Origin of the sequence: Citreimonas sp. (assembly GCF_042096055.1) — a bacterium.
GTDB lineage: Bacteria > Pseudomonadota > Alphaproteobacteria > Rhodobacterales > Rhodobacteraceae > Citreimonas.
The window spans coordinates 1-51,556 of the sequence record NZ_JBELMH010000001.1; the positions used below are offsets into that span (position 1 = coordinate 1).

The 51,556-nt window shown below is 69.3% G+C and carries 46 protein-coding genes; 21 read left to right on the forward strand and 25 right to left on the reverse strand.

Going from position 1 to position 51,556, the window contains the following annotated elements:
- Positions 1 to 206: 206 nt before the first annotated feature.
- A complete protein-coding gene (locus tag ACFDTC_RS00005) occupies positions 207 to 1,583 on the reverse strand; it encodes a sensor histidine kinase (protein WP_375256801.1) in 1,377 nt (458 codons plus the stop codon).
- Between the two features lie 221 nt (positions 1,584 to 1,804).
- On the opposite strand from ACFDTC_RS00005, the gene ACFDTC_RS00010 reads away from it, so the two are divergent.
- Both ACFDTC_RS00010 and ACFDTC_RS00015 read left to right on the forward strand, forming a co-directional pair.
- Complete coding sequence (locus ACFDTC_RS00010) at positions 1,805 to 3,235, forward strand: sensor histidine kinase (protein WP_375256802.1); 1,431 nt, start codon at positions 1,805 to 1,807, stop codon at positions 3,233 to 3,235.
- Entirely contained in the window at positions 3,201 to 3,617 is a 417-nt protein-coding gene (locus ACFDTC_RS00015) for a response regulator (protein WP_375256803.1), read from the forward strand. The genes ACFDTC_RS00010 and ACFDTC_RS00015 overlap by 35 nt, the downstream gene beginning before the upstream one ends.
- A gap of 25 nt (positions 3,618 to 3,642) precedes the next feature.
- Here the strand turns inward: ACFDTC_RS00015 and ACFDTC_RS00020 are convergent, their stop codons facing one another.
- From ACFDTC_RS00020 to alr, 9 genes are all read right to left on the reverse strand, one after another.
- Positions 3,643 to 4,287, reverse strand: a complete 645-nt coding sequence (locus tag ACFDTC_RS00020; protein ID WP_375256804.1) for an SDR family NAD(P)-dependent oxidoreductase — start codon at positions 4,285 to 4,287, stop codon at positions 3,643 to 3,645.
- A gap of 60 nt (positions 4,288 to 4,347) precedes the next feature.
- Positions 4,348 to 4,680: a hypothetical protein gene (locus ACFDTC_RS00025; protein WP_375256805.1), complete on the reverse strand. Its 333-nt coding sequence runs from the start codon at positions 4,678 to 4,680 to the stop codon at positions 4,348 to 4,350.
- 175 nt (positions 4,681 to 4,855) lie between these two features.
- Positions 4,856 to 6,391 carry an amidophosphoribosyltransferase gene (gene purF / locus ACFDTC_RS00030; protein ID WP_375256806.1) on the reverse strand — a complete coding sequence of 512 codons (1,536 nt, stop codon included), beginning with the start codon at positions 6,389 to 6,391 and terminating at the stop codon, positions 4,856 to 4,858.
- A 90-nt stretch (positions 6,392 to 6,481) separates the two neighbouring features.
- On the reverse strand, positions 6,482 to 7,039 hold the full coding sequence (locus ACFDTC_RS00035; protein WP_375256807.1) for a CvpA family protein: 558 nt from the start codon (positions 7,037 to 7,039) through the stop codon (positions 6,482 to 6,484).
- A gap of 27 nt (positions 7,040 to 7,066) precedes the next feature.
- A complete protein-coding gene (gene radA, locus ACFDTC_RS00040) occupies positions 7,067 to 8,431 on the reverse strand; it encodes a DNA repair protein RadA (RefSeq protein WP_375256808.1) in 1,365 nt (454 codons plus the stop codon).
- 39 nt (positions 8,432 to 8,470) lie between these two features.
- Positions 8,471 to 8,857 carry a hypothetical protein gene (locus ACFDTC_RS00045; RefSeq protein WP_375256809.1) on the reverse strand — a complete coding sequence of 129 codons (387 nt, stop codon included), beginning with the start codon at positions 8,855 to 8,857 and terminating at the stop codon, positions 8,471 to 8,473.
- Positions 8,854 to 9,615, reverse strand: coding sequence for an ABC transporter ATP-binding protein (locus ACFDTC_RS00050; protein WP_375256810.1), 762 nt, complete (start codon positions 9,613 to 9,615; stop codon positions 8,854 to 8,856). The genes ACFDTC_RS00045 and ACFDTC_RS00050 overlap by 4 nt, the downstream gene beginning before the upstream one ends.
- Positions 9,616 to 9,673: 58 nt before the next feature.
- Complete coding sequence (locus tag ACFDTC_RS00055) at positions 9,674 to 10,480, reverse strand: MlaE family ABC transporter permease (RefSeq protein WP_375256811.1); 807 nt, start codon at positions 10,478 to 10,480, stop codon at positions 9,674 to 9,676.
- Complete coding sequence (alr, locus tag ACFDTC_RS00060; RefSeq protein WP_375256812.1) at positions 10,477 to 11,517, reverse strand: alanine racemase; 1,041 nt, start codon at positions 11,515 to 11,517, stop codon at positions 10,477 to 10,479. The genes ACFDTC_RS00055 and alr overlap by 4 nt, the downstream gene beginning before the upstream one ends.
- Positions 11,518 to 11,630: 113 nt before the next feature.
- Between alr and cobS the strand changes: the two genes are divergently transcribed.
- Complete coding sequence (cobS, locus tag ACFDTC_RS00065) at positions 11,631 to 12,431, forward strand: adenosylcobinamide-GDP ribazoletransferase (RefSeq protein ID WP_375256813.1); 801 nt, start codon at positions 11,631 to 11,633, stop codon at positions 12,429 to 12,431.
- Positions 12,422 to 12,934, forward strand: coding sequence for an alpha-ribazole phosphatase family protein (gene cobC / locus ACFDTC_RS00070; RefSeq protein WP_375256814.1), 513 nt, complete (start codon positions 12,422 to 12,424; stop codon positions 12,932 to 12,934). Before cobS ends, cobC begins: the two co-directional genes overlap by 10 nt.
- Before the next feature lie 90 nt (positions 12,935 to 13,024).
- On the opposite strand, the gene ACFDTC_RS00075 is transcribed toward cobC, so the two are convergent.
- The 6 genes from ACFDTC_RS00075 to ACFDTC_RS00100 all read right to left on the reverse strand — a co-directional run bounded on the left by ACFDTC_RS00075 (position 13,025) and on the right by ACFDTC_RS00100 (position 20,861).
- Positions 13,025 to 14,515 (reverse strand): replicative DNA helicase, encoded by a 1,491-nt coding sequence (locus ACFDTC_RS00075; protein WP_375256815.1) that lies wholly within the window; start codon positions 14,513 to 14,515, stop codon positions 13,025 to 13,027.
- Positions 14,516 to 14,776: 261 nt separating this feature from the next.
- A complete protein-coding gene (gene pyrC / locus ACFDTC_RS00080) occupies positions 14,777 to 15,817 on the reverse strand; it encodes a dihydroorotase (RefSeq protein WP_375256816.1) in 1,041 nt (346 codons plus the stop codon).
- 40 nt (positions 15,818 to 15,857) lie between these two features.
- Positions 15,858 to 16,820 (reverse strand): phosphoadenosine phosphosulfate reductase, encoded by a 963-nt coding sequence (locus tag ACFDTC_RS00085; protein ID WP_375256817.1) that lies wholly within the window; start codon positions 16,818 to 16,820, stop codon positions 15,858 to 15,860.
- Positions 16,821 to 16,933: 113 nt separating this feature from the next.
- Positions 16,934 to 19,198 (reverse strand): glycosyltransferase family 2 protein, encoded by a 2,265-nt coding sequence (locus ACFDTC_RS00090; protein WP_375256818.1) that lies wholly within the window; start codon positions 19,196 to 19,198, stop codon positions 16,934 to 16,936.
- Positions 19,195 to 19,815: a hypothetical protein gene (locus tag ACFDTC_RS00095; RefSeq protein ID WP_375256819.1), complete on the reverse strand. Its 621-nt coding sequence runs from the start codon at positions 19,813 to 19,815 to the stop codon at positions 19,195 to 19,197. Before ACFDTC_RS00095 ends, ACFDTC_RS00090 begins: the two co-directional genes overlap by 4 nt.
- A complete protein-coding gene (locus ACFDTC_RS00100) occupies positions 19,812 to 20,861 on the reverse strand; it encodes a glycosyltransferase family 2 protein (RefSeq protein ID WP_375256820.1) in 1,050 nt (349 codons plus the stop codon). Before ACFDTC_RS00100 ends, ACFDTC_RS00095 begins: the two co-directional genes overlap by 4 nt.
- Before the next feature lie 149 nt (positions 20,862 to 21,010).
- Between ACFDTC_RS00100 and ACFDTC_RS00105 the strand changes: the two genes are divergently transcribed.
- The 4 genes from ACFDTC_RS00105 (at position 21,011) to ACFDTC_RS00120 (ending at position 25,804) form a co-directional block, all read left to right on the forward strand.
- Positions 21,011 to 21,919 (forward strand): AAA family ATPase, encoded by a 909-nt coding sequence (locus tag ACFDTC_RS00105; protein ID WP_375256821.1) that lies wholly within the window; start codon positions 21,011 to 21,013, stop codon positions 21,917 to 21,919.
- A 3-nt stretch (positions 21,920 to 21,922) separates the two neighbouring features.
- Positions 21,923 to 23,176 (forward strand): VWA domain-containing protein, encoded by a 1,254-nt coding sequence (locus tag ACFDTC_RS00110; protein ID WP_375256822.1) that lies wholly within the window; start codon positions 21,923 to 21,925, stop codon positions 23,174 to 23,176.
- Between the two features lie 108 nt (positions 23,177 to 23,284).
- Complete coding sequence (locus tag ACFDTC_RS00115; protein ID WP_375256823.1) at positions 23,285 to 25,288, forward strand: OmpA family protein; 2,004 nt, start codon at positions 23,285 to 23,287, stop codon at positions 25,286 to 25,288.
- 153 nt (positions 25,289 to 25,441) lie between these two features.
- Positions 25,442 to 25,804 carry a glyoxalase superfamily protein gene (locus tag ACFDTC_RS00120; protein ID WP_375256824.1) on the forward strand — a complete coding sequence of 121 codons (363 nt, stop codon included), beginning with the start codon at positions 25,442 to 25,444 and terminating at the stop codon, positions 25,802 to 25,804.
- 33 nt (positions 25,805 to 25,837) lie between these two features.
- Here the strand turns inward: ACFDTC_RS00120 and ACFDTC_RS00125 are convergent, their stop codons facing one another.
- Both ACFDTC_RS00125 and ACFDTC_RS00130 read right to left on the reverse strand, forming a co-directional pair.
- Entirely contained in the window at positions 25,838 to 27,445 is a 1,608-nt protein-coding gene (locus ACFDTC_RS00125; protein WP_375256825.1) for a peptide chain release factor 3, read from the reverse strand.
- Between the two features lie 74 nt (positions 27,446 to 27,519).
- Complete coding sequence (locus ACFDTC_RS00130) at positions 27,520 to 28,554, reverse strand: Hint domain-containing protein (protein ID WP_375256826.1); 1,035 nt, start codon at positions 28,552 to 28,554, stop codon at positions 27,520 to 27,522.
- A gap of 72 nt (positions 28,555 to 28,626) precedes the next feature.
- On the opposite strand from ACFDTC_RS00130, the gene ACFDTC_RS00135 reads away from it, so the two are divergent.
- Together ACFDTC_RS00135 and ACFDTC_RS00140 are read left to right on the forward strand one after the other, a co-directional pair.
- The gene (locus tag ACFDTC_RS00135) at positions 28,627 to 29,406 is read left to right on the forward strand and encodes an SDR family oxidoreductase (protein ID WP_375256827.1); all 780 of its coding nucleotides are present in this window, start codon (positions 28,627 to 28,629) and stop codon (positions 29,404 to 29,406) included.
- 5 nt (positions 29,407 to 29,411) lie between these two features.
- A complete protein-coding gene (locus ACFDTC_RS00140; RefSeq protein ID WP_375256828.1) occupies positions 29,412 to 30,548 on the forward strand; it encodes a hypothetical protein in 1,137 nt (378 codons plus the stop codon).
- Here the strand turns inward: ACFDTC_RS00140 and ACFDTC_RS00145 are convergent.
- The 3 genes from ACFDTC_RS00145 to ACFDTC_RS00155 all read right to left on the reverse strand — a co-directional run bounded on the left by ACFDTC_RS00145 (position 30,545) and on the right by ACFDTC_RS00155 (position 34,731).
- Positions 30,545 to 31,231: a M48 family metallopeptidase gene (locus ACFDTC_RS00145; RefSeq protein WP_375256829.1), complete on the reverse strand. Its 687-nt coding sequence runs from the start codon at positions 31,229 to 31,231 to the stop codon at positions 30,545 to 30,547. The genes ACFDTC_RS00140 and ACFDTC_RS00145 overlap by 4 nt on opposite strands.
- 93 nt (positions 31,232 to 31,324) lie before the next feature.
- On the reverse strand, positions 31,325 to 33,484 hold the full coding sequence (gene purL, locus ACFDTC_RS00150; protein WP_375256830.1) for a phosphoribosylformylglycinamidine synthase subunit PurL: 2,160 nt from the start codon (positions 33,482 to 33,484) through the stop codon (positions 31,325 to 31,327).
- 341 nt (positions 33,485 to 33,825) lie between these two features.
- Positions 33,826 to 34,731 (reverse strand): LysR family transcriptional regulator, encoded by a 906-nt coding sequence (locus tag ACFDTC_RS00155; RefSeq protein ID WP_375256978.1) that lies wholly within the window; start codon positions 34,729 to 34,731, stop codon positions 33,826 to 33,828.
- A 177-nt stretch (positions 34,732 to 34,908) separates the two neighbouring features.
- Here ACFDTC_RS00155 and ACFDTC_RS00160 point away from each other — a divergent pair, with 177 nt between their 5' ends.
- The 5 genes from ACFDTC_RS00160 (at position 34,909) to ccmE (ending at position 41,916) form a co-directional block, all read left to right on the forward strand.
- Positions 34,909 to 38,325 carry an indolepyruvate ferredoxin oxidoreductase family protein gene (locus ACFDTC_RS00160; RefSeq protein WP_375256831.1) on the forward strand — a complete coding sequence of 1,139 codons (3,417 nt, stop codon included), beginning with the start codon at positions 34,909 to 34,911 and terminating at the stop codon, positions 38,323 to 38,325.
- Between the two features lie 76 nt (positions 38,326 to 38,401).
- Positions 38,402 to 39,307 (forward strand): lysophospholipid acyltransferase family protein, encoded by a 906-nt coding sequence (locus ACFDTC_RS00165; RefSeq protein WP_375256979.1) that lies wholly within the window; start codon positions 38,402 to 38,404, stop codon positions 39,305 to 39,307.
- 16 nt (positions 39,308 to 39,323) lie between these two features.
- Complete coding sequence (gene murI / locus ACFDTC_RS00170) at positions 39,324 to 40,136, forward strand: glutamate racemase (RefSeq protein WP_375256832.1); 813 nt, start codon at positions 39,324 to 39,326, stop codon at positions 40,134 to 40,136.
- A 48-nt stretch (positions 40,137 to 40,184) separates the two neighbouring features.
- Positions 40,185 to 41,213, forward strand: a complete 1,029-nt coding sequence (argC, locus tag ACFDTC_RS00175) for an N-acetyl-gamma-glutamyl-phosphate reductase (RefSeq protein WP_375256833.1) — start codon at positions 40,185 to 40,187, stop codon at positions 41,211 to 41,213.
- A 247-nt stretch (positions 41,214 to 41,460) separates the two neighbouring features.
- Entirely contained in the window at positions 41,461 to 41,916 is a 456-nt protein-coding gene (gene ccmE / locus ACFDTC_RS00180; protein WP_375256834.1) for a cytochrome c maturation protein CcmE, read from the forward strand.
- Between the two features lie 9 nt (positions 41,917 to 41,925).
- Here ccmE and mnmA read toward each other — a convergent pair whose 3' ends face one another.
- Entirely contained in the window at positions 41,926 to 43,068 is a 1,143-nt protein-coding gene (gene mnmA, locus ACFDTC_RS00185) for a tRNA 2-thiouridine(34) synthase MnmA (RefSeq protein WP_375256835.1), read from the reverse strand.
- A gap of 123 nt (positions 43,069 to 43,191) precedes the next feature.
- On the opposite strand from mnmA, the gene ACFDTC_RS00190 reads away from it, so the two are divergent.
- The 5 genes from ACFDTC_RS00190 to ACFDTC_RS00210 all read left to right on the forward strand — a co-directional run bounded on the left by ACFDTC_RS00190 (position 43,192) and on the right by ACFDTC_RS00210 (position 48,814).
- Positions 43,192 to 43,470, forward strand: a complete 279-nt coding sequence (locus ACFDTC_RS00190; RefSeq protein WP_375256836.1) for a DUF1153 domain-containing protein — start codon at positions 43,192 to 43,194, stop codon at positions 43,468 to 43,470.
- Between the two features lie 95 nt (positions 43,471 to 43,565).
- The gene (gene ctrA / locus ACFDTC_RS00195; protein WP_375256837.1) at positions 43,566 to 44,282 is read left to right on the forward strand and encodes a response regulator transcription factor CtrA; all 717 of its coding nucleotides are present in this window, start codon (positions 43,566 to 43,568) and stop codon (positions 44,280 to 44,282) included.
- A 77-nt stretch (positions 44,283 to 44,359) separates the two neighbouring features.
- A complete protein-coding gene (ligA, locus tag ACFDTC_RS00200) occupies positions 44,360 to 46,474 on the forward strand; it encodes an NAD-dependent DNA ligase LigA (protein WP_375256838.1) in 2,115 nt (704 codons plus the stop codon).
- On the forward strand, positions 46,471 to 48,561 hold the full coding sequence (recG, locus tag ACFDTC_RS00205; protein ID WP_375256839.1) for an ATP-dependent DNA helicase RecG: 2,091 nt from the start codon (positions 46,471 to 46,473) through the stop codon (positions 48,559 to 48,561). The genes ligA and recG overlap by 4 nt, the downstream gene beginning before the upstream one ends.
- 130 nt (positions 48,562 to 48,691) lie before the next feature.
- Positions 48,692 to 48,814 (forward strand): hypothetical protein, encoded by a 123-nt coding sequence (locus ACFDTC_RS00210; protein ID WP_375256840.1) that lies wholly within the window; start codon positions 48,692 to 48,694, stop codon positions 48,812 to 48,814.
- Positions 48,815 to 48,962: 148 nt separating this feature from the next.
- Here the strand turns inward: ACFDTC_RS00210 and ACFDTC_RS00215 are convergent, their stop codons facing one another.
- Entirely contained in the window at positions 48,963 to 49,418 is a 456-nt protein-coding gene (locus ACFDTC_RS00215; RefSeq protein WP_375256980.1) for an iron-sulfur cluster assembly scaffold protein, read from the reverse strand.
- A 66-nt stretch (positions 49,419 to 49,484) separates the two neighbouring features.
- Here ACFDTC_RS00215 and hisI point away from each other — a divergent pair, with 66 nt between their 5' ends.
- Positions 49,485 to 49,859 carry a phosphoribosyl-AMP cyclohydrolase gene (gene hisI, locus ACFDTC_RS00220; protein ID WP_375256841.1) on the forward strand — a complete coding sequence of 125 codons (375 nt, stop codon included), beginning with the start codon at positions 49,485 to 49,487 and terminating at the stop codon, positions 49,857 to 49,859.
- Between the two features lie 37 nt (positions 49,860 to 49,896).
- Here the strand turns inward: hisI and gluQRS are convergent, their stop codons facing one another.
- Positions 49,897 to 50,793, reverse strand: coding sequence for a tRNA glutamyl-Q(34) synthetase GluQRS (gene gluQRS / locus ACFDTC_RS00225; RefSeq protein ID WP_375256981.1), 897 nt, complete (start codon positions 50,791 to 50,793; stop codon positions 49,897 to 49,899).
- 23 nt (positions 50,794 to 50,816) lie between these two features.
- On the reverse strand, positions 50,817 to 51,556 hold a 740-nt coding region (gene trmFO, locus ACFDTC_RS00230), incomplete at its 5' end, for a methylenetetrahydrofolate--tRNA-(uracil(54)-C(5))-methyltransferase (FADH(2)-oxidizing) TrmFO (RefSeq protein WP_375256842.1).

The window sequence follows — 51,556 nt, forward strand, 5'->3', positions numbered from 1 at the left end:
GTGACGAGAATGCGCATGGAACCCCCTGTCGGTTGCCGCCTCAATAGGCCAAGCCCGCGGTCCGGGCAAGGCGACCGGGCAGCGCTTTTCGCGGGTCCGGACTAACCCCAAGGGTGTCGTCGGGGCTGGGCGGTGCTGCCTGCAGCGTCGCCGTCAATTGCGACTTCGTTGATGGCAGGAGCACGACGGTTCCGGGACCGACCTCTCTACAGGGGCAGGACGAGCGTGTGTCGCGTGCCCGAGGCGCCGCTGCTGACGTCCATCCTGCCGTCGAGCTGCGTCGTGAACGCCTGTGTCAGCTTCTGGCCCAAGCCGGAATCCACGCGCGCGTTCGGGTCGATCCCCGGCCCGTCGTCCCAGACGGACACGATCATCTCCTGCCCCTCGACCGACAGGCGCAGGCCAAGCTGACCTTCCGACCGGCCCTGGTAGGCGTATTTGAGGCTGTTCGTGACCAGTTCGCTCACGATCAGGCCGAGCGGCACGGCAATCCGGTTCGACAGCCGAGCGTCCGGGATGTCGAAGTCGACCGAAAGCGTTTCGGCGTGGCTGGAGGACGCGACGACGTTCTCGACGAGGGCGGTCAGGTACGACTGTGCCGCCACCGTATCGACCGAGCGGGCCTTCGACAGGCTGCGGTAGAGGCTGGCGATGGCGTCGATCCGCGACCGCATCCGCGCGAACGCGGCCTGGCAGGCTTCATCCGTCAGGTGACGCGCCTCCAGCGCAATGACGCTGCCGATCATCGCCAGGCTGTTCATGACCCGGTGGTTGAGCTCTTCGAGAAGCCGGTCGGCCTGCTCGAGCGCGGCCTCGCGCTCCTCGTCCATGTGGCGCTGCCAGGTGACGTCCTGCATCGCGAGCAGCAGCATGTGCGTGTGGTTGCCCTCGCGGAAGACCTTGCGCGCGTTGAGCAGGATGATCCGCTCGCCGATGTCGGGAAAGGTGTGGCGCACCTCGAAATCGGCCACCACGGTGTTGCGCGGCACCACGTCGGTCAGAAGGTCGAGCAGGGCCGGAATCGCCCATTGCCCGTTGCCGAGGTCGTCCAGCCGGCGCCCGATCGTCGCGCCCGGATCGACCTGGAACGTGGAGTAGAAGGACCGACTGGCCGACACGACGGTCAGTTTGTCGTCCAGCACCAGAAGCGGTTCGCGCAGCGTGTCGACGATGCCGACCGACAGCAGGCGTTCGCGCTCGAGCGCGGTCGCGGCGTCGCTTTCGGCTGTCACGTCCTCGATGGCGAGCAGGATGCGCCGCGACCCGTTTCCCGGGCGCACGGTCTTGCGCGCGTTGAGGCGCATAACGCGGCGGCCGATCTGCTCGAACACGTGGTCGACCTCGAAGTCCTCGACCTCGGCGCCGCCGGACACGATCCTGCCGAGTTCGTCGAGCAGGGCGGGAATGTTCCACTGGCCGTTGCCCAGCGACGCGAGCTTGCATCCCACGGTGGTGCCCGGCTCGACCCCGAAGGTCCGCAGGAAGCGCTCGCTGGCATATTCCACCACCAGATCCTCGGTCAGGACCAGCAGGCTTTCGCGCAAGCTGGCCACGATTTCGGCCGGGTCGATCTGGCGTAGCAAGGCAACGTTGATGGCGGATCCTCCTGAACAGGCGAATCCAATGGTGGTGCCCGAACCTCATTTAGCATACATACTCCGGGCTTAGGTTCAAAACGGGTTTGCGGAACGGCGCCGACCGTCGGTCCCGCCTGGACCGCGTCTTTCATAGCGCGTCGACGATCTCGGTGTGCACAGCGCGTACCTGCCGCAGGGCGGGCAGCCGTCACAACCGGGGTTTAGCCATGCACGACGCCAGCAGGATCGATCCGGGCGCGATCTTTCACGACGCACCCACCGCTCAGCTCGTGTTCCTGCCGGATCTGCGGATCGTGGCGGCGAACCGGCGCTATTGCGCCCTGCTTGGCCGCCTGCCCGAGGATCTGATCGGCTTTCATGTCTTCGAAGCCTTTCCGGCCAATCCCGACGACCCGGACGCGGATGCCGAGGCGGAATTGCAGGCCTCCGCGGACGCGGTGGTGGCGACGGGCCGGTCGCAGGAGATGCCGCTGCGCCAGCACGACGTGCGCGAGGCCGACGGCCGCTACGAGACGCGGTACTGGCGCATCCTGAACTCGCCGGTCTTCGCCGACCCGGCCGCGCCGGACCGGGTGACGCACGTGATCCACACGGCCGAGGACGTGACGCGGGCCGTGCTGGGCGACCGCGCCGAGGCCGCCAAGCGGCGCGCCGCGATGCGCGGGGCGGATCTGAGCTATTTCGAGTTCGACCCCGAGGCCCGGACGCTGGTTCGTTCGCCGCAACTCGACGCCATGTTCGGGTTCGCGCCGAACGAGACCGGCGCGGCCGTGCAGCCCTTCAACGACCGCATCCACGCGGACGACATCGGGCAGGCGATGAGCGAGCTGGAGCGCGTGGCGCGCACGGTCGGGTCGGACCTGCATCTCGACTTTCGCGTCACGCTGCCCGGCGGGGCGGTGCGGTGGCTGATCGGACGCGGCGAGTCGGTGCGCGATCCGGAAACGCGCGACGTCCGGGTCGTCGGAATCGTGATCGACGTGACCACCATCCGCGAGAACGAGGTCGAGCTGCGCGACGCACTCGAGGCGCGCGACCTGCTGATCGCCGAGGTGAACCACCGGGTGAAGAACTCGCTGCAGATGGTGACCAGCATCCTGAACCTCGAGGCCGCTGGGTCCCGCAACGAGGACGCGCGCGCCTCGCTCAGGGCGGCGACGGCGCGGGTGAACGCCGTGGCGGCGATCCACGCCTCGCTCTACGAGGATTCCGAGGTCAGCTCGGTCCAGATCGATCGCTATCTCGAACGGCTGAGCGAGCATCTGCGCGGCTCGCTCTCGCGCGAGGGGCGGGTCGTGCGCATCGCCCTCGACGTGCAGCCGGTGCGGCTGAGGACCGACAAGGCCGTCACGCTGTCGCTCGCCGTCAACGAGTTGGTCACCAATTCGTTCAAACATGCCTGCTGGTACGCGGGCGAGGGCACCGTCCGCGTGAGCCTGAGTCGGCACGGCGGCGACATGATCGCGCTGGATGTCTCGGATGATGGAACGGGGCAGAGCGCGGAACGTTCAGAGGGCACCAGTTCATCGTCGGGTCTTGGACAGCGCCTGATCGCGGGCATGGCGTCGCAATTGGGCGGAACGCTCGAGGAAGACAGGACGAATGGCTGGCGGACGCGAATCCTATTTCCCGAATGATGAGCCGGGCACGCTGCGCGTGCTCATCATCGAGGACAACATCTTCATCGCGCTCGACCTGGAATTGCAGATCACCGGGATGGGGCACGCGGCCGTAGGCATCGCCGCAACCGAAAACGCCGCGATCGAGATGGCGCGCGACACCGCGCCCGACGTCGCCATCGTCGACCTGCAGCTGGCCGACGGCAGCCGCGGACAGGACGCGGCGCTGGTGCTTCGCGAGGAGATGCAGGTCCCGTCCATCATCGTGAGCGGCAGCCTGCACCAGGTGACCGACGCGGAACGGTCCGCGATCCGCCCGCTGGCGATGCTTCACAAACCCCTGCTGCCAAACGAGTTGCGGCGCGTTCTCGAGACGCGGTTCGCGACGTGCCGCGAGTGACGCGACCCACGTCACCGTCAGAAGCTCAGGCCAGGTCCAGCGCGTCCAGGATGGCCCGCGCCTCGTCGGGGGCGGGGATCAGCGTGGCGCGGTCCTCGCCGGGGTAGAAGCGCGCGCGGGTCGCGGTGGACATCGGGCGCGGCTGCACGATGTCGACGCGCGGGCCGGTCTTGCCGGTCTCGGCCTGCCAGGATCGTGCCAGCGCGGTCTGCGCGGCCTTGGTGGCGCCGTAATGGCCGAAGAACTTCTCGCCGCCGCGCGGATCGTCGAAGAACACCGCGCGCCCGGCGGTGCCCAGCAGCGGGGCCACGTAGGGGATCAGCACCGCGACCGCGTCGACGTTGGTCTTGCGCGACTTTTCCCAGTCCTTGGGGTCGAGATGCGCCGTCGGCGTCAGCGGCGCGGCATGCACGGCGGTGTGCAGCCAAAGGCCCAGGCCGCCCCAGCGGTCGTGAATCGACCGGCACATATGCGCCATCGCGCCCGCGTCGGTGATGTCGAGCGGCGCCAGCGTGGCGCTGCCGCCCTTCGCCTTGATGCGGTCGTCGAGTTCCTCGAGCGCGCCCACGGTGCGGCCGACGGCCATCACGTGCCAGGCGGGGGAAAGCGCCTCGGCCAGGGCGAAGCCCAGGCCGCGCGAGGCGCCGGTGATGAGGGCAAGCTGCGTCATGCCCGCCTCATGCGGCGCGCGCCGGCAAAGGTCAAGCCGGCGCGCGGCCGCGTCGGTGCGTCAGGCGCGGGCGGCGAGCATGCGCAGCCGGTTGACGAACGGGCCGCGCGTCAGGATGACGCCGTCGCTGTCGATGCCCTCGACCACGTCCCGCTCGCCCAGCCGGTCGCCGGGGGCGACGCGCTGCACGGTGCCGTCGGGCAGGCGGATCAGGGCGCTCATCGCGTCGTCGGTGCCGACGAGGCCCAGCAGGATCGGGCCGGCGGTGTCGAGTTCGACGTGACGCGTGGCGTTCTGGTCGACGGTCTCGTTCACCGTGGGGGCAGAGCGGTACTGGGCGCGGCGCGACAGGTCGGCGGGGCGCAGGAACGGGCGGAGCGAACGCTCGAGCATGGCAGTCTCACAGGTTTTGGGGGCGGTCGCGCGGCGAAGATCGCCGCGGCGCTCTGGCAGGGCGGGCCGTGGGCCGCCGGTCGCCGGATTTCGGCGATACCGGTCAGTTAATCGATGAAGGGTTACCAGAAAAGAAAAGGGCGCCGCTGACGCAAGGTCATCGGCGCCGGACCGCCTATTCGGCGGCCTTGAGGCGGAAGCCCTTCTCGATCATGTCCGCCGGCTCGACCGGGTATTCGCCCGAGAAGCAGGCGTCGCAGTATTGCGGGCACGACGTGTTGCGGCCCTTGGCCTCGCCCACGGCGCGGTAGAGCCCGTCGAGCGAGACGAAGCGCAGAGAGTCGACGCCGAGATGCTGGCGCATCTCTTCCTCGGACATGGTGGCGGCCAGCAGCTTCTCGCGCTTGGGCGTGTCGACGCCGTAGAAGCACGGCCAGGCGGTCGGCGGCGAGGCGATGCGGAAATGCACCTCGGCTGCGCCCGCGTCGAGGATCATCTCCTTGATCTTGCGGCTGGTGGTGCCGCGCACGACCGAATCGTCGACTAGGATCACCCGCTTGCCGCGGATCAGCGCGCGGTTGACGTTCAGCTTCAGCCGGACGCCCATGTTGCGGATCTGCTCGGTCGGCTCGATGAAGGTGCGGCCCACGTACTGGTTGCGGATGATCCCCATGCCGTAGGGAATGCCCGATTCGTGCGCGTAGCCGATCGCGGCCGGCGTGCCGCTGTCGGGCACCGGGCAGACGAGATCGGCCTCGACGGGTGCCTCGCGCGCCAGTTCCACGCCGATCTGGCGGCGGGTCTCGTAGACCGAGCGGCCGCCGATGATGCTGTCTGGGCGCGAGAAGTAGACGTGTTCGAAGATGCAGAAGCGCGACGGCTGCGGGCGGAAGGGCCGCACGCTCTCGACGCCGCCGTCGGCGGTGATGACGACCATCTCGCCGGGCTCGACCTCGCGGACGTAGTCGGCGCCGATGATGTCGAGCGCGCAGGTCTCGGAGGACAGCACCCATCCGTCGCCCAGCTTGCCCAGAACCAGCGGGCGCACGCCCAGCGGGTCGCGCACGCCGATCAGCTTGGTGCGCGTCATCGCGACGACGCTGAACGCGCCCTCGACACGGCGCAGCGCGTCCTCCATCCGGGCGGGGATGTCGCGTTGCAGCGAGCGGGCCATCAGGTGGATGATGCATTCGCTGTCCGACGAGGACTGGAAGATCGAGCCGCGTTCGATCAGCTCGCGCCGCAGCGCGTCGGCGTTGGTGATGTTGCCGTTATGCGCGATCGCGGCGCCGCCCATGCTGAACTCGCCGAAGAAGGGCTGCACGTCGCGGATCTGCGTCGGTCCCTTCGAGCCGGCGGTGGAATAGCGCACGTGCCCGATGCCGATCGGGCCGGGCAGAGTCTCCATCACCGAGGCCGAGGTGAAGTTGTCGCGCACGTAGCCGAAGCGCCGGGCCGAGTTGAAGCCCAGCACGTCGTCGTGCGTGACGATGCCGCCGGCTTCCTGGCCGCGGTGCTGCAGCGCATGCAGGCCGAGGGCGACGAAGTTCGCGGCATCCGCGACGCCCACGACACCGAAGACGCCGCATTCCTCGTGCAGCGTATCGCCGTCCTCGAGGACGGAATCGTAGTCGAACGGATGGGCGGGGGGCAGGGGACGGTCGGCCAAGGGCAGCGGCTCCGATTCCAGAATGGTCCGTGCGGCCCTCATAGTGGGTCGGGCCCGGCGTGTCACGAAACTATAACGTGTTCGCCCCGCGCGGGCCGCATTCCGGCCCGTCGCTGCGTGCATGGGCGCCGGTCAGCCCGCGTCGCAGACGCCGACCAGTTCCTCGTACTGGGCGGTGATCCAGCCCAGCGCGCGTTCGGGGTTCTGGTTCTCGACCTCTTCGTTGAGCTGCGAGAAAATCGCCGCCGAGCGCGAGTCGTTGACCATCGCGATGTCCTGCGCGCTGACCACGGTGGCGTAGACGAAGAAGCCCACCGCCACCAGCAGCACGCCGCGCGCCACGCCGAACAGCAGGCCGAGGCCCTGGTCGACGCCGCCCAGCGCCGAGCGCTGGACGATCGACGAGAAGAGCGGCGTGAACAGCGACACGATCACCAGCGCCACGGTGAAGACCGCCGCGAAGGCCGCAATCACCGACAATTCGCAGCTGTCGGCGAGAAAGCCGCCGATCACCGGGATCTCGGCCATCAGGGGCTGGACCTGCGCGGCGAAGAGGAACGCGACGATCGCCGCGACGATCCAGCCCGCGATGGCCATGATCTCGCGCACGACGCCGCGCGAATAGGCCAGCAGCGCCGAGACGACGATGATCAGCGCGACCACGCCGTCGATGATCGTGAAACCTTCCATACCGCCCGAACCCTTCCGCCTTGTCCGCTAACCGGCGCCGAAGACGTCGCCGACGAAGGTCGTCAGGTCGCCCATCGGCTGCAACGCCAGACCCCCGGCATCGCCCGCCTTGCCGCCGCGCGGCAGGATCGCCGAGGAGAAACCAAGTTTTCCCGCCTCTTTCAACCGGTTTTCCATCTGCCCCACCGGACGCAGCGCGCCGGACAGCGAGATTTCACCGAAAACCACCGTCTCGGCGGGCAGGGCGGCGTCCTCGCGGGCGGAAAGCAGCGCCGCGGCGACCGCCAGATCGGCCGCCGGCTCGCTGATCTTCATGCCGCCGGCGACGTTGAGATAGACGTCGAGGCCCGCGAAAGGGATGCCGCAGCGCGATTCGAGCACCGCGAGGATCATCGCCAGCCGCCCGCCGTCCCAGCCCACGACGGACCGGCGCGCCTGGCCTGCGGGCGCGGGGGCGACCAAGGCCTGGAACTCGATCAGCACCGGGCGCGTGCCCTCGATGCCGGCGAAGACGGCCGAGCCGGGCGCCGGGCTGCCGCGTTCGGACAGGAACAGCGCCGAGGGGTTGGCGACCTGCGCGAGGCCCGCGCCGGTCATCTCGAACACGCCGATCTCGTCGGCGGGACCGAAGCGGTTCTTGACGCTGCGCAGGATGCGGAACTGGTGGCCGCGCTCGCCCTCGAAGTAAAGCACGGTGTCGACCATGTGCTCGACCACCCGCGGGCCGGCGATCTGGCCGTCCTTGGTGACGTGGCCGACCATCACGACGGCCGAGCCGCGCGTCTTGGCGAAGCGCGTCAGCTCATGCGCCGCGGCGCGCACCTGGCCCACCGAGCCCGGCGCGCTGTCCACGGTGTCGGCCCACATGGTCTGGATCGAATCGACGATCACGAGGTCGGGGCGTTCCTCGTCGAGCGTGGTGAGGATGTCGCGCAGGGCGGTCTCGGCCGCGAGCTTCACAGCCGCCTGTTCCAGCCCCAGCCGCTGGGCGCGCAGGCGCACCTGTGCGCTGGCTTCCTCGCCCGAGACGTAGATGACCTTGAGGCCGGCGTTTGCGAAGCTGGCCGCCGCCTGCAGCAGCAGCGTGGACTTGCCGATGCCCGGATCGCCGCCCACCAGGATGGCCGAGGCCGGCACCAGCCCGCCGCCCAGCACGCGGTCGAGTTCGGGCATGCCAGACGCGGTGCGCGGCGGCGGCGCCTCCTTCGAGGACAGGTCCGACAGCGGCACCGCGCGGCCGCGCGTCTTCAGCGCCTTGGCGCCGGGGCCCTGGCTGAGCGGCTTTTCCTCGTGGATGGTGTTCCACTGGCCGCAGGCGTCGCAGCGGCCGGACCACTTGGAATAGGCCGCGCCGCAGGACTGACAGATGAAGTTGAGTACGGGTTTGGCCATGCGCGCCTTATGCCCCGTCGCGGGGCAGGGGCCAAGCGGTCACGCGGTCCACCACGCAAGACCCAGCAGCCCCGCCAGCATCGCCGCGTGCACGAGGTCGAGCCATTTCCACCGCGCGCCGGGCAGCACCGCCGAGATCGCCATCAGCACCGAGGGCAGCAGCAGCGCCGCCATGCCCCCGCCGCCCGCCATCGCGCGCGCCGACCAGGCGTAGAGCGGCGTGCCGGTCAGCCCCAGCGCGGGGGCGAAAGTGGTCAGGATGCCGCCCAGGCACAGCGCCAGCGCCACCAGCGCGGGCCAGCGCGACAACCCGCCGCCGACGATCACCCGGGTCAGCGCCAGCACGGCCAGCACCTCGAGATAGACGAACTTGCGGATGAAGAAGAACGCAAGGACGACGGGATCGGGATCGGGCAGGAAATTCATCGCACCGCCTCGATCGGGCCGGTGGCGCGGCCCTCGACGAACTGGTCGACGTAAGGATCGCCGCTGTGGTCGAGATCGCCCACCGGGCCGGTCCACTGGATGCGGCCGGCATGCAGCATGGCGACGCGGTCGGCGATCGCGCGGACGCTGCTCATGTCGTGGGTGATTGTCATGGCGGTGGCGCCCATTTCGGTCACGATCTCGCGGATCAGGTCGTTGATGACACCGGCCATGATCGGGTCGAGGCCGGTGGTCGGTTCGTCGAAGAAGATGATCTCGGGCTCGGCGGCGATGGCGCGGGCAAGGCCCACGCGCTTCTGCATGCCGCCCGACAGTTCGGCCGGCAGCTTGTCGGCCACGTCCGGAGAAAGCCCGACGCGGCGCAGCTTGTCGATGGCGATGGCGTGCGCCTCGTCGCGCGGGCGGGCCAGCGCGCCGCGCAGCAGGCGGAAGGCGACGTTCTGCCAGACGGGCAGGCTGTCGAACAGCGCGCCGCCCTGGAACAGCATGCCGAAGCGCGCGAGGAACGCGTCCCGCTCGGCCCGGCGCACTTTGATGCCGGCCACATCGCGGTCGTCCAGCAGGATCTTGCCCGCGTCGGGCGGCACGAGGCCCAGGATGCATTTCAGCAGCACCGACTTGCCCGAGCCCGAGCCGCCGATGATCACCATGGACGATCCGCCCGGCACGGCCAGGTCGACGCCACGCAGCACGCGGTTGGCGCCAAAGGCCTTGTGCACGTCCCGCAGCTCGATCATGCGCAAAAGCCCCGGTTCGCGCGGAAAGCGCCCGCATCGGTCTTGGGGAAAGGCTGTCTCATACCGAGAAGAACACCCCCGTGAGCAGGAAGTTCGCCGCCAGGATCAGCACCGCCGCCGCCTCGACCGAGCCCTTGGTCGCGCGGCCCACGCCCTGCGCGCCGCGGCCAGAGTTCATGCCGAAATAGCACCCCATCAGCGCCGCCAGCCCGCCGAAGGCGCAGCCCTTGGCCAGCGACGACACCACGTCGCGCCACTGCAGGAAATCGGCAGTGTTCTGCAGGTAGGTCGCCGGGTTGAACCCGAGGTTGCCGGTGGCCACCGCGTAGCCGCCGGCGATGCCGATCACGTCGCCCACGCCCACCAGCAGCGGCACCGCCACCAGCGCCGAGACCACGCGCGGCGCCACGAGATAGCGCATCGGGTCGGTCGACAGGGTCGTCAGGGCGTCGATCTGCTCGGTCACCTTCATGGTGGCGATCTCGGCCGCGATGCTGGAGGTGACGCGCGCGGCGATCATCAGGCCCACGAGGACGGGGCCAAGCTCGCGCACCATGCCGATGGCGACGATCTGCGGCACCACCGCCTCGGCGCTGAAGCGCGCGCCGCCGGCGTAGATCTGCAGCGCCAGCGCGCCGCCGGTGAAGAGCGCGGTCAGCCCCACCACCGGCAGCGACAGCCAGCCGATGTTGAGCAGGGCCAGCGCGTATTCGCGCGGGTAGAACGGCGGCTGCACCGCGCGCACCAGCGCCGTCAGCGCGAACAGCGTCACGCGGCCCACGGCGCCGAGGCCGTCCAGCACCGCGCGGCCGAGCGCGCCCAGCGGCGCCAGCGCGCGCGCCGTCATTGGGGGACGCGCGCTCATCCGCCGATATACTGCCGGTCGTAGCGCCGGCCCAGCGCGGTCAGGATCTCGTAGCCGATGGTGCCGGCCCAGTCGGCCAGGGTGTCGACCGACTGGTGCAGGCCCAGCAGCTCGACGGTGTCGGGCTCTTCGGGCGCGTCCGTGACGTCGACGCCGATCAGGTCCATCGAGATGCGGCCCACGACGGGGCAGGGCGTCTCTCCTGCACGCACGCTGGCATGCGGCGCCATGATGCGGTGGATGCCGTCGGCGTAGCCGCCCGAGATCGTGGCGATGCGCGAGGGGCGCGCGGCGGTCCAGGTGTTGCCGTAGCCCACCGTCTCGCCCGGGGCGACGTCGCGGATCTGGATCACGGGGATGTCCAGCGTGACCACCGGCCGCGCATCCACGAACGGCAGCCCGCCGTAAAGGCCGATGCCGGGGCGCGTCATCTCGAAGTGATAGTCCGGCCCCATGAGGATGCCGCCCGTCGCGGCGAGCGAGCGCGGCACGTCGATGCCGGCGGTCATCTCGGCGAAGGCAAGCAGCTGCTGCGCGTTCATCGGGTTGTCCGCCTCGTCGGCGCAGGCGAGGTGGCTCATGATCAGCTTGGGGCCCAGCGGCAGCGCGACCTCGCGCAGCGCGGCCCATTCGGCGGCCTCCATCCCCAGCCGGTTCATCCCGCTGTCGAGCTGTATGCCGAAGGCGTGGCCCGGCAGCGCCTCGGCGTGGCGCAGCATCTGGTCGAGCGAGTTCAGCATCGGCACCAGCTGCGCATCGCGGATCAGGTCGGCGTCGCCGGCCATGTGACCGCCGAAGACGTAGATCCCGGGGCCTTCGCCGAGGATGCGGCGCAGCTCGGCGCCTTCCTCGGCCAATGCCACGAAGAAATGCCGCGCGCCGTGCTTCGCCAGCGCGGGCGCCACGCGGTCGACGCCCAGGCCGTAGGCGTCGGCCTTGACCACGGCGGCGGTCTCGGCCGCGCCGCTTTGGGCCGCGAGCGCCTGCCAGTTGGCGCAGAGCGCGTCGAGATCGATGGAAAGCCGTGCCTGTGCCATGCCGCCTCTTTGCCATGCTGCACATTCGGGTCAAGGTGAAATCGGCCCCGCGCTTGCGAGGGGGCCTGCGCGCGGCTAGACCGCATCCGATCGCGGCACCGGAGGGATGGCAGGTGAATTCGACCGAGGCGGGCGAAGCTTGGGCCGGGCGGACCCGCGCGCAATGGCACCTGTTCCTGCTGGCGCTGCAATTCCTGACGCGCCTGCCCGTGCCGCGCGACCTGCCCTGGTCGTCCGAGGCGCAGGCCCGCGCCGGGCGCTATTACCCGGCGGTGGGCCTCGTCGTGGGCGGCATCGGCGCGGGCGTGCTGGCGCTGGGCGCGCAGGTCTGGCCCATGCCGCTGGCGGTCCTGCTGTCGCTGGCCGCGACCCTGGTCGCCACCGGTGCGCTGCACGAGGACGGCCTCGCCGACGCGGCCGACGGGCTGGTGGGCGGCGCCACGCGCACCCGCGCGCTCGAGATCATGCGGGATTCGCGGATCGGCACCTACGGCGCGGTCGCGCTGGGCATGGCGCTGGCGATCAAGGTCGCGGCGCTGGCGGCGCTGCCGCTGGAAGCGGCGTGCCTGGGGCTGATCGTCGCGCACGCGCTGGGGCGCGGCGCCGCCGTCGCGGTCATCGCCACCACCGGCTATGCGCGCGCCGGCGACGCGGCCGCGTCGAAGTTCCCGGCGCCGGTTGTGTCTCGCCGCGACGGGATGGTCGCGCTGGTGACGCTGCTGGCCGTGCTGCTGGCGGCGGGCGCCGCGCTCGGCATGGCGGCGCTGGTCGGACTGGGCGTCGCGGCGCTGCTCGGCCTAACCTTCCACCGCATCTATGTCGCGAAGCTCGGCGGCTATACCGGCGACTGCCTCGGCGGGATCCAGCAATTGGTCGAGATCGGCTTCTACCTGGGCCTCGCAGCATGGCTCTGACGCTGCTGCGCCACACGACGCCCGACGTCGCGAAGGGCATATGCTACGGCATGACCGAACTGGCGCTGGCGGCGAGCTTCGCGCAGGAAGCGGCCTCGATCGTGCGCAATCTGCCCCGGCCCGTGCGCATCGTGACCTCACCCCTGTCGCGCTGCCGTCTGCTGGCCGAGCATCTCGCGGCGCTTTTCGATCTGACAGCGCAGCTCGATCCACGCTGGCGCGAGATGGATTTCGGCGGCTGGGAGGGTCAGACCTGGGACGCGATCCCCCGCACGGCGCTCGACGCCTGGGCGGACGACTTCCACCATTACGACGGACACGGCGGCGAAAGCGTGGCGCAGCTCGAATCCCGCGTGCGCGGGGCACTGACCGACGCGACCGAAGGCACGCTGGTCGTGACGCATGCCGGCTGCATCAAGGCCGCCTGCGCGATCCGGAACGCGCGCGACGGCTGGGACACCAAACCGGCCTTCGGCGAAGCGGTCCGGCTGCCGCCGGGCTGACCGCCGCGTCTTCTTCTCTCTGAAAATATCCCGGGGGAGTCCCGCAGGGACGGGGGCAGAGCCCCCACGCCCTCGACGCCGGACCGCCGCTCAGAACTCCTCGCCGCCCTGCTGCCAGGGCTTCACGAGGTTGCCGAAGCGAGTGAAGCGGCCCTCGAAGCTCAGCTCGACCGTGCCGATGGGGCCGTGGCGCTGCTTGCCGATGACGACCTCGGCCTTGCCGTGCAGGCGCTCCATCTCCTCCTGCCAGACGGCCATCTTCTCGAGGTCGTGCTCGCCCGGCTTCTCGCGTTCCTTGTAGTATTCCTCGCGGTACACGAACATCACCACGTCGGCGTCCTGCTCGATCGAGCCGGATTCGCGCAGGTCCGACAGCTGCGGGCGCTTGTCCTCGCGGCTTTCGACCTGGCGCGACAGCTGCGACAGCGCGATCACGGGGATATCGAGCTCCTTCGCGATGGCCTTCAAACCCTGCGTGATCTCGGACACCTCGTTGACGCGGCTGTCCTTGGCGGTGGCGGGGCGGACCAGCTGCAGGTAGTCGACCATCAGCACGTCCAGGCCGTGCGTCCGCTTCAGGCGCCGCGCGCGGGCGGCCAGCTGGCTGATCGGCAGCGCCGGCGTGTCGTCGATGTAGAGCGGGCAGGCCTCGAGGCTCTTGGCCGCCTCGACGAAGCGGCGGAACTCCTGCTCGGTCATGTCGCCCTTGCGGATCTGCTCCGAGGGCACCTCGGCCGCCTCGGACAGGATCCGCGCGGCCAGCTGCTCGGCGCTCATCTCGAGGCTGTAGAAGCCCACGACGCCGCCCTCGATCGTGCCCTCGGTGCCGTCGTGGCGCGTGCCGCGCTTGTAGGCCTTGGCGATGTTGAACGCGATGTTGGTCGCCAGCGACGTCTTGCCCATGGACGGGCGCCCGGCGAGGATCAGCAGGTCGGACTTGTGCAACCCGCCCAGCTTGCGGTCCATGTCGATCAGGCCGGTCGAGATGCCGGCAAGGCCGCCCTCGCGCTGGTAGGCGGCGTTGGCGACGTTCACCGCGTCGGTGACCGCCTTCAGGAACGACTGGAAGCCCGACTCGGCCTGGCCCTGCTCGGCGATCTTGTAGAGCGCCTGCTCCGCCTCGACGATCTGCTCGCGCGGCTCGGATTCGACGTCGACCTTCGCCGCCTTGGCCGAGATGTCGCGCCCCAGCCGGATCAGGTCGCGCCGCACGGCGAGGTCGTAGATCATCTGCGCGTAATCGCGCACCGCGAAGCTCGAGACCGCCGCCCCGGCGAGGCGCGCGAGGTAGGCCGCGCCGCCCAGCTCCTTCAGGCCCTCGTCGTCCTCCATGAACGCCTTCAGAGTCACCGGCGAGGCGAGGTTGTTCTTGGCGATGCGCGCGGCCGCGATTTCGAAGATGCGGGCGTGCACGGGGTCGTAGAAATGCGCGGGGCTGATGATCGCCGACACCCGGTCGTAGATGTCGTTGTTGGTCAGGATCGCCCCCAGAAGCTGCTGCTCGGCCTCTATGGAGTGCGGCATCGTCTCGGGCGCGTCGATCTGCGCGCCGGTCGGATTGATCGTAGCGATCTCGTTCATGTCATGGCCCCCGGATCAGGCGTCAGGGTCTAGGACGGGCCGCCGGGCAGCGGCAAGGTCTGATAAGTCTGTGGATAGCTTTGTGGATGACCGGCCCGCCATGCATCTTGCGGCGCGCGCGCCGGCTGCGTCAATATCTGGTGTGCCGCAGCCGCCCGCGCGCCGAGTCGCGTGGCGTCACGGGCACAGCGCAACGGATGCGCTGCCCCGCCGCGGAGGCACGGGACGCGCATCGGCCACAACCCGCCGATCGGCCGGGGCCTAGTGCCCGGATACGCGCCAGTGCAGGGGCATCATCGGGTTGAAGACGGTCACCGGCCCGTCGCCGGTGTCGATCCGCGCCGGGTAGGCGACGGGCTCTCCACGCTCCAGCGTCACGGTCGATTCGTTCGGCGGCAGGCGGTAGAACCCTGGTCCGTTGAGCGAGGCGAACGCCTCGAGCCGGTCGAGCGCGCCTTCCTGCTCGAACACCTCGGCAAGGATCGAAACGGTGTTGGGCGCGGTGAAGATGCCCGCGCAGCCGCATCCGGTCTCCTTCGCGGCGTCCACGTGCGGCGCGCTGTCGGTGCCCAGGAAGAACCGCGCCTCGCCCGATGTCGCCGCCTCGCGCAGCGCCACCCGGTGGCTTTCGCGCTTGGCGACCGGCAGGCAGTAGTAATGCGGGCGGATACCGCCCGCGAGGATGGCGTTGCGGTTGATGACCAGGTGGTGCGTGGTGATCGTGGCACCCAGGCTGTCGTCCTGGTCGCGGGCATAGGCCACGGCGTCCGACGTGGTGATGTGCTCCATCACCACGCGCAGGCCAGGCGTGGCGCGGCGCACCGGGTCGAGCACGCGGTCTATGAACGCGGCCTCGCGGTCGAAGATGTCGATATCCGCATCCGTGACTTCGCCGTGCACGCAGAGCGGAATGCCGGCCTCGGCCATCGCCTCGAGCGTGCCGCGCACGCGGTCGAAGTCGCGCACGCCGGAGGCCGAGTTCGTCGTGGCGCCGGCCGGGTAGAGCTTCACCGCCGTGACGATGCCGTCGCGATGGGCCTGCACCACGTCGGCCGGGTCGGTCTCTTCTGTCAGGTAGAGCGTCATCAGCGGGGTGAAGTCGGCGCCTTCGGGCAGGGCCGCGCGGATGCGGTCGCGGTAGGCGGATGCCTGTGCACCGGTCACCACCGGGGGCACGAGGTTGGGCATGACGATGGCGCGGCCGAAATGGCGGGCGCTTTCGGGGGCCACGGCACGCAGCATGGCGCCGTCGCGCAGATGCAGGTGCCAGTCGTCGGGGCGGCGGATCGTGAGGCGTGTCATGCGCGCGGCGGTAGCACGCGCGCGGCGTTCGCGCCAGACGTCACGCGGCGCCGGCGCCCCGGGCGCGGAGGGTCTCGGCCTCGCCGTCGCCGTCGATCTGCGCCAGCCGGCGCTGGAAGCGCGGCGCGTGCATCCGCGCGGTTACCTGGCCGCACAGCATCTGCGTGAGACCGGTCCGCCCGTCGGCGTCGAGCCGCGCGAGCAGGCGGCGCAGGTAGGGCAGGTGGTCGCGCCGCGCGCGCCACAGCCGGGCCATCGTCGCCGTGTCCAGCCGGTCGTCGGCCACCGCCTCGAGCAGCGGGCCCATCAGGTCGAGTGCTGCCAGTTCCGCCTGCAATGCTCCGCCCATGAAGGGCAGGCGGTGGCGCGTCACGCCGGGGCGGGCGAACAGCGCCGCGTGCATCGCGTCCAGCCGTTCGCGCGGGTCGAACAGCACGTGCGTCGCCATCGCGCCGTCGATCATGTCGGGCGCGAACCCGTAGCGGCCGGCGAAGTCGCGGCGGCGCTGCTCGACGAAGCGGTCGTCCCAGTCGGTTATGCGTGGGTCCAGCGTCGCCTGCGGTTGCAGCAGCAGCACCCGCGCGCCGGGGGCGGCGACCGAGAACGCGCCGGCGGCATAGCCGCAGGGGCCCGCGCCGTAGAAGATCACCCGCTCGAAATCGTCGAAGAAGCCGTCGTCGGTCAGCTGGTCGAAGAAGGCGTAGACGCGCGGGTCGCGGAACCACGTGTCGGCGGTGGCCAGCACCACCAGCGACGACCAGCCGGCGCGCGGCAGCATGTCGAAGCCCTGCGGCGTGTGCGTGGGCGACAGCGCACGGATGCCGGGCACGGTCTCGAAGCTGACCAGCAGCGTGTCGCCCTGCTCGACGAAGAGGCCCGCATGCCCGCGGCCCAGCGGCTCGTGAAAGCCGTAGCGCTCGGAAAGGTCGCGCATCGCGCCCCACCACTCGGCCTGCGCCAGTTGCGACAGGTCGGGGGGGAAGCCGTCAAGGGTGCCGTGCATGGCCGCGTTCCTCGTCTTGGCCGGCGCGCGACGGCCGGTGGTTCGTTCCGCATAGCCCGGCAATCGGGCCAAATTGTGTAAAAGCCGTGGATTTTCGCGGCGCATCCATCATGTCAGCTTTCGGTGTCGAGCGCGAGCGACCAGGCCACGCGCTCGTCCGGCGTCAGCCTCAGCGCCAGCGCCCGGTCGCGCAGCGCCGCCAGCTCGGGGCGCGCGCGCAGGGCGGCGGCCTTCTCGCGGTGCCAGGCCAGCCCGGCGCGGTGCAGCGCCGCCAGGTCATCGTCGGCCATCAGGGCCGCGTGTTCCGCCACAAGTCTCGGCCGGTGCCGCAGGATCGAGACGTCGCGCACGTCCGACCAGTCCATCCGCAGCCAGTAGTTAAGGCCGATCTGCCGGTCCACGTGCAGCGCCCGCCCGCGCGCCCGCTTGACCAGGAACGCGTCGGCCGAACGCAGCGCGTAGTGGTTGAGCTGCACGAGGTCATAGCCCACCTCGCCGCGCCCGTTCCGCCAGCCGCGCTTGCGGTAGCTGTCGGGCAGCGGTGCGCCAGATCCGTTGACCCAGGCCACGTCGCGCGCGCGGTCGGGACGCAGCTTGGTCGGGCGGTGGCAGGACAGCTTGTCGTAGGCGCCTATGGTGCGCCCCAGCGTCTTGAAGCCCCAGGCCGTGTGCGGCTTCGGCAGGTGGCGCGGCGCGGCGCGGGTGAAGCGGTCGGTGACGAAGCCGTCCCCGATCGCCTGCTGCCCGTCATGGCCGAACAACCGCCAGGTCATCGCGACATGTGTGGCGTCGCCCACGGCCGCGATCAGCGCGTCAAGCGTGCCGTCGCCCGCCTGGACGTTCACGAACTCGTCGACGTCGATATGCGCGACCCAGGCGGCGTCGCGAACCAGCTGCTCGTCCAGCGCGCGGTCGAGCGCGTGCTGCTGGGGCGAGTTGCCTTGCCATTCGGAGTTGTCGCGATGCTGAACGATCCCCAGCGCGTCCAGCCGATCGAGCATCGCGTCGGTGCCGTCCTCGCAATCGTTGGTGTAGATCAGGAACCCGTCGAAGCCGATGGCGCGGTGGAAGGCCAGCCATTCCAGCAGGTAAGGCGCCTCGTTCTTCATGCAGGCGACGATGGACCGCCCGCGCCCCTGCGGCTGCACGGGCGGAAAGACCGGCGTCGCGCCGGGGCGCGGCGGCAGGTCGTCGTGCGGCGCGAAGGCTGTGCCGCGCAGCGCGGCGAGCTTGTGGCGCGCCGGGATCGGCATGGCCGCGCGCGCCGCTGGCGACAGGCCCAGCGGGAATGTCTTGCGTGCCGCCGCCTCGATCCGGGGGCGGAACGCCAGCAGGTACTGCGTCGCGCGAAAGCCGCACTCCGGGTCCGCCTCGGACCACCCGGACGAGTGCGGGTCGGGCACCAGATGCGCGGGGTCGATGCCGTCATGCGCTTGGGCCAGCGCCGCGATCTCCCATGCCAGCCGGTCGCCGATGGCGTGCAGCGCGCCGGGGTCCAACGCAGGGCCCGGTACGGCCATCGCGGCCAGCATGCGCCGGCGCAGGTCGAGCGGCACGGCGTAGCCTTCCTTCGCGCAGAGCCGCGCCAGCGCCGCGTTGAACTGCCGCGCCCGCGACAGCCACGCGGCCGAGGGCAGCGCGTGCGGCGACGTCGCGGGGATGGGCTCGGGGACTTCGGGAAGCGCGAAGGTGGCGCGCAGTTCCTCGGCCAGCCGGTCGCCCCAGATGCGGCTGTGCGATGCGCTGCGCAGGCGGATATTGCCGAAGACCGCGCTCCAGGCGCGGGCGAGGCCGGGCAGATCCAGCCAGACCGGCGCGCCCTCGATCGCGGGCACGATGCCGGTGCGCGAATCGCCCGCGGGTCGGGCGGCGATCAACGCGGCCCGCAGGTCGGGCGCGGGCAGCAGCGCCAGTTCCTGCCGCGGATCGGTCTGGCGGCCGGCCAGCACCTGCGCCGCGTAGCGTGCCGCGAACAGCCGCGCAGGGTCGTCCACGTGCGCCACGACCTCGACGCCATCGGCCAGCGGGGCGAGCACCGCGTGCAGCGCGGCGATGTCGGCGCTATCGGTCAGGTCGGCCAGCCGGGCGGCGCAGATCGCGACGATCGCGGGCCGCGCGGCCGCGATCTCGTCGTGCAGCGCCTGCGCGATCTGCCGCCGCAGGCCGGCGCGTGCGGTACCGTCCAGCTCCATCGACATGGTTTCCGGATCGCCGGTATCGCCCGCCGCGAGCGCGAGCGCATTGGGCCCCATCGCCGCCAGGCTGCGCGGCACAAGGACGCCCTGCGCGGCCAGGGCATCGCGACACCCCTCAAGCGCCTGCGCCAGCCGCGCGCCCACCGCCGCGTCGGGGCCGATATGGATCACGATCCGCGTCACGCGCGCACCGGGTTGACGTTGGCGCGGCCCCACCACGGCAGATCGATGCCCAGATGCGCCGCCAGCCGCGCCCGGGCGTCCGGGCCTGCCACGTCGAGTTCCAGGAACCGCGGGTCGTCGCCGAACACGTCGCGCAGCATGTCGTAATGGCCCGCGATCCAGCGCACGCGCTGGGCGTCGGTCGCGCCGTAACCCGCGGGCAGGCCGGGCACCGCGCCGCCGGGCAGGCGTTCCTCGCCCAGGCCCTGCCAGCGCCGCATGCTGTCCGAGATCGCCTCGGCCGGGCGGATCGTGGCGACGAACAGCAGCCCCGGCCGCGCGACGCGCATCGCCTTCAGCACCGCGAAATCGCATTGCGGCCAGAAGGACCGCGCGCCCTTCAACCCGCTGATCTCGGTCAGCGCGTCGAAGCGGTCGAGCCTTGCCAGCGGATCGCCGGTCTCGAAGTAGCCGTCGTAGATCTGCCGTCCCACGAAGGTGCCCGACAGCTTCGCGGGATGGCCTTCGCCGTGCCGCAACTTGTGGTCGGCCACGCGCCAGCCCGCGGCCCGCAGCGCGGTAGCCAGCGTCGTGGTGCCCGACTTGGGCAGCCCGAGGTTCACCACGCGCACGCTCATGCGAGGCCCAGCTCGGCCGCCAGAGCGGCCTCGGCCTCGGGGATCGTCGGCAGCGCCTGCAGGTGGCGGGCGAAGGCGGCACGCTCGGGGTCCGACAGCAGCGCGGCGATCCGGGCGCGGTGGGCGGCGACGCAGGCCGCGTGCGCCTGCGCCACGGCCGGGTCGGCGCGCAAAGCCGCGACCGCCGCACGCGTCGCGTCGCGGTAGCGCAGGATCGACCGGTCGGCCCAGGCGCTGTCGTTGCGGTCGCGCCAGTAATCCGCGTCGAAGACGCGGCCCGCGCGGTTCACGTCGCCGCGCGCGATCTTGACCAGGAAGCTTTCGACCGAGCGCAGCGGATAGTGGTTGAGCGTGGCGAAGCGGCGCGCGCCCCGCGCGGGGATACTGCGCAGTTGGCCTTTCTCGGCCGCATCCCGGAACGCAGCCGGCACCGGCCGCCCCGACGCGTCGGTCCACGCCGACGGACCGGCGGTCCCCTTGCGGAAATAGGGCCGGTGCGCGCCGAAATACTGCAACGGGAAGTCGCCGCGCACCAGCGTCTTGACCTCGATCGAAAGCGAGCCGCACCAGATGTCGGGGTCGTGGCAGCGGTCGAATTGCTTGGTCACGGGACGATCCTCGAACGCCAGAACGCCACCGTTGGCGAAGAACTGGAACGGGACCGAGATCGCCTGCGGGTCGCCGCAGGCCTCGATCAGCGCGCCGATCGTGTGGTCGCCCGCGTGCACGTTCAGGAACTCGTCCACGTCCGCCACCCAGACCCAGTCGGCGCGTGCGACGACAGGCTGGCGGGCCGCGTCGCGCAGCGCCTCCATCTGGTAGTTCCGCCCCTGTGCGGGGTTGGGCAGATGCGTCAGCCACCCCTGCGTCGCCAGCGCGTCGAGCAGGACGTCGGTGCCGTCATCGCAATCGTTCGAGTAGACCAAAAAGTCGCGCACCCCCAGCACGCGGTTGTGCGCCAGCCATTCGAGGATGAACGGCCCCTCGTTCTTCACGCAGGTCACCGCGGTCACGCCGGGCGCCGCGCGCTGTGGCTTCGTGTTCATGTCATGCCCCGGCCGGTGCCGTCCTTCGCTGCCGGCGTCGTGCTACAGGCGGAATCGGGCAGGCTTATGGCGGGCGCGCGCGTGCGAGACTGGCGTCGCTATTGACCGGTGCGCGGCCGGCGGGCATCCCGGTGACAGGGAGACACGCCATGACCATACCCGACTCCATCGACGCCGTTCAGCAGCGGCTTTCCGAGGCAGGCTATGTCTGCGGCCGGCCGCTCGCGACGGTGGTGTTCCTGTCGCTGCGCCTGGGCCGGCCGCTGTTCCTGGAAGGCGAGGCCGGCACCGGCAAGACCGAGATAGCCAAGGCGCTGGCCGCCTGCCTCGACCGGCCGCTGATCCGGCTGCAATGCTACGAGGGGCTGGATGCCGCGAGCGCCGTCTACGAATGGAACTTCGCCGCACAGATGATCGCCATCCGCACCGCCGAGGCCGGCGGCGGGGCAGACCGCGCGGCGCTTCAGGCCGAGCTTTTTGGCCCCGATTACCTGATCGAGCGTCCCCTGCTGCAGGCGATGCGCGGCTCGGACCGCGGCGCGCCGATCCTGCTGATCGACGAGCTCGACCGCACCGACGAGCCGTTCGAGGCCTTCCTGCTCGAGGCGCTGTCCGACTTCCAGGTGACCATCCCCGAGTTGGGTACGATCAAGGCCGCCGAGCCGCCGATCGTCATCCTCACCTCGAACCGCACGCGGGAGGTGCACGACGCGCTCAAGCGCCGCTGCCTCTACCACTGGGTCGACTACCCGAGTTTCGACCGGGAGATCGAGATCCTCGAGGCGCGGGCCCCCGAACTGCCTGCCACGCTGTCGCGCCAGGTGGTGGCCTTCGTGCAGCGCCTGCGGACCGAGGACATCTTCAAGAAACCCGGCGTGGCCGAGACCATCGACTGGGCGAAATGCCTGCTGGCGCTCGACGTGGTCGAGCTGTCGCCGGAAATCATCGCCGACACGCTGGGCGCGATCCTGAAATACCAGGACGACATCCAGAAGCTGCAGGGCTCGGAGGCGCGGCGCCTTCTGGACGAGGCGAAAGCCGGGATCGAGGCGGCCTGAGCCGTGGCGGAATACGCCCCGCTCGAGTTGCCTGAGACGCCGCGCCTGGCGCAGAACATCGTGCATTTCGCCCGCGCCCTGCGCCGCGCCGGCCTGCCGGTGGGAACGGGGCGCGTGCTCGACGCGATCCGCGCGGTCGAGGCTGCGGGCTTCACCGAGCGCACCGATTTCTACTGGACGCTGCATGCCTGCTTCGTCAGCCGCCCCGAACACCGCGTGGTCTTCGCGCAGGTCTTCCGTCTTTACTGGCGCGACCCGCGGTTCCTGGAACACATGATGGCGATGATGCTGCCGGCCGTGCGTGGCGTGCAGGAGGAACGCATCGCCCAGGCGGCCGAGAAACGCGCCGCGCAGGCGCTGCTGGACGATCTCGTCCCCGAAGCGCCCGAACGCGACGAGGAGCGCGAGGAAGAAACCAAGGTCGAGGTCGACGCCTCGATGACCATGTCGGCAGAGGAGAAGCTGCGTACTCTCGACTTCGAGCAGATGTCGACCGACGAGATCGCGCAGGCCAAGCGCATGCTGTCCCGCCTGCGGCTGCCGGTGAAACCGATCGAGAGCCGCCGCGCCCAGGCCTCGGCGCTGGGGCGGCAGATCGACCGCGCGCGCACGATCCGGGGCGCTTTGCGCACAGGGGGCGAAGTCCGCAGGATCGCGCGCACCCGGCCGCGCCCGCGCTGGCCGAACCTCGTCGTGCTGTGCGACATCTCGGGCTCGATGTCGCAATACTCGCGCATGGTGCTGCATTTCCTGCACGCGGTCGCCAACGAGAAGGGCGCCGGCTGGGCCAAGGTGCACGCCTTCACCTTCGGCACGCGGCTGACCAACATCACCCGGCATCTGGCCACCCGCGACGTGGACGCCGCGCTCAAGGCCGCCGGCGCGCAGGCGCAGGACTGGGAGGGCGGCACCCGGATCGGCCAGTGCCTGCACGATTTCAACCGCGATTGGTCGCGCCGCGTTATGGGGCAGGGCGCCGTGGTGCTGCTGATCACCGACGGGCTCGACCGCGATGACGCGGGCGCGCTGGGCCACGAGATGGAGCGCCTGCACCTGTCCGCGCGGCACCTCATCTGGCTCAACCCGCTGCTGCGCTGGGACGGCTTCGCGCCCAAGGCCGCCGGGATCCGTGCGATGCTGCCGCATGTCGATAGCTTCCGCGCCGGCCACAACGTCGCCTCGCTCGAGGCGCTGGCCGAGGCGATCTCGCGCCGCGACGACCCGGGCGAGAAGGCACGCCTGCTGGCCACGCTCTGACCCCGCGCGGCACCGGCGGCGGTTTTCCGCTCGACACGATCTGCCCGGCAACCAACCATCTTCCCGCGCGTTGTGCCCGTGAATTGAGCACAATTGAAGGAGCCCGCCATGCAGCGCGCCGACCGCACCATCGCTTCCACCCTCGCCTTGACGCTCGCCCTTTCGGGGCCGCTTTCGGCACAGCAGATGGCCGATGGCCTGACCGACCTGCCCGAAGCCACGCAGGCGCGCCTCGATGAACTGGCCGCTGCCTGCGAAGAGACGGGCACGCTTCCCGAAGACGTCGAGGACGCGCTGAGCGACCTCGATTGCGCGACGGTTCAGGAGATGGCCGCGACCGGCGCCTCGGGCGAAGCCGAAGCCGAGGTCGAAGGTGCGGCCGAGGTCGAGGCTGAGGCGGACGCCGAAACCGACGTTTCGGAAGAGGCCGGCGAGGCTGCGGAAGAAGCGGCCGATGCCGTGGAAGGTGCTGCGGAAGGTGCGGCCAACGCCGCCGACCAGGCGCTCGATAACGCCGAAGGCCTGGCCGAGGATGCGGTAGAGGGTGTCGGTGACGCAGCCGCTGCGACGGCCGAGGCCGCCGAGACCGCGGCTGAAGAAGCCGAGGCCGAAGTCGAAGCCGAGGCGGAAGCTGAAGCGACCGCCGAGAGCGAGACGGAAACCACCTCGGAAGCGACCGAGACTGACGCGCAATCGGACGCGACCGCCCAGGCCGATGCGACCGCTGACGCTGATGCCGAGGTCGAAGCCGAAGCCGAAGCCGGTGCGGAAGCCGCCACCGACGCCGACACAGGAACCGGCGACTCCGTCGCCGAGGACGATCTGCGCCGCGCGCTCGAAGAGGGCGCCGACGAGACGCTCGACCAGGGCCGGGCGGACACCGAGACCGCGACCGACGGCGAAGCCGCCGCCGAGGCGGAAGCCGGGACCGACACCCAGGCTGATGCGGAAGCCGACGCCGCGACCGAAGCCGAGGCAACTGAATCCGTCGAAGGTCCTGAGGACATCGTGCCGATGGACGCCCAGGCCCAGGCCGACGCGCTGGCCGAGGACGAGGAAGGCACCACCGCCGCCGCGGCCGCGACCGACGACGCCTCGGCCGAAGCCGAGCCGGAGATGACCGAGGAGGTCGTCACCGAGGAGGACGTGCGCCAGTCGTCGGAGGATTTCGGTGCAGCATTCGGTGCAGCGAGCGCTTCGGCCCGCGACGATGACGACGACGATGACGACAACAACAACACGCTGCGCAACGCGGCGCTGCTCGGCCTCGGCGCCGTCGCGCTGAGCGAGATCCTGCGCGGCAACGAGCGTGTTGTCTCCAACAGCGGCGACCGTGTCGTGATCGAGGACCAGGGCCAGCTGCGCGTTCTGCGCAACGACGACGTCCTGCTGCGCCGCCCCGGCGCCGAGGTGCAGTCCTACCAGTACAACGACGGCTCGACGCGCCAGGTCATCACCTATGACGACGGCACCACGGTCGAGACGGTCCGCACCGTCGAGGGCCGCGTGCTGCGCCGCACCCGGACGCTGCCCGACGGCACCGAGATCGTGCTGTTCGACGACACGCAGCAATCGCAGAACGTGGACGTGACGACGCTGCCGCAGGCCGATGACGGCCCGCGCTTCAACTTCCAGCAGGTCACCGAGGACGAGCTGGTCGCCGCGCTGGGCGCCAACGCGCCGCAGGGCGTGAACCGGACCTTCTCGCTCAACCAGATCCGCAACATCGACGCGGTGCGCGAGCTGGCGCCCGAGATCGCCGTGGACACGATCAACTTCGAGACCGGCTCGGCCGCGATCCGTCCCACCGAGGCGCAGGAACTGGCCGCGCTGGGCAACGCCATGCGCCGGATCATCGAGCGTGACCCCGACGAGGTGTTCCTGATCGAAGGCCACACCGACGCCGTGGGCAGCGCGGCCTACAACCTCGCCCTGTCCGACCGCCGCGCGGAATCGCTGGCGCTGGCGCTGACCGAGTACTTCGACGTGCCGCCGTCGAACATGGTCCTGCAGGGCTACGGCGAATCCGACCTGCTGGTCGAGACGTCGGGCGCCGAGGTGCGCAACCGTCGCGCCGCAGTGCGCCGCATCACGCCGCTGCTGCGCCAGTAAAGGCTACGCCACGAATAATCGACAAGCGCCGCCTCGCCCCCACCGGGCGTGGCGGTTTTCGTTCATGTCGGGTGCTCGCGGCGACGGACGCAATCGTCTGGACAAGCCGCGCGTGCATCGTAGAGTGCCCCCGAGCAGCAAACGAGCGTGCACATGGTCCCGGTAACCTTTCGCGAGATCGCCCCGATCTTCCGCAGTTTCGACGAGGCGAAGGCCCGCGCGTTCTACATCGACTGGTTGGGCTTCGAGGTGGAGTTCGAGCACCGCACGGCGCCCGACCTGCCGCTCTACATGGGCCTGCGCCGCGCCGGTTTCGTGGTGCACCTGTCCGAACATCACGGCGACGCCACGCCCGGCAGCACGGCCTTCGTTCGGATGAGCGGGATCGAGGCTTTTCACGCCGAGATCACCGCGCGCCCCTATGCGAACAACCGTCCCGGTCTCGACCGGATGCCTTGGGGGCTTCAGGTCGAGGTCACCGATCCGTTCGGCAACCGTATCCGCTTCTGCGAATAGGCCCGGCCCGCAGGGAAGCGTCGCGAACCGGCGTCAGACCAGCATTTCCTTCGTCGCCGACAGCGTCACCTCGGGGTAGTCGCGCACCACGCGGTCGATGTCCCATTGCAGCCGCGTCAGGAAGACGATGTCGCCGTCGTTGTCGTGGCCGATATGCTGCTTGTTGGCGTTGGTCAGCTTATCGACCGCCGCCTTGGGGCCGTGCACCCAGCGCGCGCTGGTGAACTGCGACGGCTCGAACCGCACCGGCAGGCCGTATTCCATCTCGATCCGGCTGCCCAGGACCTCGAACTGCAGCGCGCCGACCACGCCCACGATGAAGCCCGACCCGAAGGCGGGCTTGAACACTTTGGCGGCGCCTTCCTCGGCGAACTGCATCAGCGCCTTTTCCAGGTGCTTGGCCTTCATCGGATCGCCCGCGCGGCACGACTGCAGCAGTTCCGGCGCGAAGGATGGAATACCCGTCACCTTCAGCGCCTCGCCTTCGGTCAACGTGTCGCCGATGCGCAGCTGGCCGTGGTTCGGGATGCCGATGATGTCGCCGGCCCAGGCTTCCTCGGCCAGTTCGCGGTCGGACGCGAGGAACAGCACCGGCGCCGAGACCGTCATCGGCTTCTTCGTGCGCACATGCGTCAGCTTCATGCCCCGGTTGAAATGCCCTGAGGCGAGCCGCACGAAGGCCACCCGGTCGCGGTGCTTGGGGTCCATGTTCGCCTGCACCTTGAAGACGAAGCCGGTGACCTTGTCCTCTTCGGGGGCGATCTGGCGCGGGGTGGCGGCCTGGGGTTGCGGCTCGGGGCCGTAGGTGGCGATGCCGTTCATCAGCTCCTGCACGCCGAAGCTGTTGATCGCGCTGCCGAACCAGATCGGCGTCATGTGCCCTTCCAGCACCGATTGCGGGTCGAGCGCGGGCAGCAGTTCGCGCGCCATCTCGACCTCCTCGCGCAGCTGGTCGAGCAGGTGGGCGGGCACGTGCTCGGCCATCTTCGGATCGTCGAGGCCTTCCAGCCGGACCGTCTCGGCGACCTTGTTGCGATCGGCCCGGTCCATCAGCTCCAGCCGGTCGTTGAGCATGTCGTAGCAGCCCAGGAAGTCGCGGCCCATGCCGATGGGCCAGGACGCGGGCGTCACGTCGATCGCCAGGTTCTCCTGGATCTCGTCGATGATCTCGAACGTGTCGCGCGCCTCGCGGTCCATCTTGTTGCAGAAGGTCAGGATCGGCAGGTCGCGCAGACGGCAGACCTCGAAAAGCTTGCGGGTCTGGCTTTCCACGCCCTTGGCGCCGTCGATCACCATGATCGCGGCGTCCACCGCCGTCAGCGTGCGGTAGGTGTCCTCGGAAAAGTCGCTGTGCCCCGGCGTGTCCACCAGGTTGAAGCGGTACTTGCGGAAGTCGAACGACATCGCCGAGGCCGAGACCGAGATGCCGCGGTCCTTCTCCATCTGCATGAAGTCCGACCGCGTGCGCCGCGCCTCGCCCTTGGCGCGGACCTGGCCCGCCATCTGGATCGCACCGCCGTACAGCAGGAACTTTTCCGTCAGCGTGGTCTTGCCCGCGTCGGGGTGCGAGATGATGGCGAACGTCCGGCGCCGGGCGATTTCGGCCGGCAGGTCGGGGCGGTTGTTGGGCGTGTCGAGCATGGCTGCGTGATAGGCCCGCCCGCATGGCTTGGCAAGCGGGCGCGCCGCGCCGTGGCAAGGCGCATGCGCGTCGCTCAGCCCAGCGAGGCGCGGCGCAACAGGTCGGCCGCGTCCGGGGCCAGGGCGGCCTCGCCGAGGTCGAGCGCGGGCGCCGTGCTTTGGCCGTGCGCGGGCAGCAGCAGGGCGGGTTCGGCCGCGTCGGGCAGGGCCGCGCCGGTGCGGTCGTCGACCAGCATGGATTCCGCGGCGATGCCCTCGGCGTAGACGATCTGGTGCCGGTCGAAGAGCATCTGGAAATAGTCGACGAAGCCGCCCTCGATCCGCGCGACGCTGTCGCCGTTGACCAGCTGGCGGGCGCGGACCATCACCTCGGCCCGGCCGGCGCCCAGCGCGTCGCGCCGCTGGTAGACCAGCAGCCGGTGGTCCGGGCTGACGGTCAGGTCGCCCGCGTTGTGAAGCGTGCCCGCGCGGATGCGGATCGGCGCGAAGGCCCCGGTGGCGCGCACCGTGTGGTGGCCGATCCAGCGCAGCGGCTGCGGGCCATCGTCGCGGGTCAGGATGCGGTCGCCGGGCGCCAGTGCCTCGACCGGAACCTGCGCGCCGCCGGCCAGCGCGATGCGCGTGCCGCGCGTGAAGGACATGCAGGCCGCGCGGGCATAGCGCGCCAGCGCGTCGCCGTCGGTGCCGATCAGCGCGTAGTCGCGCCCCGGGTGCAGATCCCCCAGCGGCAGGGCGTGGACCGCGACCAGCAGGCCCGCCGCGTCCGTCTCGACCAGCACCAGCATCTCGACCGTCGCGCCGTCGGTCGCCATCATAGTGGCGCAGCAATCCAGATGCACGCACCCGCGGGGTTGGCCGACGGGGCTATCCTCGGCCACCACGAAGGGCGGCGCGCCAAGGACCCGCAGCGCGCCCGGCGCGGCCAGCGCGGGGTCCAGCCGGTAGACGTCGCAGGGCTGCATCTCCGATGCTGGCGCCAGCGTATCGCCCAGGTTCGCACCGTCGACCACGCGCAGTGCCGCGCCCGGCAGAACCATCAGCCCCTGCGCGGCCCCCGTTGCGCCCGTCATCGTGATCGCTCCGTCCCGGTCGTCGTATGGGGTTTGCATGTCATTGGAATGTGGCATCTTATGGCCGCGCATCCGGCCTTTCGCCGGCACAGGCAACGACAGGAGAGCCGCATGGATCTGGGCATTCGTGGAAAACGCGCGCTGGTCTGCGCCTCGTCCAAGGGACTGGGGCGCGGCTGCGCCGAGGCGCTGGCCGAGGCCGGCGTCGACCTGGTGCTGAACGCCCGCGGCGCCGAGGCGCTCGACGCCACCGCACAGGCGATCCGCGACCGCCACCAGGTGCAGGTGACCACCGTGGCCGCCGACATCACGTCCGAGGATGGCCGCGCGCGGGTGCTGGACGCGGCGGGCGAGATCGACATCCTGGTCACCAACGCAGGTGGGCCCCCGCCGGGGATGTGGCAGGACTGGACGCGCGACGATTTCATCGCGGCGCTGGATGCCAACATGCTCACGCCGATCGCGCTGATGACCGCGCTGATGCCCCCGATGATCGAGCGCGGCTGGGGCCGGGTGGTCAACATCACCAGCCAGTCGGTCAAGGGGCCGATCGCGCAGCTGGGCCTCTCGAACTCGGCCCGCGCGGGCCTCACGGGCTACGTCGCCGGCACCGCGCGGCAGGTCGCCCCGCATGGCGTGATCGTGAACAACCTGCTGCCCGGCATCCACGCCACCGACCGCGCCGACCAGCTCGACGGCGGCGTGGCCGAGCGCGAGGGCATCACGCTCGACGAGGCGCGCGCCCGGCGCCGCGCCACGCTGCCCGCCCGCCGCTATGGCTCGGCCGAGGATTTCGGCGCCATGTGCGCCTTCCTGTGTTCGCAGCGCGTGGGCTTCATGGTGGGCCAGAACGTGCTGCTGGACGGCGGCGGCATCAATGCGACCTTCTAGGCGCCATGGCGCGCGGGCCTGACGCCGCCGGCGCGGGGCAGGGGCGGTCGCTGGCCGACCAGCTGTTCAACGCGGACAGCGTCGGCGATCTGGCCCGCGACTTCGCCGTCCTGCCGGGCTTCGACCCCGAGCGATTCCTGAGCGACACGCTGCCGGGCCTCGGCGCGCTGCCGTTGATGGCGCGGCTCGACCATCTGGCCGACGGGCTGCAGGCGCAGCTGCCGCGCGACTTCCCCGCCATGGCCGACGCGCTCGAGGCGGCGATGCCGCCGCCGCTGGACCCGGCGCGCGGCGACGACGATTTCGGGCGCTTCATCCACGCGGTCCATGGCGTGCTGGCGGCGCGGCACGGGCTCGACCACCCCGACCGCGCGCTCGACCTGCTGCACGCGGCGACTCGGCGCTTCTCGATGGAATACGCGATCCGGCCGTTCCTGAACCGCTGGCCCGACCGGACGCTGTCGCGCATGACCGACTGGGTCGAGGATCCGCATTACCACGTGCGCCGGCTGGTGTCCGAGGGCACGCGCCCGCGCCTGCCCTGGGGGCGCGCCGTGAGCATCGACCCGGCGGCGCCGCTGCCGCTGCTCGACCGGCTGCATGCCGATCCCACGCGCTTCGTCACCCGCTCGGTCGCGAACCATCTCAACGACCTCACCCGGCGCCACCCGCGGGCGGTGCTGGACCGGCTGGGCCGCTGGCGCTCCGAGGGCCGGCAGCGACCGGCCGAGATGGACTGGATCACGCGCCACGCCCTGCGCGGCGCGGTCAAGCGTGGCGACGCGGAGGCGCTGGCGCATCTGGGCTACCGCTCCGGCGCGGTGCGGGCCGACTTGCGCCTCGAGACGCCCAAGCCGCGCATCGGCGCGGCGTTGCGTTTTTCGGTGACGCTAGCAGCCGACGCGCCTCTGCCGGTGCTGGTCGACTACCGCATCGGTTTCGCGCGGCCCGGTCGCCCGGCCGAGAAGGTCTTCAAGCTGAAAACGACGCGGATCGTGCCCGAAAAGCCCCTGACGCTGGAAAAGACGCACCCGCTGAAGGGCAACGCCACCACGTTCCGCCTGCATCCCGGCCCGCACACGCTGGTGATCCAGGTCAACGGCGCCGACGTCGCCAGCGCCGGGTTCGAGCTTCGCGCCTAGTCGACCTGCCAGCGATGCTGGTGCTTTTCCAGCGCGGCGATGCGGTCCTCGGTCTTGGGGTGCGACATCAGCCAGGCGGGCACCGCGCCGCCGCGCGAACTTGTCAGCGCCTCGAGCTTGCGGAACAGCGATTTCTGCGGCTCGACCCCGATGCCCGCCTTGGTCAGCAGGGCGGCGGCGTATTCGTCCGCCTCGTACTCGTCCGAGCGGGACAGCCGCGCGGCCAGCAGCGACATCAGCCCGTTGGCGATCCAGATGCCGATGCCCGGCAGGAACCGCGACAGAACCATCGCCAGCGCCGTGCGCAGCGCGTTCTGGCCGGAAAAGTCGATCATCCGCCGCCGCGAATGGCCCAGGGCGACGTGCCCCAGCTCGTGCGCGATGACGCTCGCCATCTCCTCGGCCGAGACTTCGCCGTTCTGATACTTGCGGAAGAAACCGCGCGTGATGAAGATGCGCCCGTCGGGCGCGGCCAGCCCGTTCACCGGGTCGATCTCGTAGACGTTGACGCGGATACGCTTCAGATCCAGCGCCGCCGCCATCCGGTCGGTCAGCTTATTCAGCCGCGGATCGGCCAGCTCGGTCGAGCGTTGGTCGAGCTCGCGCGCGGTGCGCCACGCCGAGAAGCGGTACATCGCGACGGCGTAGAGGATGGCCAGCAGGATCGGGGTGAACTTCAGCATGCCCTGAATATGGGGCGCCGGCACGCCTTCGCCAAGCGCGGCGATGCGCGGCGCGGCGTCACGCCGGACGCCGCGCCCGCCACCGGAACGCGATCAGCCGAAGGTGTGCGCGAAGGCCTCGCGGTGCAGCGCCAGCAACTCGGCCAGCGGCGCCTCGGCGCCGCCCAGCCGCACCGCGTCGCCGCCGAAGCGGCCCACCGCCGCCAGCGGCACGCCCTCTTGCCCGGCCTTGACCATCAGCGCCTCGGCCGCGTCGAAGCCGCAGGCGATCAGGTAGCGCGCCTGGTCCTCGCCGAACAAGTGCGCGGTGTCGTCCACGTCGATCCGCACGCCGAGGCCCGCGGCCGCGGCCATCTCGAACGCCGCCATCGCGAGGCCGCCATCCGACAGGTCGGTGCAGGCGCCGATCCAGTCGCGGTGCGCCAGCACGAAGTCGCCGTTGCGCCGCTCGGCCGCCAGGTCCACCGGGGGCGCGTCGCCATCGGTCCGGCCCAGCGCGTCGGCCAGCAGCGCCGACTGGCCCAGGTGTCCCGTCGTCTCGCCCAGCAGCAGCGCCACGTCGCCCTCGCGCGGCAGGCCAAGGATCGGCGTCTCGCCCGCCTTGATCAGGCCGACCGCGCCGATGGTCGGCGTGGGCAGGATCGCGCTGCCGTCGGTCTCGTTGTAAAGCGACACGTTGCCCGACACGATCGGCATGTCGAGCGCGGTGCACGCCTGGCCGATCCCGTCCAGCGCGCCCACGAACTGGCCCATGATCGCGGGCTTTTCCGGGTTGCCGAAGTTGAGGTTGTCGGTCGTGGCCAGCGGCCGCGCGCCCACCGCGACCAGGTTGCGGAACGCCTCGGCCACCGCCTGCTTGCCGCCCTCGACCGGGTTCGCCGCCACGTAGCGCGGTGTCACGTCCGAGGTGAAGGCCAGCATCTTGTCGGTGCCGTGCACCCGGATCACGCCGGCGCCGTAGCCCGGTCCGCGCACCGTGTCGGCCATGACCTGGCTGTCGTACTGTTCGTAGATCCAGGCGCGCGAGCAATGGTTGGGGCTGGCCAGCAGCGTCTTCAGCGACTCGATCGCCTCGACCTGCGGCACGTCCTGCAGCGGCGACGCGGGCGGCGTCGGCACCCACGGCCGGTCGTATTCGGGCGCCGTGCCAGACAGCGCCTTCAGCGGCAGGTCGGCCATGACCTTGCCGTCATGCATGACGATGAAGCGGTCCTCGGCGATCGTCTCGCCCACGATGGCGAAGTCGAGGTCCCACTTGTCGAAGACGGCGCGCGCGGCTTCCTCGTGCGCGGGGTCCAGCACCATGAGCATGCGCTCCTGGCTTTCGGACAGCATCATCTCGTAGGCGGTCATGCCGGTCTCGCGGCAGGGCACGCGGTCGAGGTCCAGCCTCACGCCCAGGTCGCCCTTGTCGCCCATCTCGACGGCCGAGCAGGTCAGCCCCGCGGCTCCCATATCCTGGATCGAAATCACGGCCCCCGTCGCCATCAGCTCGAGGCACGCCTCCATCAGGCGCTTTTCGGTGAACGGGTCGCCCACCTGAACCGTGGGGCGCTTTTCCTCGATCGAGTCGTCGAACTCGGCGCTGGCCATGGTCGCGCCGCCGACGCCGTCGCGGCCCGTCCGCGCGCCGAGATACACCACCGGCCGGCCGACGCCCGACGCCGCCGAGTAGAAGATCTTGTCCACGTCCGCGATCCCGGCCGCGAAGGCGTTCACTAGGCAGTTGCCGTTGTAGGCCGCGTCGAAGCGCACCTCGCCGCCGACCGTGGGCACGCCGAAGGCGTTGCCGTAGCCGCCGATGCCTTCCACCACGCCGTGCACCAGCCGCCGGGTGCGCGGATGCTCGGGCAGGCCGAAGCTCAGCGCGTTCATCGCCGCCACGGGCCGCGCGCCCATGGTGAAGACGTCGCGCAGGATGCCGCCCACGCCGGTCGCGGCGCCCTGGTGAGGCTCGATGTAGCTGGGGTGGTTGTGGCTCTCCATCTTGAAGACCACGGCCTGCCCGTCGCCGATATCGACCACGCCCGCGTTCTCGCCGGGGCCGCAGATCACCTGCGGGCCGGACGTCGGCAGCTTGCGCAGGTGGATCTTGGACGACTTGTAGGAACAATGCTCGTTCCACATGGCCGAGAAGATCCCCAGCTCGGTGAAGCTGGGCGCGCGGCCGAGCAGGTCCAGGATCCTCGCGTATTCCTCGGGTCGGATCCCGTGCGCGTCGATCAGCGTATCGGTGATGGCCGGTTCGGTCATGCGGGCACAGTCCTTGAAGTCGGGCCTTGGGTCGCGTCGCGCGTTCTCTAAGCCAAGCCCGCCGCCGTGGAAAGACCAACCCTCACGCGCGCTGCACGCCCCGATCCCGGGCACAGCGCCGCACACAACCAATGCGCGAAAAAAAGGCCGAGCACAAAGCTCGGCCGAAGTCCAACAGGGAGGTATGAAGATGATGCACAAATCAGCGCTTCATCGTTCATATGCCGGATATGCCATCGCTCCGTATACGATCAAGGCAAATCCGCCTGCCGGTGTGGCATGGCCGCCATGCGTGTTGTGCATACCACACAATCTTTTCGCCTTAGACGTGCAGAATCGGATCAATCGGCGCCCATTGCCTTGCGCGATTTGCGGTGCGCGATGATCTCCTCCTGCACGAAGTCGCGGAAGGCCGACACGCGCTTGGATTGCCGCAACTCCTCGGGGTAGGCGAGGAAGACGGGCACCTCGACCGACTCGACGTCCGGCAGCACCCGCACGACCGACGGGAAGTCCTCGATGATGTAGTCGGGCAGCACGCCGATCCCGAGATTGGACAGCACCGCCTGCAGCACGCCGAAGTAGTTGTTCACCGTCAGCATCGACTGGATGTCGAAGGTCAGCAGCTGCTGCACCAGGTTCAGGCCCGCCGTCACCTGGGCCGAACGCGGATTCTGGCAGATCAGACGATGACTTGCCAGATCGGCGGGCGTCTTCGGCTCGCCCCGGTCGGCCAGGTATTCCGGCGTCGCGTAGAGCCGCATCCGGATGCTCATCAGCCGCTTGCGGATCAGGTCGGCCTGGCTGGGCTCCTTCATGCGGATCGCCACGTCGGCCTCGCGCATGGGCAGGTCGAGCACGCGCTCTTCCAGCATCAGGTCGATCTTCAGGTCGGGGAACTTCTCGTACAATTTGGCCAGCCGCGGCGCCAGCCACAGCACGCCGAAGCCGTGCGTGGTCGTCACCTTCAACTCGCCGAAGACCTCTTCCTCGCTGTCGCGGATGCGCGCGGTGGCGGCCTCGACGCGTTTCATCATCGCCTGCGTGGCATCGAACAGCAGCTCGCCCTGTTCGGTCAGAATCAGCCCCCGCGCGTGGCGGTGGAACAGGGTGGTGTTCAGCATCTCCTCGAGCGCGCGAATCTGCCGCGACACCGCCGATTGCGACAGGTGCAGCGTATCTCCCGCATGGGTCAGGCTGCCGACGTCGGCGACCGCGTGAAAGATTCGAAGCTTGTCCCAGTCCATGTTCGCAACTTTTTTCATGCTGAGCCCGGCGAAACGAAACGCCCGGCGATGTGTGGCCCCGTTTACGCAACAATGCCGTGAATGCACCAGAAATTTCTATGCAGGTCAGATATTATGACCTAAATTTCATGTTAAAATACCGACAACGGCGCGCATCCGGGCGCAGGGAGAACGCAGATGAGCAAACCGCAGATTTCGCTGAACGACCGCTTCGACCTGACCAAGGACACGGTCCTTCTGAACGGCACGCAGGCGCTCGTGCGTCTCATGCTGATGCAAAAGGCGCGCGACGTCGCGGCCGGGCTCGACACGGCCGGTTACGTCACCGGGTATCGCGGCTCTCCGCTGGGCGCGGTCGACCTGCAGATGACCCGCGCCAAGAAGCACCTCGAGGCCGCCGACGTGCTGTTCCGCGAGGGGCTGAACGAGGATCTCGCCGCGACCGCGCTCTGGGGCAGCCAGCAGGCCGAGCTGCGCGGCGAGGGCAAGCACGACGGCGTCTTCGGCCTGTGGTACGGCAAGGGCCCGGGCGTCGACCGGTCGGGCGACGTGTTCAAGCACGCCAACATGGCCGGCTCGTCGAAGCACGGCGGCGTGCTGGTGGCGATGGGCGACGACCACACCGGCGAAAGCTCGACCGTCTTGCACCAGTCCGAATGGGCGCTGATCGACGCCTACATGCCGATTGTATCGCCCGCGGGCGTGCAGGAGATCCTGGATTACGGCGTGTATGGATACGCTTTGTCCCGCTTTTCCGGGCTCTGGGTCGGCCTCAAGACCATGAAGGACACGATCGAGGCGACCGCCGTCGTCGACGGCCGGCCCGACCGGATGCAGATCGTCACCCCCGATTTCGCCATGCCCGAAGGCGGGCTGAACATCCGCTTGGGCGACACGCCGCACGCGCAAGAGGCGCGGATGATCGACTACAAGCGCTACGCCGCCGAGGCGTTCAGCCGCGCCAACGGCATGGACAAGCGCATGCACGGCAAGGCGGGCGCCAAGATCGGCTTCGTCTCGGCGGGCAAGAACTGGCTGGACCTCGTGCACGCCATGTCGCTGCTGGGCCTCGACGAGGCCGCGTGCGAACGGCTGGGCATCACCACCTACAAGGTCGGGCAGACCTTCCCGCTGGACATGCAGGGCTTCCACGACTGGGCCGAGGGGCTCGACCTGATCGTGGTGGTCGAGGAAAAGCGCAAGCTGATCGAGATCCAGATCAAGGAGGCGCTGTTCGACGACAACCGCTACCGCGTCTACGGTTGGTACAAGGGCGGCGCCGGCGGCATGCACCGCGAGGAATTGTTCCCCACGCGCGGCGCGCTCGACCCGGTCTGGATCGCGCGCAAGCTGGGCGACATCCTGATCGAGGAGGGCCGCGGCACCGACCGCGTCAAGGCAGGCCTGCAGCAGATCGAGGACGCGCAGAAGGCCGACAATTCCGAGGAGCTGGCCGCGCGGCTGCCCTATTTCTGCTCGGGCTGCCCGCACAACACCTCGACCAAGGTGCCCGAGGGCTCGCGCGCCTATGCCGGCATCGGCTGCCATTACATGGTACAATGGATGGACCGCGAGACGACCGGCTTCACCCACATGGGTGGCGAGGGCGTCAACTGGGTGGGCGAGGCGCCGTTCTCGACCCGCGGCCACGTGTTCCAGAACCTCGGCGACGGGACGTACAATCACTCGGGCGTGCTGGCGATCCGCGCAGCGCTCGCCCAGGGCACCAACATCACCTACAAGATCCTCTACAACGACGCCGTCGCCATGACCGGCGGCCAGCCGAACGAGGGCGGGCTTTCGCCCCAGCGTATCGTGGCCGAGTTGCGCGCCATGGGCGTCGGCACCGTCTTCGTCGTGCACGACGAAAAGGAACCGGTCGAGCGCGCCGACTACCCGCGCGAGGTCGAGATCCTCGAACGCTCGGAAATGGAGGCCGTGCAGAAGCGCTGCGCGCAGATCGAGGGCGTGTCGGCCATCGTCTACATCCAGACCTGCGCCGCCGAGAAGCGCCGCCGCCGCAAGCGCAAGCAGTTCCCCGATCCCGACAAGCGCGTGTTCATCAACACCGATGTCTGCGAGGGCTGCGGCGATTGCGGGGTACAATCCAACTGTGTCTCGATCGTGCCGGTCGAGACCGAGCTGGGCCGCAAGCGCGCGATCGACCAGTCGAGCTGCAACAAGGATTTCTCTTGCCTCAAGGGCTTTTGCCCGTCGTTCCTCACGCTTGAGGGGGCAAGCCCGAAGAAGTCCGCCACCACCGACGTGACGCTGCCCGACATGCCGCTGCCCACGCTTCCGGCGATACAATCCAGCTGGAACGTGATCGTCACCGGCGTCGGCGGCACCGGCGTCGTGACCATCGGCGCCGTGCTGGCGCAGGCCGCCCAGATCGACGGCAAGGGCGCCGCGATGATGGAGATGGCGGGCCTCGCCCAGAAGGGCGGCGCCGTGCACATCCACCTGCGCCTCGCCGAGAAGCCCGCGGACATCAGCGCCGTGCGCGTCGCCACCGGCGAGGGCGACGCCCTGATCGGCGGCGACCTCGTGGTCAGCGCCGGCGCCAAGACGCTGGGCCTGATGCGCCCCGGCACCGGCGGCGCCGTGGTCAACAGCCACGAGATCATCACCGGCGACTTCACCCGCGACACCGAGTTCACCATCCCCACCGACCGCCTGCGCCTGTCGATCGAGGCGAAGGTCAAGGACCGCCTGACGATGTTCGACGCCTCCGAGCTCGCCCGCGCCACGCTGGGCGATTCGATCTTCTCGAACATGATGATCCTCGGCGCCGCCTGGCAGGGCGGTCTCGTCCCGCTGACCTACGAGGCCATCGCCGAGGCGATCCGCCTCAACGGCGCCGCGGTCGAGGGCAATCTGCGCGCCTTCGAGCTGGGCCGCTGGGCCGCGCTGCACCCCGAGGACGCCGCCCGCGTCCTGACGCCGACCGTGGTCGAGAAGCCGAAGACCACAGAAGACCGCATCGCCTTCCGCGCCGATCACCTGAAGAAATACCAGGGCCGGCGGCTGGCGAAACGCTACCGCGCGCTGGTCGACGGCATCGACGATCCCGCCCTGCGCGAGGCGGTCGCCAAGGGATACCACAAGGTGCTGGCCTACAAGGACGAATACGAGGTCGCGCGCCTGCATCTCGACAGCCGCGCCAAGGCCCGCGAACAGTTCGACGGCGAATTCAGGATGACCTTCCACCTCGCCCCGCCGGTGATGTCGAAGACCGGCTCGGACGGGCGCCCGGTCAAGAAACCCTTCGGGCCGCGCATGCTGACCGCCTTCCGCCTGCTCGCGCCGATGAAGGTGCTGCGCGGCACGCCGCTCGACCCGTTCGGCCGCAGCGCCGAGCGCCGGATGGAGCGCGCGCTGATCGAGCAGTACGAAGCGGACATGGCCGAGTGGCTGCCCAAGGCGCGCCCCGAAACCCGCGACGCGCTGATCGCGCTGGCCGAGCTGCCGCTGTCGATCCGCGGCTTCGGCCCGGTGAAGGAGACCAACGCCGCCAAGGCCGAGAAGCGGCGCGAGGAGATCCTCGCCGTGCTGCGGCAGGGTGGTGTCGGCATGGCGAAGGCGGCGGAATAACCCCGCCGCCCTAGCGTCACGCCAGCGTCACGAAGCTGCGGCACAAGGACGGACCATGCCCAGACGATCCGTCCCGATGCCCGCACCGGGCCACGCCGCGCGCGACATCTCTTACAGCTACTCCGCCTCGACCCGGGGCGGACGCGCGCTCATCCGCCTGATGGAGAACGCCACCGGACGCGTCGGCCTCATACGCCGCGCCCGTGGCTACGAGACCGAGATTGCCGGCGGCCGCGACTTCTGGCAGGTGATGGTCGAACGCTACGGCCTGCAGCTCGAGATCGTGGCGGGCAGCCTCGCGAACCTGCCCGCCACCGGCCCGCTGATCGTCATCGCGAACCACCCCTACGGCATCCTCGACGGGCTGATGCTGGGCCACATCCTGTCGGTCGCGCGCGGCGATTTCCGCATCCTCGCGCATCGCGTCTTCCGCAAGGCGCAAGAGCTCGAGCGCATCGTGCTGCCGGTCGATTTCGACGACACCAAGGACGCCGCCCAGCGCAACATCGAGACGCGGCGCGCCGCGCTCGACTATCTGGGGCAGGGCGGCTGCGTCGGCGTCTTTCCCGGCGGCACCGTCTCGACCGCGGTGCGCCCCTTCGCGCACCCGATGGACCCGGGCTGGCGCGCCTTCACCGCGCGCATGATCGCCAAGTCGGACGCGACCGTGGTGCCGATCTATTTCGACGGCCACACCTCGCGCCTGTTCCAGCTCGCCTCGCACCTGCACGTCACGCTGCGCATGGGCCTGCTGATCCAGGAATTCCGCAAGCGTGTCGATACACCCGTGCGCGTCGCCATCGGCGAACCGATCCCGCGGGCGGCGATCGACGCACGCGCGCGGGATTCGCGCGAGATGATGGATTTCCTGCGACAAACCACCTATGCGCTGTCACCGGTGCCGTTGCGCTCGACCGATTACGGATTCGAGTTCGAGACGCGGCACCTGCGCCCCGGGCAAGAGGTCCGTCGGCGCTACTGAACGCGCGAGGGGTACAATGGCGGTAGGCGTATTCGATTCGGGGCTGGGCGGCCTGACCGTGCTGGACGCGGTGGCGCGGCGTCTGCCCGACGTGCCCTTCGTCTACTACGCCGACAGCCGCAACGCCCCCTACGGCGTGCGCGAGGCAGACGATATCCACGCGCTCACCGTCGCCGCCACCGAACGGCTGTTCGCCGCCGGCTGCGACCTGGTGATCCTCGCCTGCAACACCGCCAGCGCCGCCGCCCTGCGCCGCATGCAGGAAACATGGGTGCCGCGCGACAAGCGCGTGCTCGGCGTCTTCGTACCGCTGATCGAGGCGCTGACCGAACGGCAATGGGGTGACAATTCTCCCCCGCGCGAGGTCGCCGTGAAGCACGTGGCCCTGTTCGCCACGCCCGCCACCGTGCGCAGCCGCGCCTTCCAGCGCGAACTGGCATTCCGCGCCATCGGCGTCGATGTCGAGGCGCAGGCCTGCGGCGGTCTCGTCGACGCGATCGAGGACGGCGACATGATCCTGGCCGAGGCGCTGGTGCGCAGCCACGTGGACGCGCTCAAGCGCAAGATGCCCCACCCCGAGGCGGCGATCCTCGGCTGCACGCATTACCCGCTGATGCAGGAGATCTTCCAGGACGCGCTGGGGCCGGACGTCTCGGTCTACAGCCAGGCGAACCTGGTGGCCGAATCGCTGGCCGACTACCTGACGCGCCACCCGAACATGCTGGGGCAGGGGGCCGAGTCGGGGTTCCTGACCACCGGCAACCCGCTCAAGGTCTCGCAGCGCGCGACGCAATTCCTGCGACGAAAGATCGACTTCGCCGCCGCCTGACGCGGCCCACCGACCTTTCCCCATCGCATCCAGTCCAGGAGCAATCCCATGACCCATTCCATCGCCATCATCGGCGCCTCCGGCTATACCGGGGCCGAGCTGATCCGCCTGCTGGCCACCCATCCCGAGATGCGAATCACGGCGCTCGCCGCGAATTCCAAGGCCGGGCAGCCGCTGTCGGCGGTGTTTCCGCACCTGCGCCACCTCGACCTGCCCGATCTCGTGACCTGGGAAGAGATCGATTTCGACGGCATCGACCTGTGCTTCTGCGCCCTGCCGCACAAGACGAGCCAGGAGGTGATCGCGAGGCTGCCCGAGGGGCTGAAGATCGTCGACCTGTCGGCCGATTTCCGGCTGCGCGACCCAGCCGCCTACAAGAAATGGTACGGCAACGATCACGCCGCGCCCGAGCTTCAGGCCGAGGCGGTCTATGGCCTGACCGAGTTCTACCGCGACGAGATCGCCGCCGCGCGCCTGGTCGCCGGCACCGGCTGCAACGCCGCGACCGGGCAGTACATCCTGCGCCCGCTGATCAAGGCCGGCGCGGTCGACCTCGACGACATCATCCTCGATCTGGCCTGCGGCGTGTCGGGCGCGGGCCGCAGCCTCAAGGAAAACCTGCTGCACGCCGAACTGTCCGAGGGCACGAACGCCTATTCGGTCGGCGGCACGCACCGCCACCTGGGCGAGTTCGACCAGGAGTTCAGCGCCCTTGCGGACCGCGAGGTGCGCATCCGCTTCACGCCGCACCTGGCGCCGTTCAACCGCGGCATCCTCGCCACCGCCTACCTGACCGGCGACGCGCGCGCGGTCCACGCCGCGCTGTCGCAGGCCTACGCGGATGAGCCGTTCATCACCGTCCTGCCGATGGGCGAGACGCCGTCGACCCACCACGTGCGCGGCTCGAACTTCTGCCATATCGGCGTGGTGGCCGACCGGATCGACGGGAAATGCAACGTGGTCGCGGCGCTCGACAACCTGTGCAAGGGCTCGTCCGGCCAGGCGCTGCAGAACGCCAACCTGATGCTGGGATGCCCGGAAACCGCCGGCCTACTGCTGGCGCCCTGCTTCCCGTAAGCGGTCTTCGAACCGGCCGCGGCATGCCCGTCGCGGCCGGCCTTTGCGGGACAAAGGTTGCCAACAGGTAAACCCGTCCCTGCAAGTCATTGATTTCCTTCGGGCGCCTGCATGTCCCATCGTGGGACACCCGAATCCGGCCCATTTCGGCTGGGTCGCCGGGGCGGCAAATTGACCGCCGCGGCGGGCAGGGCTTCCGCAAACCCCCCGAGTCCCTATATCCTGCCCAGGACCATCCGGGGGAGCCATGGCACTCACATCCTTGAAGAAGAAGCGCCGGATCCAGATCGTCGCCCTCGCGGCCGTGGCCCTGATGGGCTCGACCGCGCTGATCGGCTACGCGATGCAGGACGGGATCAACTTCTTCCGCTCGCCCAGCCAGGTGATGGCCGAACCGCCCGCGGCAGCTGAAACCTTCCGCATCGGCGGGCTGGTCGAGGAAGGCAGCCTGGTCCGCGGCGACGGCGAGCGGATCCGCTTCAACGTGACCGACGGCGGCGCCTCGGTCCCGGTGGTCTTCTCGGGCGTGCTGCCCGACCTCTTTGGCGAGAACCAGGGCATGGTCGGTACCGGCCGCTACGTGGACGGCGTCTTCGAGGCGTCCGAGATCCTCGCCCGCCATGACGAGACCTACATGCCCAAGGAAGTCATCGACGCGCTGAAGGAGCAGGGCACCTACGTGGAGCCCGCCCCCGGCAGCTGACGGCGCGGCTTACTTGCCGCGCCAGATCCACCCGCCACCGAAGATGCGCGTGCCCTCGGGATCGTAGAACACGCAGGCCTGGCCCGCGCTCACGCCTTCCTCGGGGGTCAACAGCTCGACCTCGGCCTCGGTCTCGGAAATCGGCCGCAGCACCGCCTCGCGCGGCGGACGGGTCGAGCGGACCTTGACCGACAGGTGCCATTCCGCCCGCGAGGTCAGCGGTTCGTCGCCCAGCCAGTTGATCTCGCGCACCGGAATCGTCCGTGTGGCGAGCATCTCCTTCGGGCCGACGATCACGCGGCGATTCTCGACGTCGAGCTTCACCACGTAGAGCGGATCGCTCAGCCCGCCGATGCCGAGACCGCGGCGCTGCCCGATCGTGTAGTGGATCACCCCGCGATGCTGACCCAGCACGCGCCCCTCGGGATCGACGATGTCGCCCGGCTCTGCCGCGCCCGGGCGCAGCTTCTCGATCACCGAGGCATAATCGCCGTTCGGCACGAAGCAGATGTCCTGGCTGTCTGGCTTGTCCGCCACGCTCAAGCCGTAGCGCGCGGCCAGCCGGCGCGTGTCGTCCTTGGACGGCAGGTGGCCCAGCGGGAAGCGCAGGAAATCCAGCTGCTCCTGCGTCGTCGAGAACAGGAAATAGCTCTGGTCGCGGTTGGAATCGGCAGCACGGTGCAGCTCGGCCCCGCCGGGGCCGGCCTTGCGCTGGATATAGTGCCCGGTCGCCATGCAATCGGCATCGAGATCGCGGGCTGTCTGCAGCAGGTCCTTGAACTTCACCCGTTCGTTGCAGCGGATGCAGGGCACCGGCGTGGCACCGCCCAGGTAGCTGTCGGCGAATTCGTCGATCACCGCCTCTCGGAAGATGTTCTCGTAGTCGAGCACGTAGTGCGGGAATCCCATCTCGTCGGCCACGCGGCGCGCGTCGTGGATGTCGAGGCCGGCGCAGCACGCGCCCTTCTTGGCCAGCGCCGCACCGTGATCGTAAAGCTGCAGCGTGACGCCGACCACGTCGTAGCCTTCCTCCTTCAGCATCGCGGCCACGACGGAACTGTCGACGCCGCCGGACATGGCGACGACCACGCGGGTGTCGGAAGGAGCTTTGGGCAGGCCGAGCGAGTTGAGCGGGCTTGCGTCGAGGGGCATGGGCATTCTCCGGAAGTTGGGCGGAATATAAGAAAATCCGAAGCTTTCTCAAGGTGTCGGTTCAGGCGCCGTTAAGTGCGTTGTGAAATCAAGGACCCCGGTAAACGGAGTGGGGTTTTGGTCATGTTTCTCAAGAAGGTCGACGGTCCCCGCGCGGTCAAGCTGCCTGACGGCACCTTCTTGACGCGCGCCGATCTTCCGGCAGCCGATACCAAACGCTGGGTCGCCTCGCGCAAGGCGGCCGTGGTAAAGGCGGTCCAATACGGATTGCTGTCGGTCGAACAGGCCATGGAACGCTATGCGCTGAGCGAGGAAGAGCTGTCGCACTGGCTGCGCGCCGCCACCCAGCACGGGGAAGAGGCGTTGAAAACGACGCGGATCCAGAAATTTCGTCAACCATAGGTTGGATTTACCATTCTAGGCATTATGGTAAGGTGGTGTTAACTATTTTCCGACAGGTTAATCTCAGCTCGTGACATAATGACTGGAGACAGCCCATGCGCATCCTGTTGGTCGAGGATGATCCCACCACCGCCAAGAGCATCGAACTGATGCTCGGGCACGCCAACCTGAACGTCTACACGACCGATCTTGGCGAAGAGGGGGTCGATCTTGCGAAGCTGTACGATTACGACCTCATCCTCCTCGATCTGAACCTGCCCGACCTGAACGGGTACGAGGTGCTGCGCCAGCTGCGCGTCGCGCGGATCGAGACGCCGATCCTGATCCTGTCGGGCGAGGACGAGACGGAGAGCAAGATCAAGGGCTTCGGCTTCGGCGCCGACGATTACCTGACCAAACCCTTCCACCGGGACGAGCTGATCGCGCGCATCCATGCGATCATCCGGCGCTCGAAGGGGCATTCCCAGTCAATCATCCGGACCGGCAAGGTCGCGGTCAACCTGGACGCCAAGACGGTCGAGGTCAGCGGCAAGGCCGTGCACCTGACCGGCAAGGAGTACCAGATGCTCGAGCTTCTCAGCCTGCGCAAGGGCACGACGCTGACCAAGGAGATGTTCCTCAACCATCTCTACGGCGGCATGGACGAGCCCGAGCTTAAGATCATCGATGTCTTCATCTGCAAGCTGCGCAAGAAGCTTTCCGAGGCCACCGGCGACAGCAACTACATCGAGACGGTGTGGGGCCGCGGCTACGTCCTGCGGGATCCCGAGCCTGCCGTCGACGATCCGGCCCGCGTGGCGGTGAACGGCTGATTTCGGTCGATCGCGGCGCTGGATTTCCCCCCGGACGGGACCTATCACTCGGTCGATGACCGAGAGAGGACGCGTTCATGGCGAAAAAGGCGATCGCCGCGCTGACCGAAGCCGAGGCCAGCGAAGAACTTGCGCGGCTCGCGCACGAATTGGCGCGCGCGGATCAGGCGTATCACGGTGACGACGCCCCCGTTCTTTCCGACGCCGAATACGACCGCCTGAAGCGGCGCAACGCCGAGATCGAGGCGCACTTTCCCGCGCTCAGGCGCGACGACAGTCCCAGCGACCGGGTCGGCGCGGCGCCCTCCGAAGGCTTCGCGAAGGTGCGCCATGCGATCCGCATGATGTCGCTGTCAAACGCGTTCTCGGACGAGGAATTGCAGGATTTCGACAAGGGCGTGCGCCGGTACCTCGGCTTCGGCCCGGACGAACCGCTGAGCTACACGGCCGAACCCAAGATCGACGGTCTCTCGCTTTCGCTGCGCTACGAGAACGGCCGCCTTGTGCAGGCCGCGACCCGTGGCGACGGGGCGGTGGGCGAAAACGTCACGGCCAACGCCGTGATGATCGACGACATTCCCGACCGGATCGACGGCGCGCCCGACCTGCTCGAAGTACGCGGCGAGGTCTACATGAGCCATGCCGATTTCGAAGCGCTCAACCTCCGCCAGGCCGAGAAATCGGCGCGCACCTTCGCCAATCCACGCAACGCCGCCGCCGGCAGCCTGCGCCAGCTCGACCCCGAGGTGACTCGCGGCCGTCCGCTGAAATACTTCGCGTATTCCTGGGGCGCGTTGTCGGCGCGCCTCGCCGACACGCAGATGGCCGCGATCGAGCGGTTGGCGCAGCTGGGGTTCCGCACGAACCCGCTCACGAAAGTCGTCGAGGACGTGGACGCGATGCTGCGCCACTACGTCGAGATCGAGGCGCAACGGGCGACGCTGGGCTACGACATCGACGGCGTCGTCTACAAGGTGAACGCGATCGACCTGCAGGATCGGCTGGGCTTCCGCTCGACCACGCCCCGCTGGGCGATCGCCCACAAGTTCCCGGCCGAGCTTGCCTGGACCTGGCTCGACGGCATCGACGTCCAGGTCGGGCGCACGGGTGCGCTGTCGCCCGTGGCGCGGCTGCGCCCGGTGACGGTCGGCGGCGTGGTCGTGTCGAACGCGACATTGCACAACGAGGATTACATCGCCGGCCGCGACGCGAAGGGCGAGCCGATCCGCGACGGCAAGGACATCCGTGTCGGCGACTTCGTGCAGGTCTACCGCGCCGGGGACGTCATCCCGAAGATCGCGGATGTCGATCTGGAGCGCCGGCCAAAGGACGCGCAGCCGTTCGACTTCCCGCACCTGTGCCCGCAATGCGGGTCCGACGCGATCCGCGAGGCGGGCGATTCCGTGCGCCGTTGCTCGGGCGGGCTGATCTGCCCGGCGCAGGCGGTCGAGCGCCTCAAGCATTTCGTGTCCCGCGCGGCCTTCGACATCGACGGCCTCGGCGCCAAGCAGGTCGAACAGTTCTACGCCGACGGCTGGATCGCCGAGCCAGCCGACATCTTCACGCTCGAAGACCGGTTCGGCAGCGGCATGCAGCAGTTGAAGAACCGCGAGGGGTGGGGCGAGAAATCGGCTGAGAACCTGTTCCGCTCGATCCGCGAGCGTCGCCGGATCCCGCTGGGCCGGCTGATCTTCGCGCTGGGAATCCGCCATGTGGGCGAACAGGCCTCGCTGCTGCTGGCGCGGACCTACGGCACATGGGAGGCGTTCGAGACCGCGATGGTCGACGCTGCGCTTATGGAGGGGCCCGCCTGGGACGCGCTTCTGTCGATCGACGGCGTGGGCCGTGTTCTGGCGCAATCGCTGGTGGCGACCATGAACCAGGATGCCGAGCGCGCGGTGATCGACCGGCTGGTCGCCCTGCTCGAGATCGAAGAGGCCGAGGCGCCCAACGTCGCGGACTCGCCCGTCGCCAACAAGACGATCGTCTTCACCGGCACGCTCGAGCGGATGACACGGGCCGAGGCGAAGGCGCGGGCCGAGGCGTTGGGGGCGAAGGTGTCCGGCTCAGTCTCGTCGAAGACCGACATCGTGGTGGCGGGGCCGGGAGCGGGCAGCAAGGAAAAGAAGGCCCGTGACCTTGGGCTGACGGTGCTCGATGAGGATGCGTGGCTGGACCTCGTCGGCCGATGAGCGGACGCCCCGAACGTCTCTGGCCGCTCTTCGCCGAGGTCCAGAGTCTGGACGGCATCGGCCCGAAGACGGCGCAGGCGCTGGCGCAGACCGGGATCGAGGCGATCCGCGACCTGCTGTTCACCCTGCCGTATTCGGGGATCGACCGGCGCCCGCGTGACACGATCCGGGGCGCGGATCTGCCGGCGACGCTGACCGTGCCGGTCGTGGTGGGGCAGCATCGCCCGCCCCGCAAGCGCAGCGGCGCCTACCGGATCGAGGTCGACGATGCCGCAATGCGCTTCCAGATCGTCTATTTCCACGCGCGGCCGGAATACTTGATGCGGCTTCTGCCCCCAGGCAGCCGACGGTTGGTGTCGGGCCGCGTCGAGCTGTTCGACAACGTGCCGCAGATGACGCATCCGGACCATGTACTCGATCCCGCGGACGCCGGTTCGATGCCGGAATTCGAACCCGTCTACCCGCTGACCGCAGGCGTGACGCAGAAGATAATGACCAAGGCGGTCGCCCATGCGCTGGCCAAGGCGCCGGAGCTGGCCGAGTGGATCGATCCCGCGCTGGTCGCGAAAGAGGGTTGGCCCGGTTGGCGCGATGCCCTCTCCGCGGCGCACGCACCCGACCACACGGTTAATCTTGCGCCGACCGACGTGAACCGTGCGCGATTGGCCTATGACGAATTGCTGGCCCACCAATTGACGCTTGCCCTGGCGCGTCGCGCCCGCCGGACCCGTCCCGGTAAGATCACGCAAGGTGACGGTCGTTTGCGCACGATCGTGCGCGGCGCCCTCGAGTTCTCGCCGACCGGGGCGCAGCTGCGCGCGCTCGAGGAAATCACCGCCGATATGGCGCGGCCCGAGCGCATGAACCGCCTGCTTCAGGGAGACGTCGGATCCGGCAAGACGCTTGTCGCGCTGCTGGCGCTGCTCAACGCGGTAGAGGCCGGCGGGCAGGGCGTGATGATGGCGCCGACCGAGATCCTCGCGCGCCAGCACTACGATGGCCTCGCCCCGATGGCGCAGACCGCGGGCGTGACCCTGGAGCTGCTGACTGGCCGCGACAAGGGAGCCGAACGCGCTCGAAAACTGGCAGCGCTCAAAGCCGGCGAGATCGACATCCTCGTGGGCACCCATGCCGTTTTTCAGGATGACGTGGTCTTTGCGGACCTGCGCTTGGCCATCGTCGATGAGCAGCATCGCTTCGGCGTCCGTCAGCGTATGGAATTGGGACGCAAGGGCGACGGGGCGGACGTCTTGGTCATGACGGCGACGCCGATTCCCCGCAGTCTCGCGCTGGCGCAATATGGCGACATGGACGTCTCGGTGCTCGACGAGAAGCCGCCCGGGCGGCAACCCGTGCAGACCGCGCTGATCTCGGAGGAGCGGATGACCGAGGTCGTGGACCATCTGCGCCGGGCGATTTCGGAAGGGCGGCAGGCCTATTGGGTCTGTCCGCTGGTCGAGGAAAGCGAAACCTCGGACCTCGCCGCGGCCGAGGCGCGCTATGCCCATCTGCGCGCGGCCCTGGGTGAAGATGCCGTGGGGCTAGTTCACGGGCAGATGCCGCACGCCGACAAGGATGCGGCAATGGCCCGGTTCAATGCGGGAAACACCGCCCTGCTGGTCGCGACGACGGTGATCGAGGTGGGCGTGAACGTGCCGAACGCGTCGATCATGGTGATCGAGCGGGCCGAGGCGTTCGGCCTTGCACAATTGCACCAGCTGCGCGGACGGGTCGGCCGCGGCACGGCGGCGTCGACCTGCGTGCTGCTCTACCGCCCTCCGCTGGGCGAGGCCGGGATGCGCCGGCTGACCACGCTGCGCGAAACCGAGGACGGCTTTCGCATCGCCGAGGTCGACCTGGAAATGCGCGGCGCGGGGGATGTCATCGGCGTCGCCCAGTCCGGCGTACCGCGCTTCCGTATCGCCGATCTCGAACGTCAGGCCGGACTGATGGCCACGGCGCAAAGCGACGCGCGCCGTCTGCTGGAGCTCGACCCCGAGCTGAAGACGGAGCGGGGGCGGGCGGCGCGCACGTGGCTTTGGCTGATGCGACAGGACGAAGCCATCAGGCTGATCTCTGTCGGTTGACCCCGGCGCGCCGCCCTTCTGCACAATCACGTTCCTGGGGAGAACATGGTATGTTCTCAAGTGTTCTCATAAAGTTCTTTACAATGCGTGAACAAAGTGGAACAAATGAGAAACGAACACGGAGGATGCCATGTACCACACCGTCAAGACCGCACTGGATCGCCGCGACACCGGCCTATGGAACGACGTCGCGGGCGGCCTGTCGCTTGCGGTCATCTTCTACGGGGCACTGCATCTGCCCGTGATCGTCTGAGTTTTGCCTGCGTGTCGCACCCTTCGCGCATCCTGTCCCGGTGCGCGATCACGGGTCGTCCTGTCTGCCTGACGTCGAATGTCCGTTCCATGGCGACACGCCACTGACGCCGCTTCCTGTCCCGGAAGCGGCGTTTTTTTCAGTTGCCTCAGGCGCGCTCGCTGGCGGTTTCCGCCTGATGGGCGGCCTCGGCGGCGGCCTCGATCGACAGCATGATCGACGCGTGACGGTTCTTGAACGCGGCGGCCGGGCGCAGCACCTCGAACCCGTCGAAGGGCGCCGCGGGCGTGGGTCCGTCTTCCTTCAGCACCGCGCGCAACGCGTCGCGGGCCGCGTCCAGTTCGTTCGGGCTGCGCCCGATGATTGCCGATCCGACCACGGACGCCGCGGCCTGACCCAGCGCGCAGGCCTTCACGTCCTGCCCGAACGCCGCGATCCGACCATCGGCCAGCACCACATCGACGGTTACGGTCGAGCCGCAAAGCGGCGAGCGTTTCTTGACGGTCGCCTGCGGGTCGTCCAGACGGCCCAGATGCGGAATACCGGCCGCAAGCTCGAGAATGCGACCCGAATAGAGCTTGATGAGATCGGAGTCCCCGGACATGGCTTTCCCTTCGACGGCGTGACCCATAGATAGGCGTTCGAGCGCCAGAGCAAAACGGTTTTTCCCATGCACACCGATCAGACATTCGACCCGGCGACGCTGCGCTACGACGCGGCCGGACTCATCCCCTGCATCGCGCAGGAGGACGGCACGGGCGACGTTCTCATGATGGCGTGGATGAACGTCGACGCCGTCGAGCGTACGCTGCAGACGGGTCGAGTCACGTACTGGTCACGGTCGCGGGCTGCGTTCTGGGTCAAGGGCGAAAGCTCGGGCCACGTGCAGGAACTTGTCGATCTGCGCGTCGATTGCGACCGGGATTGCCTGCTCGTGATCGTTCGGCAGACCGGGCCCGCCTGCCACACGAATCGCAAGAGCTGTTTCTACACGGCGGTTCGGGATGGGCAGGAGACGGAACTGATGAAGCCGGAACGCGACTGACCGGTACGATCAGGCGCCCGAAGACGTGTTGAGGCGGTCAATCCTGCGACAATCCGACGAGGCTGCGCAGGTCACCCGGCGAAAGGCCCTCGTCCCGGTAGGCAGCGATCGCGCGGGCGTCGTCGCGCTTGGCAAGCCTGCGGCCCTCCGGATCGCGGATCAGGCGATGGTGCAGGTAGACCGGGGCGGGCAGACCGAAGAGATCCTGCAGAACCCTGTGGATCCAGGTCGAATCGCGCAGATCCGCGCCGCGAACCACGTGGGTGACACCTTGCGCGCCGTCGTCGAGCACGACCGACAGATGGTAGCTTCCGGGAAAGTCGCGACGGGACAGCACGACGTCTCCGACCTGGTCGATCAGGTCTTCGGCCGGGCGCGTCCGCGTCTGGATGTATCCTTGGTCGGTCTCGTCGAAGCGGATTGTACTCAGGCCCAGACGGTCCAGTGCCGCGCGCATGTCCAGCCGCAAGGCGGTATTCTCCGGCAACGGCGCATCCGGCGTTCGGGGCAAGATCCGGCAGGTGCCAGGGTAGACGATCCCGTCCGGGCCGCGCGCCGGTTCCGCACCTTCCTGCGGCGCGCTTGCGGCCGCGGCGATATCCCGTCTGGTGCACGAACAGGCGTAAAGCAATCCTTCGCGCCACAGCCATCGCAAGGCATCGACATAGGCATCCAGCCGGTCCGACTGGCGCATCGGCGGCGCATCCCAGTGTATCCCGAGCCAGGCGAGATATTCGTAGATGGCGCTCTCCCACGCGGGACTCGAGCGCGTCCGGTCGATATCCTCGATCCGCAGCAGGAATCGCCCGCCGTTGGCGCGCGCCAGATCGTGCGCAACCCACGCCGAATAGGCGTGGCCCAGATGCAAGGGGCCTGTAGGCGAGGGCGCGAACCGGGTCACGAGCCGTCCGTTCGGCGCGCGTAAGCCCGCCATGCCGCGTTCGGCGCCGTCCGTCGTCACTCGGCCGCCTGAGCCGCCTGCTGGGACTGAAGCCACTCGGCCCATGCGGCCTTGGCGCGATCGGTGTACGCCTTGTACCGGTCGCGACGGCCCCGGCGCCCGCCGCGGATGCCGTCGAGCGGCCGGAACAGGCCGAAGTTCACGTTCATCGGCTGAAAGGACTTCGCCTCGGCGCCGCCGCTGATGTGGTGGATCAGGGCGCCGTGCGCGGTATCCTGCGGTACAATCGGCAGGTCGCGGCCAAGGATCTCGGACGCGGCCATCCGGCCCGCCACCAGACCCATCGCCGCGGATTCGACGTAGCCTTCGACGCCGGTCACCTGGCCCGCGAAGCGGATGTTCGGACGCGTGCGCAGCCGCATGCGGTCGTCGAGCAGCGTTGGCGAGTTCAGGAACGTGTTGCGGTGGATGCCGCCCAGACGCGCGAAATTCGCCTCTTCCAAGCCGGGGATCATGCGGAACACGTCCTTCTGCGCGCCGTATTTCATTTTCGTCTGGAAGCCGACGATGTTGTAGAGCGTGCCGAGCGCGTTGTCGCGGCGCAGCTGGACGACCGCCCACGGCTTGGTCTCGGGATCGTGCGGATTGGTCAGGCCCACCGGCTTCATCGGACCGTGGCGCAAGGTCTCGCGGCCGCGTTCCGCCATGACCTCGATCGGCAGGCAGCCGTCGAAGTAGCCCGCGGTCTCGCCTTCGTGGAACTCGGTCTTGTCGGCGGCCAGCAGCGCGTCGATGA

Excerpts from the sequence above, each read along its gene's own strand:
- ACFDTC_RS00010 (WP_375256802.1), top strand. The coding sequence starts at position 1,805 with ATGCACGACGCCAGCAGGATCGATCCGGGCGCGATCTTTCACGACGCA.
- ACFDTC_RS00015 (WP_375256803.1), top strand. The coding sequence starts at position 3,201 with ATGGCTGGCGGACGCGAATCCTATTTCCCGAATGATGAGCCGGGCACG.
- ACFDTC_RS00020 (WP_375256804.1), bottom strand. The coding sequence starts at position 4,287 with ATGACGCAGCTTGCCCTCATCACCGGCGCCTCGCGCGGCCTGGGCTTC.
- ACFDTC_RS00025 (WP_375256805.1), bottom strand. The coding sequence starts at position 4,680 with ATGCTCGAGCGTTCGCTCCGCCCGTTCCTGCGCCCCGCCGACCTGTCG.
- purF (WP_375256806.1), bottom strand. The coding sequence starts at position 6,391 with ATGAGGGCCGCACGGACCATTCTGGAATCGGAGCCGCTGCCCTTGGCC.
- ACFDTC_RS00035 (WP_375256807.1), bottom strand. The coding sequence starts at position 7,039 with ATGGAAGGTTTCACGATCATCGACGGCGTGGTCGCGCTGATCATCGTC.
- radA (WP_375256808.1), bottom strand. The coding sequence starts at position 8,431 with ATGGCCAAACCCGTACTCAACTTCATCTGTCAGTCCTGCGGCGCGGCC.
- ACFDTC_RS00045 (WP_375256809.1), bottom strand. The coding sequence starts at position 8,857 with ATGAATTTCCTGCCCGATCCCGATCCCGTCGTCCTTGCGTTCTTCTTC.
- ACFDTC_RS00050 (WP_375256810.1), bottom strand. The coding sequence starts at position 9,615 with ATGATCGAGCTGCGGGACGTGCACAAGGCCTTTGGCGCCAACCGCGTG.
- ACFDTC_RS00055 (WP_375256811.1), bottom strand. The coding sequence starts at position 10,480 with ATGAGCGCGCGTCCCCCAATGACGGCGCGCGCGCTGGCGCCGCTGGGC.
- alr (WP_375256812.1), bottom strand. The coding sequence starts at position 11,517 with ATGGCACAGGCACGGCTTTCCATCGATCTCGACGCGCTCTGCGCCAAC.
- cobC (WP_375256814.1), top strand. The coding sequence starts at position 12,422 with ATGGCTCTGACGCTGCTGCGCCACACGACGCCCGACGTCGCGAAGGGC.
- ACFDTC_RS00075 (WP_375256815.1), bottom strand. The coding sequence starts at position 14,515 with ATGAACGAGATCGCTACGATCAATCCGACCGGCGCGCAGATCGACGCG.
- pyrC (WP_375256816.1), bottom strand. The coding sequence starts at position 15,817 with ATGACACGCCTCACGATCCGCCGCCCCGACGACTGGCACCTGCATCTG.
- ACFDTC_RS00085 (WP_375256817.1), bottom strand. The coding sequence starts at position 16,820 with ATGCACGGCACCCTTGACGGCTTCCCCCCCGACCTGTCGCAACTGGCG.
- ACFDTC_RS00095 (WP_375256819.1), bottom strand. The coding sequence starts at position 19,815 with ATGAGCGTGCGCGTGGTGAACCTCGGGCTGCCCAAGTCGGGCACCACG.
- ACFDTC_RS00100 (WP_375256820.1), bottom strand. The coding sequence starts at position 20,861 with ATGAACACGAAGCCACAGCGCGCGGCGCCCGGCGTGACCGCGGTGACC.
- ACFDTC_RS00105 (WP_375256821.1), top strand. The coding sequence starts at position 21,011 with ATGACCATACCCGACTCCATCGACGCCGTTCAGCAGCGGCTTTCCGAG.
- ACFDTC_RS00115 (WP_375256823.1), top strand. The coding sequence starts at position 23,285 with ATGCAGCGCGCCGACCGCACCATCGCTTCCACCCTCGCCTTGACGCTC.
- ACFDTC_RS00120 (WP_375256824.1), top strand. The coding sequence starts at position 25,442 with ATGGTCCCGGTAACCTTTCGCGAGATCGCCCCGATCTTCCGCAGTTTC.
- ACFDTC_RS00125 (WP_375256825.1), bottom strand. The coding sequence starts at position 27,445 with ATGCTCGACACGCCCAACAACCGCCCCGACCTGCCGGCCGAAATCGCC.
- ACFDTC_RS00130 (WP_375256826.1), bottom strand. The coding sequence starts at position 28,554 with ATGCAAACCCCATACGACGACCGGGACGGAGCGATCACGATGACGGGC.
- ACFDTC_RS00135 (WP_375256827.1), top strand. The coding sequence starts at position 28,627 with ATGGATCTGGGCATTCGTGGAAAACGCGCGCTGGTCTGCGCCTCGTCC.
- ACFDTC_RS00140 (WP_375256828.1), top strand. The coding sequence starts at position 29,412 with ATGGCGCGCGGGCCTGACGCCGCCGGCGCGGGGCAGGGGCGGTCGCTG.
- ACFDTC_RS00145 (WP_375256829.1), bottom strand. The coding sequence starts at position 31,231 with ATGCTGAAGTTCACCCCGATCCTGCTGGCCATCCTCTACGCCGTCGCG.
- purL (WP_375256830.1), bottom strand. The coding sequence starts at position 33,484 with ATGACCGAACCGGCCATCACCGATACGCTGATCGACGCGCACGGGATC.
- ACFDTC_RS00155 (WP_375256978.1), bottom strand. The coding sequence starts at position 34,731 with ATGGACTGGGACAAGCTTCGAATCTTTCACGCGGTCGCCGACGTCGGC.
- ACFDTC_RS00160 (WP_375256831.1), top strand. The coding sequence starts at position 34,909 with ATGAGCAAACCGCAGATTTCGCTGAACGACCGCTTCGACCTGACCAAG.
- ACFDTC_RS00165 (WP_375256979.1), top strand. The coding sequence starts at position 38,402 with ATGCCCGCACCGGGCCACGCCGCGCGCGACATCTCTTACAGCTACTCC.
- murI (WP_375256832.1), top strand. The coding sequence starts at position 39,324 with ATGGCGGTAGGCGTATTCGATTCGGGGCTGGGCGGCCTGACCGTGCTG.
- argC (WP_375256833.1), top strand. The coding sequence starts at position 40,185 with ATGACCCATTCCATCGCCATCATCGGCGCCTCCGGCTATACCGGGGCC.
- ccmE (WP_375256834.1), top strand. The coding sequence starts at position 41,461 with ATGGCACTCACATCCTTGAAGAAGAAGCGCCGGATCCAGATCGTCGCC.
- mnmA (WP_375256835.1), bottom strand. The coding sequence starts at position 43,068 with ATGCCCCTCGACGCAAGCCCGCTCAACTCGCTCGGCCTGCCCAAAGCT.
- ACFDTC_RS00190 (WP_375256836.1), top strand. The coding sequence starts at position 43,192 with ATGTTTCTCAAGAAGGTCGACGGTCCCCGCGCGGTCAAGCTGCCTGAC.
- ctrA (WP_375256837.1), top strand. The coding sequence starts at position 43,566 with ATGCGCATCCTGTTGGTCGAGGATGATCCCACCACCGCCAAGAGCATC.
- ligA (WP_375256838.1), top strand. The coding sequence starts at position 44,360 with ATGGCGAAAAAGGCGATCGCCGCGCTGACCGAAGCCGAGGCCAGCGAA.
- recG (WP_375256839.1), top strand. The coding sequence starts at position 46,471 with ATGAGCGGACGCCCCGAACGTCTCTGGCCGCTCTTCGCCGAGGTCCAG.
- ACFDTC_RS00210 (WP_375256840.1), top strand. The coding sequence starts at position 48,692 with ATGTACCACACCGTCAAGACCGCACTGGATCGCCGCGACACCGGCCTA.
- ACFDTC_RS00215 (WP_375256980.1), bottom strand. The coding sequence starts at position 49,418 with ATGTCCGGGGACTCCGATCTCATCAAGCTCTATTCGGGTCGCATTCTC.
- hisI (WP_375256841.1), top strand. The coding sequence starts at position 49,485 with ATGCACACCGATCAGACATTCGACCCGGCGACGCTGCGCTACGACGCG.
- gluQRS (WP_375256981.1), bottom strand. The coding sequence starts at position 50,793 with ATGGCGGGCTTACGCGCGCCGAACGGACGGCTCGTGACCCGGTTCGCG.